We start from the raw sequence: 57,671 nt of genomic DNA on the forward strand, positions 1-57,671 counted from the left end.
ACAGATGCATCATGGCCTCGGTCAAACCTAACATTGGGCATTTGGAGGCAGCCTCCGGCGTAGCATCGGTAATCAAGGCGGCGTGCATTCTTGATCGCAGACAGATTGTACCGCATATCGGGATGAAAGAGCTTAATCCTGAGCTTGATCTGGACAAGCTGAGGCTAAGAATTCCTTTAACCAATGAGAGCTGGCCGCAGGATGGCAAAGACGCCATCGTCGGTGTCAATTCGTTCGGGTTTGGTGGAACCAATGCGCACGTGATTTTACAGGGAATAACGAGTGACAGAAAGTACGATGGAACAGTCAACGAAGAACTGCCTCAAGTATTAACCATCTCCGCAAAAACAGAGCAATCCTTAAAGGCTCTTGCCGAACAATACACTCAATTTTTGAATCAAACCGCCGAAAGCTTACCGGATATTTGTTATTCCGCACTTACCAAACGTGAGAAATTACCGAAATCCCTTGTGTTATTCGGAGGGAATACACAGGAGATCATTCAGGGTCTGACAGATTATCAGCAGGATACTTTACCGCAGAATGTGGTTGTGGGGAATGAGGGCAAAGACAAGAGACTGGTGTTTATTTTTACCGGCATGGGTCCTCAATGGTACGCGATGGGACGCGAGCTCTATCATGTGAATACGGTATTCCGCAATACGGTCGAGAAGTGCCACGCTGAGTTCTCCCGATACTTGTCCTGGTCATTGATGGATGAATTCCTGATTAATGAGGAACAATCCAGCATGCAGTTCACCGAAGTCTCCCAGCCGTTGAATTTTACGGTGCAGGTGGCCTTGGTTGAGATGTGGAAGAGCATGGGGGTCGTCCCGGATCTGATTATCGGACACAGTGTGGGTGAAGTGGCAGGATTGTATGCTGCCGGTGTCTACAGTTTTGAAGATGCGGTCCGTATTTCGTATTACCGCAGTATGCTCCAGCAGCGGCTGACGGGTAAAGGCGGGATGCTTGCGGTTGCTTTGAATGAAGCGCAGGCCACAGAGCTGATTGCTGACAATAACGACAAAGTATCCATTGCGGCAATCAACAGCAATACAAGCTTAACCCTGTCCGGAGATATGGGCTGCCTTACAGAGATCAGCAGCAAGCTTGAAGCTGACGGCGTGTTTAACAAGTTCTTAAGAGTAACGGTACCTTATCATAGCGTGTTTATGAACGAGATTAAGTCGGAGCTGCTGGAAGCCCTGCGCGATATTCATCCGCAACAAACCAAAATCAGAACGTATACCACCGGAAATGGCCAGCTGGCGGAAGGGCCGGAGCTGGATAATGAATACTGGTGGCTGAATGTATCCGGTTCCGTGTACTTTGCCAAGGCCATGGAACAGATTTTGGAGGAAGGCTATACCTGTTTTGTTGAGGTTGGCCCTCATCCGGTACTGGCGAATTCAGTAAGTGAGCTTGCGAGTGAGATGGATATAGAAGTCCTGATTTCGCCCTCCCTCCGCAGAAATGATCCGGAAATACCAAGAATGCTTAGAACCTTGTCTGAGCTATTCTGTGCAGGCTATGAAATTGACTGGTCCCGGATCTACAGAGGAACCTTTAAGTATGTGAAGCTGCCGCATTATCAATGGGAGCATGAGAGGTTCTGGAAAGAATCCAAAGAGCATATGAAGAGACGCCTTGGACAGAAAGAGCATCCTTTTATCGGATACCGCAAGAACAGCGTGGTTCCTGTATGGGAAGCGGAAATCAATGATTATATTATGCCGTTCGTCTCAGACCATTGTGTAAATGGCAGTGTACTGCTGGCCGGGGCCCATTTCATTGAAGCCGCGTTCCAAATGCTCCGTGATTACAGCAAATTAAGCATTGATGAGGTGTATGGTTTATATCATATCCACTTTAAAAGAGCGTTGTTCCTTGATGAGAACAATGCCGGCCACATGTCTATTAACTATGATTCGCAGCATGGTGTGGTGAAGATCGGAAGCCTGGCAGATGGCGATGTATCCAGAGCTACCGAGAATTTCCGCGGGGAATTTGTCAGAAAACAGACCTTGCGAGTCAACCGGACAGCCGATCTGGAGGCTCTTAAGCACAGTGCCAAGGAAATTCTGAATCAGGCGGAATGCTACGGGCTGCTGGAGAAAATGAATTTCACCTACGGCCCTATGTTCCAGGGGCTTAAGAAGGTATGGATTAATCATAATGAAGTGCTGGCTGAGATCTGCATGCTGGAGGAGTTAGGCATCCAGGACATGGATAATATCCTGCATCCGGCTATTCTTGATGCTGCCTTTCAGTCGCTGCTCGTTAATCAATTTGATGAGCTGAGAGATCACGGACAAGTTGATATTAAGCTGCCGGATACGGTGGATTCTGTAGTCGTATACGGTAACACATTCGGTCCATTGCGGGTCCGTTCTATAGTGAAGGAATCCAATAAGGAGTTCATTGCCGGGGATATTGAAATCTATGATGAGCAAGGAAACATTGTTGTCATGGTAGACAACTTTGTTGCCAGATCAGTAGAAAAAAGTCCGGAAGATGCCGTGCTTAGCGAGAAGAATCTGAAAGAATGGTTCTATGCCATAGACTGGAAGGCTCAGGAGATAGAGAACGATGAACAGCTGATCACGGCTCGTAATTCGTATACGAACTGGGTTGTGCTGTGTGATGCTTCCGGCATGGGTGACAGGATTGCCGAGAACTTAAGCGGCAGAGGCTATAACTGCAAACGGTTCTACGCGGATTATCAGAATTCCGGCAACCAGGATGCAGGCAGTGTTATTGTCAGCAATAATCAAGAGGATTATATCAAGCTGATTCAGCACATGGATCAAGAGCAGGAATACGGCATTATCCACCTGTGGGGTCTGGACATTACAAGTCATGATCAGATGGATACGGATGCTATTGAGGCTTCCAAGCAGAAGGCTGTCAACAGTATCCGCCATGTTATGAATACTTTGAATGAGCACTCCGTGAAATATCGTACTTGGGCAGTTACCCAAGGGGCCGTCAGTGTTGACGGCAAAGAGTCAGTTGATGTCCTGCAGGGAGCGGCTATCGGTATGTGCAGAGTAATCAGCCACTCCGAGTGCATTGGAAGCTGGGGAGCGAGTATAGATATCGATCATCACCCCGCCTCTGTCGAACTTTTGATCAATGATCTGGAGAACTATACACGTGAAGATCAACTGGCGTATAGAAACGGTATCCGTTATGTTGCCAGACTGGAGCATATCTACGATCTGGACGGGAACATCCCGGTAACTATGGCGGACAATAAGATTTATCTGGTCACGGGTGCAATGGGCTCACTCGGGCAAATCACTGTGAATTGGATGTACGAGAAGGGAGCCAGACATTTTGTATTGGTGGGCCGTACCCCGTTCCCTGGTAAAAAAGAAAGAAAAGGGATGGCTTCATCCCATAAGCTGTACAGCCAGGTGCAATTTATCAATGAGCTTGAACGGAAAGGCTGTACCGTTGAAGTAGCCGCGCTGGACATCGCGGATGAAGCAGCAGTCAGGGAGCTTACGCATAGATTGATTCACGAAGAAACCATGCCGATCGGCGGTGTGGTCCATATTGCCGGTGTAGTCAAAGACAAATTAATGATGCAAATGGAGCAACATGAGTTCGATGAGGTCTATGACACCAAAGTTAAAGGCGCATGGTTATTGAATAAATATCTTGAAGAAGTTGAACTGGACTTTTTCATCATGTACTCTTCCACAGGATCGGTCGTTACGGCGGTTGGACAAGTGAATTATGCCGCAGCGAATTCCTTTATGGATTCACTGGCCTGCTACCGCCGCAGTAAAGGCAAATCCGCCTTGAGTCTGGGCTGGGGACCATGGGGTGTAGGGATGGTTAAAGAAAAGAATTTGATTGATCATTATAAATATCAAAGAGGCATGAACCCGATCTACGCGGTCAATGGCATGCAGGCGCTGGAAAGAGTGTTCGGACAACAGCTATGCCATGCGGTAATCGGTGAAGCGGACTGGCCGCTTGCGCTTAATAATTATCCGGGCAAGCCTGCATTGTACAATCACCTCGCCGTGCAAAACGAAGATACTGCTGGGGACATGCAGGAGACCGACTTGTTCAGCATTCTGGCCAAAGCCTCCGGCATGGAAGAAAAATGTGCGGTTATCATGGATTTCTTCGCTGAGATCATCGCTGAGACCATTCATGCCAAGAAGGAAGCAATTGTTCTTGATGAGCCGATCAGTTCGGTTGGAGTGGACTCCATTATAGCTGCAGAGATCAGAAATAAAATAAATAAGAAATGCAGTATTAACATTTCCATTGTTGACCTTCTGGGCGGAATCAGTATTGCTGACCTGGCCGGGAAGCACTTCAATGACATCAACGACCTGATTATTGAAGACGAATCCGAAGCAGACCTGGAGGCTTTATTGAACCAGTTAGAGAATCTGACAGAAGAAGAGGCTGCGCTTCTACTATCTAAATAAAAACAGAAAGGAGGATACAGAAGCATGGAAATATCCGCCCAGAATGATGATCTTAGAGACCTCGATATTGCTATTATCGGGATGGACTGCCAGGTTCCGGGAGCAGATAATGTAATGCAGTATTGGGAGAATCTGTGCAACGGGACGGAGTCGCTTACCTTCTTCACCGATGAGGAGCTTCGGGCAGCAGGGATACCGGAAGAACTGCTCACCAATCCGGAGTACAGAAAGTGCGGCTTCAAAATAAATGATATTGAGCAATTTGATGCGGCGTTCTTTGGCTTCACGCCCAGGGAAGCAGCCCTGATGGACCCGCAGCAAAGAATTCTGCTTGAGAGCTCATGGCGGCTGATGGAAAGTGCCGGGTACCAATCGGACCAGTATGCAGGGAAGGTTGGCGTATTTGTCGGGACGGGAACCAGCAAGTATTTATTGAAGAATATTATGTCCAGTATGGATCTGGATTCCACTCCCGAGATCAGACAAATATGGATTGGAAACGATGTTCATTATGCTTCGACCATGATTTCCTACAAGCTGAATCTGAAGGGACCGAGCGTGAACGTGCAGACTGCATGTTCCACTTCCCTGACCGCCGTAGTTTTGGGCTGTCAGGCTCTGCTGAATTATCAGTGCGATATGGCCATTGCCGGAGGGAGCTCCCTGTCGCTTCCTCAGGATAGCGGTTATCTCTACATCAAAGGAGAGGTTCTTGCGGAAGACGGACATTGCCGGCCGTTTGATAAAGATTGCAGCGGTTCCTTAAGCGGCAGTGGAGTAGGAACCGTGCTGCTGAAAAGATTAGAAGATGCTGTAAACGACCGGGATCATATCAGCGCTGTCATTAAGGGAGCCGCCTTTAACAATGACGGTTCGGCAAAGATTGGTTATTCGGCACCAAGCATTGAAGGTGAACGCAATGCGATCAAGAGCGCCCAGATACTAAGCGAGATAGATGAAGAAACGATTACTTATATTGAGACTCATGGAACAGCGACTCCCATGGGGGACCCCATAGAGGTACAAGCACTTACAGAAGCTTTCTCAGAAGCCACGGACAAGCGGAATTTCTGCGCCCTGGGTGCAGTGAAAGCCAATATTGGACATCTGGATTCTGCAGCAGGTACGGCCGGGTTAATCAAAACCAGTCTGATGCTGCAGAAGCAGAAGCTTGTGCCCTGCATTAATTATAAAGAAACGAATCCCAACATTGATTTGAAGAACTCCCCTTTCTATGTAAATACCCGTCTCAGTGACTGGAACCCGGATTGCCGGGTAAGAAGAGCAGGCGTCAGCTCGTTTGGCATTGGCGGTACCAATGTTCATGTAGTCTTGGAAGAAGCGATCGACACCCGCAAAGTCGAGAGCCATGAGCAATTCCAATTGCTGCTGCTGTCCGCAAAGACAAAGACCGCCTATGAAGAGGTGGCCGGACAACTGCTGGACTTTGTGCAAAATAATGAAGACATTGATTACCGGAATATCCTGTATACGATGAATATCGGAAGAAAGAGACTGCCCTATCGAGGCGGTCTGGTCTGTAACAGCAGAGAAGATCTGATTCATAAATTGGGCGGCAGCCTTCCTGCGGTGAAATCTCCGAATGAGAACGAAAAGGAAATTGTGTTCCTGTTCCCGGGACAAGGCGTGCAGTATGTGAATATGACAAAACAACTGTACGATACGAAGCCTATATTCCGGCATGAGCTGGATAAGTGCTTCGAGATCCTTCAGAAGCAGTGTAACTATGATTTAAGACAGCTTGTCTTTGCAGATCAAGCGGATGCTAGGGGTGAGGAGACGCTCACAGAAACCCGGAATACGCAGGTTGCTCTATTTGCCGTTGAGTACTGCTTGGCCAAGACTTTGATGCATTGGGGAATCACTCCCAAAGCTCTGCTGGGGCATAGTGTCGGAGAGTACGTGGCTGCTTGTCTGGCCGGGGTGTTCTCACTCGAGGATGGGCTTAGATTAATGGTCATGCGGGGCCGGATCATCCAAAGTCTGCCGGCGGGCGAAATGCTGTATGTGAATATGAATGAGCAGGAAGCGCAGGCCTATATTAGCGGGAAGGTCTCACTGGCCTTGATTAATTCTGAGAACCGGGTGGTATTGGCCGGGGATAGCGCAGCGCTGCAGGAAGTGGTCGAACAGATTACAGAGCATCGAGAGTACAGAATTCTTCACACCTCCCATGCTTTTCATTCCTATATGATGCAGGGTGCAGTTGAGGAGATGCTGAAGGTGCTCCAGACGGTGATGTTCAACAAGCCGATGATCCCGATCATGTCCAATGTCACGGGAGAGTGGCTGAAGCCGGAAGAGGCGATGAGTGCTGACTATTGGATACAGCATATGCTGGGCACCGTCAGATTTAAAGATGCTTCACTTCATTTGGCACAGAATAATTATAAATACTTCATCGAAGTGGGTCCGGGAAAAACTCTCTCTGTTTTTATGCAGGATAATTTGAAAGACTACGCGGAGTGCCTATTGTTCCAAACGGTCCGCGGCGTTAAGAATACGATGAATGATAATAAATTTCTGGCGGAGTTCGTAAAGAAGGCCTGGATCAGCGGACTAACCATTGATTTTGCAAAATATTACGAAGATGAAGTCTTATTCAGAACCCCTTTGCCGACATATCCTTTTGAAAGGAAAAGACATTGGATTGAAGCTGGCAAGCAGAAGGCTTATGAAGCGGCTGGAAGCAACGACTGGGATAGGGAGCTTTCAGCAGACAGTGCTGTAGAAGCGGACACGATAGAGTATAACCGGCCGGATTTATCGGTGGAATATGAACAGCCTGACAATGCGATTGAAGAGAGTATAGTGGAAATCCTCCAGGATATTATGGGGATTACGCCGATTGGAATCAACGATAACTTCTTTGAGCTTGGCGGACATTCTCTGATGATCACACAAGTCGTCCTGAGAATAAAGGAACTCTATGGGATTGAATTGCAGTTGAAACTGTTTATCGAAGCACCGACTGTCAAGAATGTAGCTGACCTTGTATTGGAAGAGTTGTCAGAAAGCCTCGATTTGGATGCAGTCTAAATATGGACAGATAAAGGTGTGGAGAGATGCAGAACAACGAAAGCGGAAGTGTGAAAAACAGAGTGAATGCCTTATCGGACGCCAAGAGACTGCTGCTGGAGAGTCTCTTGGAGGAACAAAGAAAAAAGAAAAGGCAGATCATCCTGCAAGACAAAGGGCTGCATAGGGTCATCAAGAGAGTACCGGAGTTGACCGTGTTGCCTTCCAACTATATGCAAAAGAAAATTTGGTATGTCGAACAACTCTTCATTGATTCGATTACGTATAACGTTTCGGGTTATGTGAAATTCCATGGAAAACTACAGGTGGAGCTTTTGCACAAGGCCTTCAGAACGGTGGTTAAGCAGCAGGAGGTGCTGCGTTCCAAATTCAAGGGAGGACAAGGACAGCTTGAGGTTGAGCTCAGCGAAGATAGCGAAGAGCCGGTCTTCAAAAGGTATGATTGCTCCCAGGCGGGGATGGAAATATCGCCTGATGATATCAGGCAAAGGATGTACACAGAAGGAATACAGCCGTTCCGGTTAGCTGAGGGCAAGCTTATTCGCCTGATCTGTTACAAGCTTAGTGAGACCCAATGGATTGGACAAATTGTTTGGCATCATATTGTATCTGACGGCTATTCAAGCGGCATTTTTATTAGAGAATTGCTTCAACTGTATGAAGCCTATGCAGGCGCAAGCATGGCACCTGTACAGGAACCCGCTGTGCAATATTATGATTATGTCATCCACATGAATGACCGGATTGCCAAAGGCGAGTTCGATCATCAGCTTAAGTTCTGGAGGGAGCATTTGTCGGACAGCAGCATGAGCTGTATGCTTCCAACGGATTACACGGCCGGTCATGGGCTTACCTATCATGGCGAACGGGTAGCTTTTTCAATCCGCAAGGAGCTGAAAATCAAACTGGAAGCTACCGCAAAAAAACACGGGGTTACACTGTTTGTATTGTTAATGAGCGCACTCAAAATCATGCTGCATAAGTATGTACACCAAAACGATATTATTGTCGGGGTCCCGGTTACCGGCAGAAATGAAGAGGAATGCCAGAGCATCATCGGATGCTTCCTGAACATGCTGCCGATCCGCAGTAATATTGGTGAAGAGCAACAATTATTCGATTATATCCAGGCCGAGAATGCCCAGGTGATGCAGGCCTTGAAGCATCAGGATTTGCCGTTTGATTTCATAGTAGAGGATTTGGCAGTAGAAAGAGATTTGCTGTCCACCCCTATCTATCAGGTGGTGTTCAGTTATGAGACCAATGCGCTAAAGAATAGTACAACAAAGGATTTCTACATAGAGTTCGAAGAACTGGATTTAAAAACGGCCAAGGTTGATCTGGCGCTGGAAGTCAATGATGAAAAGGATGGCTTAAGCGCCTGGTTTGAGTATAAATCAGATAAATTCTCCCGGGAGCGGATTACAAAAATCAAAGACTATTATCTGAATATTCTGCAATTCATTGCTGAATATGAAAATCAGCCTATTAAAAATATTGAAATGATCTCGGAAGAAGAAAAGGCTGAGATACTCTACTCTTTTAACGAAAAGGTTACGGACTATAAGCCACAGACCATCAAGCAGTTATTCGAGACCCAGGCGGCGCTCCGGGAAGAGGCAGTAGCCGTAGTATGCTGTAATGAGAGGATTACCTATAAAGAACTGAATAACCGCAGCAATCAACTGGCGCATCATCTGCGGAAATACGGTGTGGGCTGCGAGAGTCTGGTTGCCATTATGCTGGATAAATCTATTGAGGCCATCATTGCCATACTGGGGGTAACCAAGGCTGGCGGAGCTTATATGCCGGTGGATTTGACTTATCCCCGGGAGCGGATGGAGTATATTTTGGAAGACAGCCAAGTCCGGTATATGATAACTTCCGGCATCCAGCTGGATTATGCAGGCATTGAGCAGATTTTAATTGGTGACAAGAATATAGAGACCGAGTCCACCGACAATCTTACGGACCACAGTAATCCGGATAATCTTGCTTATGTAATCTATACCTCGGGAACTACAGGTCAGCCCAAAGGCGTTATGGTGGAACACAGCGGCATGGTTAACTTGAGAGATTATTTTTGGAATAAATACAAAGTGACCGCGGATGATACGATCCTGCAATTTGCCAATCTTGTTTTTGATGCCTCTGTCTGGGAAATGATTATGGGAATTCTCACCGGTGCAAAACTATGCATCATTACCAAAGAAGTTGCGCTGGATGTGAATCTGCTGGAACAGGAGCTGAAAAGGCATAACGTAACTGTTGCCACCTTGCCTCCGCCGTACTGGAATGTGATATCGGATAGGCCTATCGGAATCCGGTTGTTGATCACAGCGGGATCAGCATCAAGCGTCAATCTGGTGGAGAATTTGGCTGAGCCGATTGAATATTTCAATGCGTATGGACCTACCGAGACTACGGTCTGTGCGGCAGACTGGCAATACGAAAGGACTGCACCAATTCCGAATAGAATTCCGATTGGCAAGCCGATTTCCAATATGCAAATCTATATTATGAATTATACTTCCTTATGTGGAAAAGGGATTATTGGAGAGTTATGTATAGCAGGTGCAGGCATTGCCCGGGGGTATCTGAATAAGCCGGAGCTGACAGCGGAGAAATTCATAGATAATCCCTATGGTCCCGGTAAATTGTACCGGACGGGGGATTACGCAAGCTGGCTGGACGACGGAAATATTGCTTTTACCGGAAGAATAGATAATCAGGTCAAGATCAGGGGACACCGCATCGAGATCGGAGAGATTGAGAATAAGCTATCTTCTCATAACAGAGTGAATGAGGCGGTTGTTGTCCCGGAGATTGACCACAAGAGCAATCTTTATCTGGCAGCTTATTTAGTTGTGGATGCAGCAGTGACTTTGACAGAAATCAGAAGCTTTTTGAACGATAGATTACCTTCGTATATGATTCCAGCAGCATTTTATACACTTGAGGCCATTCCGCTCAATACGAACGGCAAGCCGGACAACAGCAGATTGGCGTCCTTAGGTCAGCCTATGGAAGCGGAGAACGAATTCGCCGAACCGTCCACAGAGATTGAAAGAACGCTGGAACGAATCTGGTGTGAGCTCTTAGGGGCTGAGCGGATTAGTATCCGCGATCATTTCTTCGAAATTGGCGGAGACTCGATTATCAGCATGCAGGTTATTGCTAAGGCGGCAGAGGCAGGAATTAAGCTCGAATTAAAGTCTTTTTACGATGATAAATGTATTGAACAAATGGCATTAAAGGCTACGGCAGTTGAACATATCCATTGTGATCAGGGAGAGGTTACAGGCTCGTACCTGTTGACACCTATCCAGCAATGGTTCTTCACCAATAATTTCCCGGAAAATAACCATTGGAATCAGTCTATAAGCTTTGAATTGAAGGGAACGGCAGATGCCGGGCGATTGAATGAAGCATTGAATGAAGTGTGCCGGCAGCATGATTTGTTAAGAACCCGTGTACTTCCCTGCAAGGCTCCAAGATATGCGGATATTCTGCCGTTTGCTTATACCGAACGCTTGAAGACAGTAGAGATCCCAGCTCATGATGACTACGAACAAAGGATGCAGCAGGAATTGACGGCTTTTCAGCAATCTCTCAATTTGCAATCTGGAGAAGTATTTAAAGGGCTGCTTATTGTGTCCGATACGTGGTCAAGCAGCAGACTGGTATTGACGGCACATCATCTGGTATGCGACGCGGTGTCTTTCAGGTTCATCGCTCAGGACTTATTGAACAGCTATCAGGCCTTAATTGACAAGCGGGAAATTAGACTTCCGCAGAAAACCTCATCCTTTATAAGATGGAGCAACGCAGTAGAAGCCTATGCCGGCAGCCATGAAGCAGTTAGCAAAAAAAACGAGTGGACAAAAGAAATTGCGGCTCATTCAAGAAATACCAAAAAAGGCCGGTCCAGCGTAGACAATCTGGAAGGAGATGCAGAGCATTGCCTGTTCTCCTTATCGGAAGAAGATACCGCCAAGCTAATGACTGAAGTGCCTAAGAATTACAGCATTCAGCCTATTGAGGTCATGATTGCCGCCCTGGAAACGATGCTGCATGAAAGGGATGGAGCAGACCACAGCATATATCTGGAAAGTCACGGAAGAGATATGCTTGCCGATCAGGTGGATCTCTCAAGAACGGTAGGCTGGTTTACCAACCTGTACCCTTTGTACTTCTCCGCAGATGATATTTCAACTACTGGAGCTACGTTGAAAAAAGTGAAAGACAGATTAGCTGCCGTGCAGAAGCGTAAGTTCGAGTTCTTGCTTAGTGATTGCCCCCGTGAAGCTATGGATATTGTTTTTAATTACATGGGGCATTTGGATAACAAAACCTCCGAGCATGAACACTTCCGGCTGATTACCGGGGAACCGCTATATACCAGGGGAGTGAAGAATACAAGGGTCAGTCTGCTTGAAGTCAACGGATATGTACTGCAAGACCGCTTAACATTCGAATGGGGATATAACCCGAATATCCATTCCGGGGAGAACATAGTGCAGCAGGCAAATGCTTTCATGGATACGCTTAGGGGGATGATCAGCTATTGTATTGAATCTGAGGATGATGGAGTTTCCGCTGCAGATTTTGACGATGTGGATATGGAAGATTTAGATTTCATCTTGGCAAAGTTCAATTAAGGTCACTCAGGGACAAGAAAGAGGAGAATACATGAACAAGAGGAACGTTGCAGATATCTATGGATTATCCACCATGCAGGAAGGCATGCTGTTCCACAGCTTGAAAAGTGACAGCAGCAGCATGTATTTGGAGCAATTCTCGTGCAAATTACACGGGCAGATTAATTTCGAATATTTCTGGGATTCCTGGAAAAAGGTCATTAACGATCATTCCGCTCTAAGAACAGCCTTTGTCTGGGAAGGTGTGAAAAAACCTGTTCAGGTAGTTCTGAAGCAATGCGATTGCAGCTACATTCAGTATGACTGGAGCAATCTGCCGCGGGAAGAAATCGAGCATGATTATAGCACGTTTCTTGAGAATGATCGAATGATGGGTTTTGAACTGGACAAGGCACCGCTGATGAGGTTTGCTCTAATTCAAATTACAGAAGACAGCTATTATTTTGTCTGGAGCTTTCATCACATCATAATGGATGGCTGGTCACTGCCTCTGGTACTGGAGGAAATGTTCGGGAATTATAAAGCGTTCAAGACAGGGGAAGCACCGGCGAAGAACAAATCCGCATCATTTAAGGACTATATCCATTGGTTGCATAAACAGGATGCCGAGGTCTCCAGACAGTACTGGAAAGAAAAGCTGAAGGGCTTTGAGGAAGCTTTGCCTCTGTATACTGAAGCTTCAGTGGAAGAGCAGAAGGGAGAGACCCGTAAACTCTCCTTACGGCTTCCAGAGGATATACATAATTCTATTGAGCAGATCACTAGAAGTAATGGGTTCAGCGCCTATCAACTGTATAATCTTGCCTTTGCCATCCTGCTGAGTAAATACAGTGGAAAAGATGATGTCGTCTATGGGACGACTGTATCGGGAAGACCTGCGGAATTAAAAGGTATCGAGCAAACCGTAGGCATCTTTATCAATACCATTCCGGTTCGTGTTCAGTTAGACGGTAACCTTACCTTGCTGGAGTGCCTGGAGAACCTCACACAGGATCAAATCAGCCGCAGTCCCCATGAATATATGTCTTTGGCTGAGATCAGCAGCGCCCATAATCTGCCTCAATTATTCCAGAGTATTTTTGTATATGAGAATTATGCCAACGCGCAGGCTTATAAGGATATCACAGAGTTCTCCATAACAGAGCTGCAATTAAGAGAAGAAATCAATTATCCGCTGGCCTGGGTGGTTAAGCCGGATCACGGAATCCTTGTGGAGACGATTTATAATTCCGCTTATTTCAGCGACAGGATCATTGAAGAATTTCAAAGGAGCTTCATAACGATTTTGGATGAAATGGTCCTTAAAATAAATGAAGCTATCTGCACTATTCAACTGCTTCCGTCTAAGCGGAGTACAGATTTCAAAGCAGGGAAGGCAGTATCCGCCGTTGTGAACTTACATAACCAGCCTATCCCTCAGATCTCAACTTCCGATATACCGCGCGTTCTGATCGTTGATCCCTATGGGCACCCGCTTCCGGATGGATTCGAGGGCAGTGTATGTATACCGGATCAGACCGCTTCCGGGTATATGGGCCGTTATTATGCAGATGGAACGTTAATGATTAATGAGTCTTTAAGCACCAGCATGGTAATTGGCGGAATCAAACGTGATTTGCCTGCGCTGGAGCATGCCCTAAAGGCTGACTCATTAGTAGAAGACGTGAAGATGCTTCACCGTTATAACATGAAGGGTGAATCCAGGCTTGTTGTCTATTATGTGGAACCGGTAACGGATGTTGTCGTGGAACAAGCCGCATCCGAGGAGGAGAGAAACGGAGCCATAAGAAGTGCAATCATCGACAGATTGTGCATATTGCTTGACTTAAATAAGAAGAATTGTCTGGCGGCAGCAGAGTTCGTTCCTGTGTCAAACATTCCTTATTACAGAGATGGCGTTGTCAAAATCAATGATCTGCTCGAACTGGAAATTATTAATGACAACCTCATTCAGCGCTGGAGTAACTTAGTTATCCCGGAAGAGCAGAGCGCTCTGAATGAATCTCCTGTGAAGTTCGTACGCAAACCTGTAAGAATCAGCCGGGATAACGTGCATATCTCCGATTTGGCCGATGATTATTCTTTTATTAAGAAGAAGAGCTCCGGCAAAACGGATAACGTTGAAGGGGTTGAAACCCGCAAGGAAGAGAGCAGCGCTGAAACACAGCTATCACTCATTGTTGGAGAAGAAGTGATCATTCCTGAGAATACCGTCTTTGATCTGGGTTATTACATCAAACGGGCTGCCGATCAAGCTCCTGATGATTATGGAATCCGGTTTGTTAATTATGATGGCAGCATTGAGTTTGCTAACTATAAACAGGTCTACAGTGAAGCCAAGGCTATCTGCTGCGGTCTTATCGAAAGAGGATTGCAGCCTGGGGACAAGGTCATCTATCAGATGGATAACAACCGGAATTATGTAAATACGTTCTGGGCTTGTATGTTAGGCGGCTTTATCGGGATTCCGGCCACGGTAGCTGCTTCTTATAAAGAAGATAATGCAGTGATCCGCAAACTGTTGAATGCTTGGAAAATGCTTGAACAGCCTGTGATTGTGACGGATGAAGCTCTGGCTGAGAGTATTCGCAGTGTTCCCGGAGTTCTTGGCGGCGAAGAAGAGTTCACCGTCTATTCCGCTGAACAATTGATGAACAGCCGGGATATAGAAATCACCTACGAGGTGAAGCCGGATGATGTAGCGCTGCTGCTGCTTACCTCGGGAAGCACAGGAATGCCGAAAGGAGTTATGCAGACCCACAGAAATATTCTGAGACGCACGATTGCTGCCTGCCAAAATAACGGGTTTGGTCCAGAAGAAGTAACCTTTAACTGGATGCCTATGGACCACGTGGGCGGAATTGTAATGTGTAATGTAAGAGACATTTACCTGCATTGCCAGGAGATTCTGGCACCTGTTAATTATATTCTGGAGTCTCCGCTCCGGTGGCTTACGCTGATGAGTGATTTTAGAGCTACGAATACCTGGGCACCCAACTTCGCCTTTAATTTGATTAACAGCCTTGAGAGTGGAATCAAAGCACTGAATATTGACCTGTCTGCCCTGCGATTTATAACCAACGGCGGAGAAGTGGTGGTGGCCCGGACCGCACTGAAGTTTATTGAAATCCTTAAGCCATATCATCTGGATAAGTCGGCAATGATGCCGTGCTTCGGGATGTCCGAGACTTGTGCGGGTTCCATATATTCCACGGATTTCGGTCAAGATGTAGTGAAGCAGGAGGATAGCAGTGTAAGTGTAGGCAGACCTCTTCCAGGGAACAGCATCCGTGTTGTCGATGCTCAGAATGAATTAGTGCCTCTCTATACAGAGGGACGCTTTCAGATGGCCGGGGTGTGTATTACACCGGGATATTACAATAACCCCAAAGCAAATGCCGAAGCATTTACGTCAGACGGCTGGTTCGATACGGGGGATCTGGGGATTATAACCGACCGGGGACTTACCATTACAGGCAGGGCCAAAGACATCATTATCATCAATGGTGTCAATTATAATAATTCGGAAATTGAGGCCATCCTTGAGGAGATTGACGGTGTTGAAGTATCTTATACCGCTGCGGTATCAGTCAAAGCAAGCGGTTCACAAGCGGAAGAATTAGCGATATTCTTCCATCCGGTATCTATGGATGCCGTGAGGCTCAAAGGGATTATCAAAGAGATGCAAAAGGTAATCACTTCAAAAATCGGGATTGTTATTGAATACATCATCCCTCTGGCTAAAAAAGATATTCCAAAGACAGGTATTGGTAAAATTCAGCGGATTCTGTTAAGAGATTCCCTGCTTGCCGGCAAATACGATACTGTCCTGAAAAAACTCGAAATCGTTAGAAATAAGAACACCGTAAAGCCATGGATATTCAAGAAAGTATGGAAGCCGCTGAGCTTTAAGGTTGAAGAGGGCACCATCCCCTGCGTCAATATCCTGGTGTTTGAGGACCGCCACGGATTGGCGGGTGAATTCATAGAAGGTATGGGCCTGGACGAAACCAGGGTCATATCGGTCAAGCAAGAGGACCGCTTCCAGGTATATGACCGGAATCATTATGGCTGTGATTATACCCGTTATGAGGGCTGCAAAGAGCTGTTTGACTATTTTAAGCAAATCGGGTGGAAGGCCGATCATATTATTTATCTTCCCACTTATCAAATAAACACTAGCGGAGATACAGATATCTCAAGCAGTAACCAACTCGGTGTCTTTAGTCTAATCCACTTACTGCGGGTATTGGCGAACAATGACCTATGCGCTTCTACAAGCCTGTATGTGGGTAGCAGCAATGTGTTCCAGGATGCAGGCGGTCTGGAAACCCGTTATGATAATGCCGCATTAATCGGCTTCATGGCTACTCTGGATACGGAGAATACGGGTTTACGATCGCTGCTGATCGATTTGGAAGGAAGGGATATCAAGCAGGATGCCCGCTTTTTACGCGCGGAGATTATGCACGGAGAGACTGCTGTGAAGGAAATCAGTTACCGTGACGGCAGGAGATTAACCTGGAAGCTCCGGAATGTGCCTTTACGGAAAGCAGAGCCCAAGACAAAGATCAAACAAGGCGGACATTATGTGGTAACCGGAGGCCTTGGGGGCATCGGCACAAAAATCTGCAGTCAGCTCATTGAAAACTATCAAGCTAATCTTCTGATCCTGGGAAGAAGTGATATCAGGACTGCACTTGAACCTTCCATTACTTACCGGCAGGCGGATGTGTGTGATCTGGATTCCATCATTCAGGCAGTTGAGGATTATGAGCAGTCGAAGGGAATTCAGATAGACGGAATTATACATCTTGCCGGGAATTCAAGCTACCAACGGCATTTTGACAACCGGGATTCATACCTGATTACGGAAATCGGACAACAGACTTTTGCCGAAGAATTCAGTGCCAAGGTCTATGGCGTGCTAAATCTGTTTGAACTCTTGAAAAGCAGAAAAGATGCGCTGTTGATCACTTTCTCTTCAGTGACCTCGCTGCTCGGAAGTGCGACCTTCAGTGCCTATGCGGCAGGAAATAGCTTCCTGGAAATGTTCTGCCAATATGCAGCCGGCCAATTAGGGTATGCAGTGAAATGTATCTCTTGGACGATGTGGGATAAGATCGGAATGACTGCGGGAAGCCTGCAATCCATTAACAGTCTCAGTGAATCCATTGGGCAGCACGTTATCAGTGAGCAGGATGGCCTGTTATTCTTTGAAGCCCTGCTGAACCTTGGTGACGACATGGTCTATGTAGGAATTGACGAGAATAATGTGCATATCAGCCACAGAATCGATGAGAAAGTGTATGCCAAAGAATATCTTGCTGTCTGCAGGCAGGAAGATCAAGAGGCTCTTCTCCAGCTTGAGAACGCCAAGGTCCTAGATGATTATGGCGCGGTAAGCACACTGAAGATGCTCACGGTCAATAGGGATGGCGAAGTGATCGAAGAGGAAGAAGCAGAGCAATATGTAGAAGCGTCTACAGATGCTGAGAGAATCATAAGCAACATTTGGTCCGAAGTATTAGGCGCCGGGAAGATAGGGATGAATGATAACTTCTTTGAGCTTGGAGGACATTCCTTAAAGGCAACCCAGGTCGTCTCCAGAATTAAAAAAGAATACGGGATCGAATTTGCCATCAATGACTTATTCTATCATCCGACCGTTGGAGCGCTGGCTAAGCTTGTGGAAGAGAGAGTTCGCCCGGCTACGGATTCCAAGGGAGAAGGTCACCTTCCAAAATTATCTGATGAAGAGAAGAAACAGGGCATACCGGTTTCGTATGCCCAGCAAAGACTATGGTTCTTAAAGCAATATGATGAAGAAAGCGCGTTTTACAATATTCTGGAGTCTATCAGGCTTAAAGGCGAGTTAAATGTCTCCTGCCTGCAGCAGGCTGTTACAGAAATCGTCAAGCGCCATGAAGGACTCAGAACGACCTTCGACAACATTGAAGGGCAAATTATGCAGGTTCTGCATGATGTGGATGCCTTCGAGGTCCCTCTGCAGAATCTAATGCATGTGGAAGAAGAGGCAAGAGAGCAGGTAATTACCAAACTGGCAGATGAAGAAGTCCATCAGGAATTTGATTTCAAAAACGGACCGTTAATCAGATGTAAGCTGCTTAAATTTGCCGCGGATGAGCATGTTATTTTCCTCACCATGCATCATATTATTTCAGACGGCTGGTCTATGGGAGTCTTTGTACATGAATTCGTCGAGCTATATGATGCCTTAGTGAATCAAAGGCCGGCCGAATTACCCAAAATTGAATGGCAGTATGCGGATTATACCCAGTGGCAGAGAGACTGGTTCACCGGCAAGGTGAAGGAAGACCAGTTCGTATATTGGAAGAACAAGCTCAAGGATGTTGCTACCCTGGATATCCCGTCGGATTACGACAGACCGAAAGTACAAACCTTTAATGGGAAAAAGGACTTCTTTGTATATAACAAGAGGATGATGGACCGGGTGAATGAACTGGCAGAAACTACGGGCGCTACACCCTTTATGATTTATCTGGCAGCGGTCGATGTCCTGTTCGCAAGATATACCGGACAGGAGGATATCGCCATTGGAACTCCGATTGCCAACCGTACGCGGATGGAAACAGAGAATACGATCGGATTCTTTGTGAACACCTTGGTGCTCCGCAATGATTTGTCAGGCGATATTTCCTTCATGGAATTGATTGAACGGGTAAAGACAAGTGCGCTGGAGTCCTATGATGCGCAGGATATGCCGTTCGAGATGCTGGTGGACGAATTGGAGCTGGAACGTGATTTAAGCAGAAACCCGTTGTTCCAAGTGATGTTCTCCCTTCAAAATGAAGCACTGCCAGATTTCAAGCTGCCGAATCTTGCGATTACAAGAGTGGAAACAGACAATAAATCAGCAATGTTCGATTTCTGGATTTCTATGCGAGAGCTGGAAGACGGAGTACACACCTTATGTGAATACAATACGGATATCTATAAAACAGGCACCATACGGAAGATGATGCGGCATCTGGAGAACATCATCAACAGCCTGTGCGAAGATCCTTATCAAAAAATCAAGCAGTTCAATTTCATGGATAAAGAAGAAATCAATGAAATCCTCTATGAGCACAATAAAACGGATTATACCTTTGAGAAAGAATTATTTATCCATGAATTATTTGAAGAACAGGCGCTCTTAAGACCGGATGCACCGGCGCTGAAATTCCAGGGAGACACGCTTACTTATCAGGAATTTAATATGCGGGTGAATCAAGTCGCCCATTATCTGATTGCGCAGGAAATAGGGACCGAGGATTTCATTGGTGTGTACGCAGACCGGTCCATTGAAATGATGGTAGCCGTCTATGGGATTCTAAAAGCAGGCGCGGCCTATATCCCTATTGATCCAACATATCCCCGGGACCGGGTAGATTATATGCTTCAGGATTCTGAGGTTAAGCTGGTGCTGCACTGCATGGACGAGACCGATGCGCTTGCGGGAATCCGGAAGGTGGATTTGCGGGACAAGGAACTGTTCCTGCCGATGAGTACGGATAATCCGGGAGTAAAGGTTAAAGGTGCCCACGCGGCGTACATGATTTATACCTCAGGTTCGACAGGAAAGCCTAAGGGAACGATTAATATTCACAGCGGCATCCGAAACCGTATTGTATGGGGTCAAAAAGATTTTGGGATGCAGCCGGGAGATAGACAGGTGCAGAAGACGCCCTTCAGCTTCGATGTATCCTGCAGCGAGATTTTTTGGGCACTAACGGTAGGCGCCTGTCTGGTTATAGCGAAGCCGGAAGGGCATAAAGACGTGGAGTATCTCGCTCAGCTGATCAGGGATGAACAGATTACCATCTCTCATTTTGTTCCTTCGATCCTGAAGCTGTTTCTGGAGCATCCCGGAGCTAAGCAGGCAGGAAGCAGCCTGAGACAAGTGTTCTGCAGCGGGGAGGCATTGCCGTACCGGTTAAAGGAACAGTTCTTCCAGACCTTCGATGCAGGTCTATACAACTTGTATGGCCCTACCGAAGCCTCCGTTGAAGTATCTTACTACGATTGCAGCGAGCAGCTGGATAAAGAGATTGTGCCGATCGGCAAGCCTATTTCCAATGTACAGTTGTATGTACTGGACGAGTACATGAATCCCGTTCCTTACAATGTGAGCGGAGAGCTATTCATTGCCGGTGTGAACTTGGCCAGAGGATACTACAAACGTGATGACCTGACAGCCGAGAAATTCATTCCGAATCCGTTCAGTAAATATGTGGCTGCACGGATGTACCGGACCGGTGACATTGTCAAATTGCTGCCGGACGGCAACATCAACTTCATAGGACGCGCTGACAATCAGGTCAAAGTAAGAGGACTGCGCATTGAATTAGGGGAAATCGAAAAGGTGATTCAGTCACACCCTTCCGTTAAGGATAACGTAGTCATTAACCTAGAGGATGGAAATGATGTAAGAATCGTGTCCTATATTGTCCGTGATGTGAATTATAGGGAACAGGATGTCATGGAGGAGAGCAAGGAACAGGTCACCCAGTGGGAGTCGATATTCGATAATGCCTACAACAAAGAAGAAACGATTCAAGATTTCAGTTTAAATACAATCAGCTGGAACAGCAGCTACACCGGGGAGAAGCTTGGTATCCCGGAAATGGAAGAGTGGCTTACCGATTCCGTAGATCTGATTAAGAGCTTTAAGCCGCGGAGAGTACTGGAGGTCGGTTGCGGTACAGGTATGATTCTGTTCAAAATCGCCCCGTTATGCGAAGAGTACGTGGGTATTGATCTATCAAGGATAGGCCTCGATTATATCGAACGGAATTTGGACAGCTCCATGAATGTCAGACTATATCAGAAATCAGCTGATGAGCTTGGCGAGCTGCAGAATGAGACGTTCGACACCATTATTATCAACTCTGTCATTCAGTACTTCCCGAGCGGAGCGTATCTGAATGAGGTGATTACTACTCTTTTAGGCATGCTGAACAAAGAGGGAACCCTCTTTATCGGTGATGTACGGTCCCTGCCGCTGCTAAAAAGCTATCATACTTCGGTGGAATGGTATAAGGCTCCTGCGGAAACTACCGTGCAAGAATTAAACGACCGAATTAAGAATTCCATTACTGTGGAGAATGAGCTGCTGGTAGACTCCAAATATTTCTTGAGTCTTAAGGATTCCCTGGAGCAGGTTCAAAATGTCTCCATTCTGCCTAAAGTAACAAAGTTCGAGAATGAGATGAGTAAATTCCGTTATCAGGTAGTGATCCGGACGAAAGCAGCGGAGCAACTGGAGAATATCGTTCAGTTCAGCTGGCGGAATATACAATCAGAGCAGGGGCTCCAGGATATACTCACCGGGCGGCAGGATGAGGTTATTGTAATCCAAGATGTCCTGATGGATAAGCTGGTTCATGAGAACAAGCTTGAGTCGCTGCTGAACGACCAGGCGGTGCAAGCTGCAACTGTCCGTGAGCTGAGAGAAGACGTTAGGGAGCTTCAACTGTATGCTCCACGCTTATATGATTTGCTCTTGCAGGATGTCGGGAATTACCGGCTTCGCGCTTTGTGGAATGGTCATGGCGAGAGCGGAGATTATCAACTGATCTTGTTCCATAAGAATAAATATGGAGCGGACACCTGTGCCTATGATTATGAAGTGCCGAATTTCATCCGCTACAATGAGGACCAAAGTGTATACTTCACCAATCCTTTGGAGTGGAAAGATAACCACAAGTATATTCCTGTCATCAGAGAACATATCAGAAGTCAGTTGCAGGATTATATGATTCCATCGTTCTTTATTGTCTTGCCGGAGATGCCGTTATTGCCAAATGGCAAGCTGAATAAGAAGATGCTTCCGGAGCCTGGAAGTATAAGAAGAAGCGTAAGGAATGAATTTGTAGAAGCAGCCAATGACAACGAAGCCAAGGTCAAGCGAATATGGGAAGCCGTCCTGAATGCCCGGAACATTGGCGTCAATGATAATTTCTTTGATATTGGCGGCCATTCGCTGCTTGTGGTTCAGGTCTATTACAAGATCAAGGAGAGCTTTGATACAAATATTACGGTGGTGGATATGTTCAAATACCCAACCATCCGCAGTCTTTGTGAATATCTGGAGGAGACAACGAACAGCTTTGCCGAAGTCGCTTCTGCAAGTGAAGTGATGGAGACAGAGAAGGAAGCCATGAAGGTAAAGAGGAAGCGCCTTAAGGAGCTTTTGAAAAGATAAGTAAGGAGTACTTATATGGAGACTAAGAAGGATAAAATCAAATCCTTATCAAGGGAACAGCTCGCAGGACTGATTACGAAGTCCAAGGACAGCAAAAAAAGGGATATTGAGAGGGTTGCCAGAACCTCGAATGCGTTCAGCCAGTCCTTTTCACAGCAAAGACAATGGTTTATGGAGCAGTTCATGAACGGTGGCGTATTTAATGTCCCGCAGTCCTATCTGCTCAAAGGCGATATCAAACTTGATATTCTGGAAGATGTATTGAATGCAGTCGTTGAGAAGCATGAAAGTCTTAGGACAGTGTTCAACACCATAGATTATATACCGTCACAGATTATCAGACCGTATGAAAGATTCCGGCTGGATATTATTCATTTGGAGGAAACCGACGCTTCTTTGAGAGCTGCAAAGATCAATGAGGCTAACAGCGAAATCGCAAGACGGCCCTTTGATTTGACCGTAGGCCCTTTATGGCGGTTCTATGTGTTGATATTGTCTGAAGAAGAAATCGTATTGACCCTTTCTCTTCATCATATTATCTGTGACGGCTGGTCCTTTGGTGTAATCATGAATGAAATTGCCGGGGCCTATCGGGACAGGCTTCACGGACAAGTTACCCGTTCATTGCTGCAGGTACAATATGTCGATTATTCGGAATGGCAGCGTAAAAGAATTGAAGGCGGCCAGCTGGATGATCAGCTGGAGTATTGGATGGGCAAGCTTAAAGATGCACCAAAGGCCATTCATTTACCCTACGATTATAAAAGAGGCAGCACACAGACTTATCGGGGAAGGACGGAATACTTTTTCATTGAAAAAGAAGCAGTGAAGGCAATGAGCGACAGATGTGTGCAAATGAATGGCTCGATGTACCATATGATGATGTCCGTGCTAACCCTTCTGATGCATGGCTACAGTCTGGATAATAAGCTCTGTATTGGAACACCGGTTGCCAACAGAAACCAGCTTGAATTGGAGAAATTAATCGGCCTATTCATTAATACGGTAGTGATCCAAAGTGAAATAGCCAGCAGCATGACCTTTGCAGAGTTATTCACCCAGGTTAGAGACCATTGCATGGAAGCCTTTAATCATGCGGAGATTCCGTTTGAACAAGTGGTCACGGGCCTTGATATTGAACGTCAGATGCAGCATTCACCAGTGTTCCAGGTGCTGTATGTTCAGACCGAGGAGTCGATGCTGAGTGTTAGTATTCCGGGAATTGAGGTTGAAGTACTTCCAGTATCGGTAGAAACGGCACAATTCGATTTGTCCTTGTACGCAACCATTCTGAAGAATGGAATCTCTGCAGGGTTTGAGTACAATACGGATCTGTTCGCCCAGGATACTATTCTGCAGCTGATTGAGGATTTCAAGCTATTAATCCAGTTGATTACTGAGAATCCTGACCGGACCATCGGGGAATTCGTCTCTTCTCTATCGCGTAAGAAAGTAGTGATGACGGTAGTCTCCTCCTTCGAATCCGAGCCTGTAGGTGAGCCGATGGAATTCTGGCTGGACAAGCTCCGGATCGACTATAAGCTGCAATTCGCACCGTATAGCCAGGTGTTCCAGCAATTGATTGATGATACGGGACTGTTATGCAGAAGCAGTCAGGGCATCGGCATCCTGTTACTCCGTTTGGAAGACTGGATTCAAGGCATGGATGCTAAGGATGCTAGGGTTGAAGCCGTGCTGACGGACAATGCGAACCGGTTCATCCAATGTGCCTGTAGCTTTGTGAACAAGCATCAGTCCAAGGTCATCCTGTACCTTTGTCCGGCATCGGATAAAGTCAATCAGATGAATGAAACCAAGCTGCTCATTCAACAGTCGGAGCAAAAAATAGCTGCGGAATGTGCGAAAAACTGGAATATATCTGTGCTTCATGGAGACGAAATCGCTGTGAAATATAAGCTCAGCGAGTATAACGATGGTCTTGGTGATGAAGAGGGGCATGTTCCTTATTTAAGAGAGTACTACACGGCGATGGGCACAGAACTGGTCATGAGTATTTACAATACAGCACAGTCAACGGGCTGAATGATGAGAGGATGCGGAAGTTATGACATTAAAAGAGATTGTTGCGGATATTCTGGCCATACCGGACAAAGAAACGATTCACGAAGACTTGTCACCGCAAAATGCTCCGGAATGGACAAGCCTGAAGCATATCAAGTTAATCACAACTATTGAAGATACCTATAAGGTGAAGTTCTCCTTCAAGGAAGTGAAAAGCTTGAAAAATCTTGCCGCCTTTATAACGGTCTTAAAGAGCAAAGGAGTAAGCAATGAAATCTTTGAATAATGCCATTGCCGGGCAGGCGGTTCTGGCGGGAAGCACTAGTGATCATGATCTGGAAAGAATGCTGTTGATCCGTCAATATGAGCTATCGATCCTCGGACTTTTTTCAAGCGGACATGTCACAGGGACCACTCATACCTGCATGGGACAAGAATATATTCCGGTAGCCTTGAATCCGTTCATTGAAGAAGAAGACTTTGTGATCAGCAATCACCGGGGGCATGGGCATTATATTGCCAGATATGGGGATGCCCAGGGCTTGCTGGCAGAGGTCATGGGCAAACAAGGCGCCGTATGCAATGGAATCGGAGGAAGCCAGCATATCCGCAGAGACCGCTTTATATCTACAGGGGTTCAGGCCGAAGGCATAGCGGTAGGCACAGGCATCGCCTGGAGTTATAAATACAAGCAACAGGATAATCTGGTATTTGTCTATATTGGAGACGGAACCTTTGGCAGGGGCTGCGTGTACGAAAGCTTGAACTTTGCCGGCATATGGAATCTCCCGATGGTAATCGTTGTAGAGAACAATGGAATAGCAATATCAACCCATCAAAGCTACAGCATGTCGGGAAGCATAGAAGGCCGGGTACGGGGGTTCGATCTTGATTATCTGTGCATCCGGAGCAAAGCTGTTAATGAAATAAGAGAACAAACTGGTGACGCTATACACCGTGTCCGCAAGGAATCCAAACCCCTGGTCATTGAATTTATAACAGATCGGGTCGCGTCCCACAGTAAAGGCGATGATACTAGAAGTGCTGGTGAGCTTGAAAGAGTCCAAGAGAACTACTGGTACAACCAAATGAAAGCCAGCGATAAGGCAAGGGTAGATAAGCTTGAAGAAGCTGTCCGGAATCAAATGCAAACGCTGCAGGAACTTGTCATACACAGAGAGGGAGCAGAATGGGCGGACTATGAAAAAAGAAAAAATAAATGAGAATTTGAGAAATGCCATTCATCAACTGATGTGTGAGGACGAGGCAGTCGTTGTAATCGGGGAAGATGTACGTGAGCCTTATGGGGGTGCCTTCAAAATCAACAAGGGATTATCTGATGATTTTCCGGACAGAGTGATTGGCACGCCGATAAGTGAAGAGGGATTTGTCAACATGGCAAGCGGAATGGCAATTATGGGCCACAAACCGATCGTGGATATGATGTTTTCGGATTTCACTACATTGTCATTTGATCCTCTGCTCAATTTTGCGTCCAAGTCCGTAACCATGTACGGGGACAAGCTGGATCTCAGCATGATTGTCAGATGTGCGAATGGCGGTTACAGAGGATACGGACCCACACACAGCCAAAGCATGCAAAAATACTTCATGGGCATCCCTAATCTAAGCGTGTATGAGCTGTCTCCTTTTCACGATAATTATTATGTGTTTAACCGGATGTTGAGTGAGAAAAATCCTTGTATTTTTTTTGAAGAAAAAATAATATATTCCCAGTACAGGTATGAAAATGGCGTAATCGATGAACTTTTCAACTATTCATTCAAAGGTGACCATGAGAACTGGGCAGTCGCCAGTATAGAAGAAAACAGTGTACCGGATGTTCTTATCCTTTGCCCCGGAGGCTTGGCTTCCATGTGCATGAAAGTGGCTGAAAAGCTGATTATGGCGGATGAAATTGAAGTTAAGGTAGCGGTACCTTCCAAGCTGTATCCCTGCGGAATCGAGGCCATTATTGAAGATGCGGTTGCAGCCGGCAAGATTCTCATTGTGGAAGAGGGGACCAGCGGGCATACCTGGGGCGAAGGAATAGCGGTCAAATTATATCCATATCTCAATAAGCTGAAGGATGGAGCCATTGAGCTCTTAAGTTCTTCTGACAGTATTATTCCCGCATCCATGTATTATGAAAGCCAGGTGCTGGTAGGGGAACAGGACATTTATGAAAGTGTACTGAAGCTGATGAAAATCGCTAAAGAAGGGTAACGGAGGCGGGTATGAGACCAATTGTTGTTCCACAGTTAAATGCGAATGATAACAGCTGCTTGATCCAGAACTATTATTGCGCTGAGGGTGAATTCATTCATTCCGGTGATCTGATTACCACCTTGGAGACCTCCAAGGCAGCTATTGATATCGAATGTGAAGCAGACGGCTATTTTTATCCTGCGGCTAAAGAACAAACCGATGTGAGAACCGGCGAGGTTATTGCCTTTGTTTTTGAGTCCCTCCAAGAAATGAATACATACAAGGAATTATCCGTGGGCAGTGCCACAGCAGAAAGCACGGCCAATTACAAACTTTCCAATCAGGCAGAAGTGTTTGCCGCATTGCACCAATTTTCGCAGCAGGAGCTGTCAGCCTTAAATAAGAAATTGATTAAATTAAGTGATTTGGAGGAGCTGCTGAAGCAAAGAATCGACGGGGATGAGACCCGGATTCTCTTGAGTAAGAATCAAAAACAGGTCTCTAAAACAGTAGCCAAATCGCATGCGAATATTCCGAACGCATTTTTATTAATGAAAGTGTATTGTGATGAAGCTCTAACCGGAATGCGGGAAATTGGTGAGCAGCTTGAGGTCATTGTGGGGTTTGGAGAAGTATTGCCGGTGCTGCTGGTATCAATCAAGGATGAATTCCCATTGTTGTACGGAACGCTGAAGGATGAGGATACATTTATTCCTGCAGCTGAAGTCAACGTTGGTGTGACCATCGATGTGGGAACAGGTCTCTACATTCCGGTAATTAAAGCTGAACACGCTGGAAGGATTGAACATACTGCAGAAATAATGATGGAATATAAATATAAAGCCTTAAGAAGCAGTTTTGCCGAAGCGGATCTGATGGACGGAACGATAACGATTAGTCTGAATACAAGCGCCGATGTTGTCAGCGTCATTCCCATCATTCTGCCGGGACAGACCGGGATGATTTCCGTGGGTGCGGTAATGAAGGAATTGGTCCTGAAAGAAGGGACAGTGGCAGAAAGAAGCTATATCAATCTTGGCCTGGCGTACGATCATCGTGTAGTGAACGGATTCTATGCGGTCGAATTTTTGACGCGGCTGAAGAGCAAGCTTGAACATTTTGAGATCAATGTGTAAGGTGTGAGCCCAGAAGTGGAGAGTGAAGGAGGAGGATATAGTGAGTGACATGCCGCGCAATATTTATGTATTATCCAGCTTCACTGCTGATTTACTGGAAGACTATCTTGAAGAAGATATCAAGGAACTCGGGCTTCAGTCCAAAATTGAAACCGGACCTTATAATCAGATTATATCCCAGTGCATGGACCCGGACAGCTTATTATTTCAGAAGAAACCGGAATATTTAATCATCTGGACCCGGTTGGAAGATATTATAGGCCGGAAAGATTTCTATCTGAAAGAGAGCTTTAATTCATGCAAGGCTGATCTGTCGATGTTGATCGAGGCCGTTCTGCATGCCAAGGCGGCACTCCGCTGCAAGCTGATTTTTATGCTCCCTCCTGTCTATGAGAACAGACCTCTGGGAGTCGGTGACCTGCAAATTGTGTACGGTGCAATGGAAACTTCCATGATGCTGCGAAAGTTTATGATGGATAAGCTTAGACTCGTTGAAGGCATATACCTGGCAGACGGGGAAGAGCTGATCCGCAGATACGGCGCAGATCAGAGCTATCACATGGGCATGTATGCTTATGCCAAAGCTCCTTATGTGAATAGCATCTACAAAGAGGCTGCAAGACAGATTAGCCGGCTCATAAAGCTGGATCTGAGAAATAAGCGCAATATCCTTGTGTTTGATGCGGATGTCCTATTGTGTGAGCAAGAGGAACAAGCAGGACACGCAGTTCTTCATCAATTGGATGAGCAAAGAGTGGTTACGGATGATTCCTACCTTTTATTTCAGAGCTATCTGCAGGAACTTGTAAGCTGGGGAAATGAAATCATGCTGTGTTCAAGATCCGCTCCAGAACAACTGAATGCCATATTGGACAGGGAAGATCTCATCCTCACCAAGCAAGAATGTAAGTATATGAGCTGTGAGTGTGAATCGATAACAGAGGCAATCCTGCAAATACATAGAGAACATGGCGTTTCACTGGATCAATTCATTGTACTGGATACGAAAGAGCTGTACCTAAACGGAATACGCCAGCTGCTGCTGCCGGAGGATTCTACACTTTGGATGCAGAGCGTAGAGGCCTCGGGGATTCTGGATTATATATCCGCTGAAGCTTCCCATTACAGCAATGGCGAAGATGTCTTGGCAGACAGCACAGAGGAATACAGTCTGGAGGAATTCCTTCAATCCATCCAGCTGGAAGTCACTCTACGGGAAATCAATGAGCTGCAGGCCGAACAGATCGAGCATATCCTCCATAATACCAAGGACTTCAACCTGACAGGGTTGCTATGGACACAGGAAGAAATCATCGGAGCGCTTAACGGGGATAATCAATTGATTTATTCCGTAAAGGTACAAGACAGATTTGGAGATTACGGCATAGCCGGTACCCTCATTGGGACAGTTGATAAGAAGAGCTTCAAGGTTGACGCTCTGCTCTTAAATTGCCGGGTGCTCGGTAAAAATGTTGAATATCATTTAATGAAGGAATTAGCCAATAAAATTAGAGAACATCAGTGTGACTCTATAGTGTTCCACTATCAATCCAGCGGCAGGAATGAGAGTGCGGCTCAATTTCTGGCCAGGATTACCCGCACCGACTTGAAGCGTGTTCACTCAGGTGAAGCCCTGACAATTTCTTGTGAAAAGCTCGAGGATTATGCGAATGAAGCACTCCATCCTAACAAAGCAGACAAAGAACCGGATATTCCAGACAAACCGCACAAGGCAGACCGCAGCTTCGACCCCTACCAGTTCATTTTCAATAGATGGAATAAGCTGGATGAAGCCGAAAAAGATCAAATTAACGATCTGGTTAGTCATACAAAGTCTATTGAAGAAATAATGAGGGCGATTGCGGATTCGAAAATGAAAACAAGAACAGGCGTTAAGGTTGAATATATGCAGCCGAGAACGGAAACGGAGCAAAAAATTGCCGGCCTGTGGGCAGATATTCTTAACGTTGACAAAGTAGGAGTTTTGGATAACTTTTTTGAACTTGGCGGAACCTCCATCATGGCGGCCCAGCTCATTGTAAAGTTCAAGAATGCCTTTGATATGATGCTGCCGGTGCGGATTTTCTTCGACAGTTCGTCCATTGAGCAAATGGCGATGTATATTGAAGCGGTCAAAAGCGAGCAAAATAAACAGGATATCAATGAATCCGCCGTAAGTAATTTCCGCTATAAGACCCGGGAATTCTTGAAAAATGAGGTGTGGCTGGACGAGGAAATTACCGGAGCAAAGGAACTTCAAGCGTGGGATCATACCCGGATCCATAACGTTCTTTTGACCGGTGTGACGGGATTCCTGGGGGCGTTTCTGCTGCAGGAACTTATCGCTATGACAGATTATCATATGGTGTTGCTGGTCCGTGCGGACAGTGTGCAGAGCGGCTACGACAGAGTTGTAGCTAATATGGAAATGTACAATTTATGGGACGAAGCTTACAGAAGCAGAATAGAAGTCTGCACGGGCGATCTTGCCAGACCTTTGATGGGCCAGCAGCTGCAGGATTTCAACGAATTGGCAGTCCGAATCGATTCCATCTATCATGCGGGCGCTATCACTAATTTCCTGGAGCCGTATAACAAGATTAAAGATGTAAACGTACAGGGAGTTCAGGAAATTCTACGTCTGGCATCCACTCATAAGTTAAAGCAGGTACATTACGTGTCAACTCATTATGTATTCTCTACGCTCTCACACGAAAACGGCTATATCGCATACGAGGATACCATTCCGTCCGATCATGAGGTGCTTGTACTGGGATACCAGCAAAGTAAGTGGGTTGGCGAGAGAATTATAGCTCTGGCCAAAGAGAGAGGCATTCCGGTAAGTATCTACCGCGTCGGCAGAATCTCCGGCTCCAGCACCACAGGAGCATGTCAAACCAGAGATATCATGTGGCTTATGATCAAAAGCTGTGTAGAGGCAGGAGTATTGTTCGAGGAGAATGTGAATATAGAATTTATTCCTGTGGATTATGTCAGCAAGTCTATTGTAGCATTGTCCATCCAAGCGGGATCAAGTAACAAAAACTTCCATATTGTCGCCAGTAAAATGAACACACTAAACCAAGTGTATACCTGGATGAATTCGTACGGGTTCAAAGTTGAAAAAATGCCCTATGAGCAGTGGAAGGATGAATTGGTGGACAGAGTTGCCGAGAATCCTAATCTGAATACCACCAAGGCTATGCTGCCGTTCATTCCGGAAGATATGGGTGAATGGGATGTGGAAATTACGTATGACATTACCAATGTTACCAAAGGCTTGAGTGAAACTGCCATCACTTGCCCAGAGGTAGGAGAGGAGGTGTTCAACCGGTATTTGGATTACTTTGTGAAGACAAAGTATTTTGAGTTAACACCCTGAGGGCAAGTGAATGATCTGAAAAGTTTACATTATATGATTTTATAGGAGGAACAATGATGAAGGAAAGATTGGATGTAATTACAGCAAAAAAAATGAGCCTGTACACTAGCGGGATGTGGGTCTCTCTCCTCATAGGCTTGCTATATATGGGAATAGGCATTCTGATGCCTATTGATCCGGCGGAGAAATACAGAGGAACGGAATTCTATGAGCAAATTGCCGCCCATCCGTTTATTCCGCATTTATGGAGATATATCTTCGTAGCGATCGGCTTCTTGTCCATCTACTGGATATCGGCAGCAGTTTCAACATTGAGATCCAAAAGCTATGAATGGGAAGGCTTTTACAAATGGGTAACCATTGTTGGTTATGGCGGCGCCGGCTTGCTGTCCTTGGAGTGGATGAGAGAAATTTTTATTATGAAGGTTATGACTTTGTATTCCACAGGCAATGAAATGTACCGGGTAGCCTTGGAAGTAGCCGCCTTCCCGCTCGACCCAGACTTTATCTGGATGTTTGGCGGCTTTGGATTATGGTATCTGGTAACTTCGCTGTTGGCCAAAAGAAATCAGGTTTTCTCCTCCAAGCTTAACATTTTGGGCATTATCGTAGGACTGGATTTGATCATCACCATGGTTTTTGCAATGACGGACACCATCATTTATTTCGATGGCGGTCAGATGACAGTTATGCAGATTACGGCTCTCCTCGGCGGTATTATGGGGGCTGTGTATCACATCTGGATGTTCTTTGATATGAGAAAGAATCAAGCGCAGTTCGAAAAAAGCATGACAACCTTGCTGGAGCAAAAAAAGAGTGCGGCATAAAGGCATGCAACCCATCCTAACTAAAAACAGGCTCGGATTTTCACTCAAAGGCCTTATTATTCTTTTGTTGGTATTGCTTCCTAATCTGCTATTTTACGCATTTGCGATAAACGGAACTGCCGGAACCGGGGAGGCCTTTAACAACAAGGTTGAAATGATTAGTTATATTGAACGTGTTAGCCAGGTGTTACTCATGCTTGTATTAATTTTCCGCGTAAATAAAAGTTCTCCGTCATTGCAAAGCAGGTATGTGTTTGGAATGGCCGTATTTTTACTGCTCTATTACGCTTTATGGATTCGTTATTTTGCGGGCGGGATGGACTATACCTTGATCAGCGGGACTTTTTTCGTATTCATGGGGATGTCCATCTTCCCGGCCGTGTATTTCGCTTTAGCAGAGAAATGGCTGGGGGATCATTTGGGAGTGGGGATCGCCATTACCTTTGGGGTATTCCATACCCTTAACACCTATCTGAATTTTGCAGCTTAATGAGAATAGTGGAGGGTAACATGAAACAAGAGGTTAAACCATGGTTTTTTTTCAAAAGAAATATCGAAAAGTCCGAAATCAGATTACGCTTGTTTTTGTTCCCTCCTGCGGGCGGGGATGTTTCAACCTTTTTGCACTGGGAAGAGCAGATGCCGCGGGATGTGGAGACCTGCTTGATCAGACTGCCGGGCAGAGGGGCCAGAATAACGGAGCCGGCCATTGATAATGTGGATATACTTACAGATCTATTGCTCCAGGAAATGAAAGAGTACACGGATGTGCCCTACGTGTTGTTCGGGCATAGCATGGGAGGGCTGGTCTCCTATGAGCTGACGCAAAAAATATATAAGCAGGGGCTTAACTTACCGGAATATGTAATTATATCAAGCATGAAAGCACCCAACTATATGAACAAGTTCACGGAGAGTCTGACCGAAGACGGAAATGACAAATTATATCTGAAGAGCAATGCTGAATTTATGGATACAATCATCAGTCTTGGCGGAATCCCGGACGCTTTCAGTGAAAACAGAGAGTTTCTGGAATTAATCCTGCCTACCTTTAGAAAAGACATGAAAATGTGTGAAACGTATAATCCTGAGACTGCGCAAGCCGTCCCGGTGTCATTTGATATCTATGGCGGGAACCGGGATAGCATTGCTACTAAGAAAGAACTAGAGGGATGGAAGAAATACACCACCCAAAAATACGTACTTACCCTCTTTCAGGGGAACCATTTTTATTTTATGGATAATCCCAATATGCTGCTGTTCCATCTGCGCAATAAATTAATGGATATAGGGAATAAGCTTACGGATCAAGCTCAGAGAGAGGCACTATAACACCAGCTTGCCATTTAAAAAGAGTGGAGGATGAAAGATGAATGTGATTCAAATCGATAACCTGGTCAAAAAATTTGGTGACTACACAGCAGTAAACGGACTCAATCTGTCCATTGAAAAAGGAGAGGTATTTGGTCTGTTAGGCCCGAATGGAGCCGGCAAGAGTACCACGATTAATCTGGTATGCGGCCTGCTTCATGCGACGTCGGGAAACATCAGGCTATTCGGAAATAAGGTGGAGGATGAAAAAAGAAAGCTGGGCTTTGTCCCGCAAAACATTGCCCTGTATGATAATTTCACTGCGTATGAGAACGTTAAGTTCTTTGGTGAGCTGTATGGACTGAAGGGGAAAGAATTGGAGAATGGAATCGATGAAGCCTTGGAATTCACCGGCCTGTCCGATGTCAAACGTAAAAAAGCGAAGACGTTCTCCGGCGGGATGTTAAGACGATTGAATATTGCTACTGCCTTGGTCCATCAACCACAGATTCTTATTATGGATGAGCCAACGGTCGGGATTGATCCTCAGTCCAGAAACCACATCCTGAAGTCTGTCCAGCGGTTAAATGAGAAAGGCGTGACGATTGTCTACACAACACATTATATGGAGGAAGTTGAAGCGATCTGTAATCGCATAGCCATTATTGATAAAGGCCAGGTTATTGCTTCGGGTACAAAGAAAGAATTAACGGATCTGATCAATGATAAGAAATCTTTGCAGTTAACTGTCGATGATGCTCTTGAACTGGATAAGGAAGCAATCTCACTTATTGATGGCGTGGTTAATGTGGAAATCAATGACAACCTGATCCAGGTGGAGTCTTTGAAAGAAAATGATAATTTGAATGCAATTATTGCATACGTAAACAGCAAAAATGTGAAAATCAAAAGTATCGGCACCACAGATGTTACTTTGGAAACTGTATTCCTGACATTGACAGGGCGCAAATTACGCGACTGACCATAGAGTCTAGAGGAAAGGAAGATCATATGTTTCAGATCATAAAGAAAATCATTAAAAATCAAATCAGAAATCCAAAGTGGTTATTATTCTTGATGATATTCCCTATCTTTTTAATGATTCTGATCGGTTCGATTCTGACCGGAGCCTTCTCTGACAAATCAAACCTGACCATGGTTGATGTTGCATTGCTCAATCAATCGGAAGGAATGGCAGCCGAGGTTATTGATGCCTTAACCACAGCCTCTGTATCCATTGAAAAAGATTACGGGATAAAAATGGGCTACACCGGCTCAGAGAAAGAAGGTAAAAAAGAGGCGCGGGTGAACAAAAAGGTATTCGTGCACCTGGATAAGGAGAAGATCCTGGTCTACGGAAATGAATCGGAGCCGTTAAATACGGCCAGAGTGGTAGCCTTATTCCGAAGCGTGGCCAGCAGCATCCAGACGGTTAAGGAAGCCTATAAAATTGACGGGGAAAAAGCGATTGAACTGATTGGCGCGGATAATGCGACGTATGAAGTGCCTGTAGAACTGATTCCATCCAAAAGTGCCATGAGCTCCTATGATTATTATGGGGTGGTGGAATTAACGCTTATGGTGATGTATATGATGCTGATTCCCATTGGGGATTTATTTACGGATAAAAGAACCAAAATCAAAGAGAGAATTTTACTTACAGGACTTAGCAGGGTGAAGTATTATCTCGCTTCCTTGGCCGCGTACTCTATTTTTGCCTTTGTGGTATTTATTCCAGCCTTTATTTTCTCAATAACCTACCTGGACGTAAACTGGGGCAATTATTCTTTATTCATGTACCTGTATATTGTTTTATTTGCCATCTTCAATGTAGCTCTAGGCATGTTATTGGCCCAATTATTAAAAGCGCGCGGCAAAGTGGATGTGATTCTGTCTGTGATTATTCTGCCGATTTTCTCCTTTCTCGGGGGATCGTATACACCATTTCCTTACGATATGGACGGCGTATTCGGCAAAGTCTTGTTGGTCTCCCCGTTAAGATGGGTGAATGTTGGTATTTTAAAAAGTACCTACGCGCATGACAACCAAATGATATGGGTAAGCTCTGCCATATTTCTCCTTTTAATATTCGTCAGTCTATTTATAGTTGTTGCCAAAGAAAAGAAGGAGGAATTAAGAGCATGAGAACATTTTATGCATTAATAAAAAATAACTTAAGAATTACGATAATGCATAAACCGATTTCTTTTCTGTTAATGACCATCACTCCGATTATTGTCTTAATCATTGCCAGTAAAATGGTCAGTTACTCGACAACCTTTGTTAACGTGGGCATTGTGGATGGAGATAAAACCCGGGCCTCGGAAGCCATCACCCAAATTGTTGACGGCCTGGATGGCATCAAGGTCTTCAAGATGAATGAGAATGAAGTGGAGGCCAATTTTCAAAGTAATAAAATAAATACAGCCTTGGTTATCCGCAGCGGATTCCAGGATGGGTTGTTAAATAATTCTATCGAGCATCTTGTGGTGAAAGGAAACGAAGAGCAAAACGTATATACCTTGCTTCAGGCTATCCTCAAAAATCATTTGTTGAATTTACGCAACTTGGGCAAGATTTCAGGGGGGGATGCTGCTGTATTCGAGAATGCGGTAGGCAATTATATCGCCAGCTCTGAGTTTGTGGAGAAAACCTCTCTTAACGATTTGTATACGGAATACAACAACTCCAATATCTTTGTCGGTTTTTTGATCTTGTTTATTTTCTTCAATTCCTCGGCCATAGCGAATGTAATTAATATTGACAGGGAGCGAAATATTTACTCCAGGATCTTCCTCTCTCCGGCCAAAGTATGGATGTATTATCTGTCCAATGTACTCTGCAATTTGGTCATCGTCGCCTTTCAAATTCTGGCCGCAATCCTCAGCATGGAATACTTCACGAATACCTCCATTGGCGTGGAGCCCGGTGTGCTGTTCTTGATTCTCTTCCTGACGGCTATGGTGGCTGTCTCTTTGGGGACATTCTATGTTTCCATTACGGAAGAGGCGGATGCTGCTTCAATGATTTCCAATTTTGCGAACCTGCTGATTGTTATCTTGGGCGGCTGCTTTATTCAGGTGGAACTGTTTCCTAAATTAATCAATGCCATTTCCTATATTTCACCGGCAAGATGGGCTATGGGAAGTATTCTGGATTTACAGCAAGGATTAACCTTGGGGGATATAGCTGGAAAGGCGGTTTTACTTGGCGGAATGGCAGCGTTGATTCTAGCCATTTCGGTAATCATAACCAGCAAGCGGGAAAAGAAATTCAGAAGTCTTTCCTAAAGTGGCAACGAATTCAACTAGACAAGGATAGGAATATAACTATGGCAGAACTCTATTATATGAATATCGAAGACCCCATAAGTGCTGAAGATTATCAGACGTTACTGGGCACATGTGCTTCAGACAAAAGGGAAGCCATACACAAATTCAGATTTGAGGCAGATCGAAAAAGAACATTGTACGGGGAAGTGCTGGCCAGATTCATGATCGCGAAGAAAACTGGAGTTACGATGAAAGACATTGAATTTGACAAAAATCCATACGGAAAACCTTATGTAAAGGATCAGAATGAGATATTTTACAATATATCTCATTCTGGAAAGTATGTAGTCTGCGGATTGGATACTGAGGATATTGGAATAGATATTGAAGAAATTCGGGACATTGACTTGGATATTGCTAAACGCTTCTTCCATGCCAAAGAATATGAGGATATCATTTCTCGGGAAATAAGAGAGCAGGTTCATTCGCTGTATGATTTCTGGACGTTAAAAGAAAGTTATATTAAGTTTTTGGGAGTCGGGCTGAGTAAGCCGCTGAACTCATTTTATTTCATGATTAATGGAGAATCCGTACAGCTCTGCTCCCAAGAAGACCATACAGTTTATTTTTACCGTTACTTGCTACAGGATAATTACAGGCTTGCCGTTTGCGTAAGCACACCTGATCATATCCATATGGAAAAAATATCACTTCATGACCTTGTAGCCTATATTAAGAGTGAAAGTTAATGGATAAAATCTGGTAAGGAGTTCCTGGCATGAAGAAAATAGTTGCGATTTCCGGAGCATTAAGCACTTTGTTTTTTTTGATACATCTTATAGTGGCCTGTATCTATTACGCAGGAATCATGCCGTATGGATATATTCATATGACAATCGGCGGAATTCTGTCCATTGTCATGTCCGTCCATATGCTTTCCGCTATCTTCCTGATGGTGAAAAATCGCCAAAGGGATAAACAAGCCAAACAATATCCGCAGCTGAATATGGGCACTGTAATCCAGTCCGCAACTGGTATTTTCACAGGGATATTTTTATTGGTGCATATCCTGGTGATTGAATTAAGTAAAAGGATAGACGGGACTATGTTTAATATTATTTATGTTTCGGCAGAGTTTTTGTTTCTCTTAACTGTAGGTCTGCATATGGCCATCAGCGTGCCCAAGCTCTTTATATCCATGGGAGTCATTAAAAAACGGGAGAATTACCCGCTCTTCATCAGAGGGACCTATGTCTTCTTAGCCTTGGTGCTGGTGATGTATATGGGTTCCCAAATTATGTTCTGGGCAGCATAGACAGCTGGGTGAAGCTGTTGTCTGGGGAGAGAGAGGAGTGTCAGCATTCGGATGAAGAATATACTTGTAATGGGCAGTGGCCTGGCCGGAATGACGGCAGCGCTGAAGCTTGTGGAAGAAGGAGCAGCTGTTACCTTGGTGTCACCGGCTTATTCAGAGAGAGCACAGTCTGTAATGGCCATGGGCGGAATTAATGCTGCCTTGAATACCAAACAAGAAGATGATTCGATAGATGAGCATTTTGAGGATACCATGCGGGGAGGCAGTGATCTTAATGACCCTGAAGCCGTGGTTAATCTGGTACATAGGGCTCCGGAGATCATCCGCTGGCTTGAAGAAATCGGTGTGAATTTCACCCGGGATGAGAACGGCAGAGTGGATTTACGGAATTTCGGCGGACAAAAAAAGAAACGTACTGCCTACGCCGGTGCGCGTACCGGTAAACAAATTGCCACAGCAATCATAGCTAAATGCCGGAAATATGAAGCTGCTGGCCAAATTAAGCGGCTGACGGGTTGGAGATTCCACTCCCTATTAATAGAGGGTCAGGAATGTGCGGGTGCTGTTCTGTTGCACGAAAACACGAACGCGCTGCAAAGCCTGGTTGCCGATGCTGTGATTATGGCCGTCGGAGGGCCGAATGGCGTTTTCGGAAAAACTACCGGCTCCAGATTAAATGATGGCTATGCCGCGGGAATGCTGCTTGAACAAGGGGTCGAATTTTCGAATCTGGAGATGATTCAATATCATCCTACGACAGTACATACCCCTTCCAAACGTATGCTGATTACGGAGGCTGCACGTGGCGTCGGAGGAAGATTGTACGTCATCAAAGAGGGGCAGCCCTGGTACTTCATGGAGGAGTGGTTTCCGGGATATGGGGCATTAATGCCGCGTGATGTGGTGAGTCAGAGTATCTATAAAGTATGTAATGAGATGAAGCTGGGCATTAACGGGAGCCAGGAGGTTTATTTGGATGTCTCTCATCTGTCCCCGGAAATTATTGATGTACAGTTAGACGAGGTTGTCAGCATCTGTTCGAAATTCTTAAAGGTCAACCCGTATAAGGAACCCATTCCAGTTGCTCCAGGGATTCATTACTTTATGGGGGGAATCAAGACGGATAAGAATCACACAACGAATATAGCGAGACTTTTTGCCGCAGGAGAATGCTCCGCTCAATATCATGGGGCAAACAGACTGGGCGGAAATTCGTTATTAGGCGCGATTTGTGGAGGATGGGTTGCAGCCGAAAGCGCTCTAATGGTCAGCCCAATGGATACTGCTGCCGCAGACAAAATAGGTGAACAGCAGCTGGAGACAGCAAATCAGGAGCTGCAGCATTGGGAGAAGAGGGCGAATACTTCTATAAAAGGCTATTTTCAGATCAAACAAGAATTATCAGAGCTTATGTATGGCGCCATGGGTATATATAGAAAAGAGAGACAGCTGCTTGAAGCCAAAAAAAGGCTGGAGGAAATGAACAACGACACCGCACAGTCATGGTATCATCATCATTTTTATGAATACAAAACATTATCAGCCAATATTTTATTGGCAAGGGGAATGGTCGAGTCGGCATTGGCCAGAAAAGAGAGCCGGGGGGCACATCAGAGAATCGATTATAGTGAAAAAAATGATACACAATTCAAGAAATCTACGAATGCAGTATTTCTGAATAATAGTATCTGCATTGAGTTTAATTAAGAAAAGAGGCAGTACTATGAGTATCAGGATTAATATCAAGCGGCAGGAAAATGGGGCGAAGGAAGCCTACTGGCAGAGCTTTGAATACTCGGGTGAATTACATGTATCCATAGGGACTCTAATTAATAATTTGAATAGTGAAATGCTGGAAAAGGACGAGGGAGAACGGCCCATCCGCTGGGACTGCAGCTGTGAACAGGGACTGTGCGGAGCATGTGCAATGGTGGTTAATGAGAAGCCGGTACTGTCCTGCCAATTATTTTGCGATGATCTGGTACAAGAGCACAATGAAATTACGATTCATCCCCTAAGTAAATTCCCGGTCATAAGCGATTTGGCAGTGGACCGGAGTCAAATGTTTGAAGTGATGAAGGACATGAAGCTATGGCTGGAAGATCCGGCAAAGGTTAGAACCGCCAGTTTAACGCTGCAGTATGAAGTGTCCCAATGTCTGATGTGCGGCAGTTGTCTGGAGGTCTGCCCCAATTACAGCCTGGGTGAGTTATTTACTGGAATGTCCTCCGCGATGTCGATGACTAATCTGACCTTATTAAGTGAGGACAAAGCCTATAAAAAACAATATACCCAAAGAGTATATGATGGCTGTTCCAAATCTCTTGCCTGCCAGGAGGTTTGCCCCATGGACATTCCGATTGTGGAGGCAATCTCCAAAATGAATAGAGTATCGGTCTGGGGAATGTGGAACATGTTTGGGAAACATGGATAAGCTGCAACGGATAGATTGCATTAACAAACTACTATAGCGGAGGACACACCATGAAACAACTCTACATCAAGCAAAAGATATTCAGCATAGGCGAGAAGTTTACGGTGAAGGATGAACGGGAACAGGATGTGTATTACGTAGAGGGCAGCTTCATGCGGATTCCAAAGACCTTCTCGATTATGAATGCAGGCGGAAGGGAAGTTGCACAGATTACGAAGAAGGTGTTCAGCTTCCTGCCCAAGTTCTTCGTGGAAGCGGATGGCCGTGAGGTGCTCACGATCAAGAAGGAGCTGTCGTTCTTCAAGGCGCGCTATTCCATAGATTCGGCGGATATTGAGGTGCACGGGAACTGGTGGGATATGGATTTCCAGGTTTTGCAACGCGGGGCGGTCGTCGGGGAAGTGAGCAAGAAGTGGTTCACCTGGGGCGACAGCTACAGTGTGCAAGTATGGAATGAGGAGCTGGAGGCGATCATCATCGCGATTGTGGTCGCCATTGACTGTGTGAAGAGTGATGAAGCTTCGGCTTCTAATCAGTAGCTATTAACAATCCTTTCAATTAGACCCTCTCCGGGCGGAGAGGGTTTTTGGTGTGCGCCGGCATGTTAGAATAGATCAATTACGAGCCTGCTTAGATCATTGTTTTGGGCCAGGGGGTCTATTAGAATTTAGGGGTAAGCAACTATGTGCATGTAAAGGAGACGGTAATATGCTTAGATTGGTCAATGTGGAGAACGGTACGGTCAAAGGCTTGCCCGCAGCCGATCCCCGGATTACGAGCTTCAAGGGAATACCGTTCGCAGCTCCGCCTGTAGGCGGGAATCGCTGGCGGGCACCGCAGCCAGCCGAAGACTGGGAAGGTGTACTGCAAGCCCACGAGTTCGCACCGGTCTCCATGCAGGTCAGACAGGAGCTGGATGATAACAATATCTATACCCGTGAATGGGCGGTGGAGCCGGACATTGCGATGAGCGAGGATTGCCTGTATCTGAACGTGTGGACTCCGGCCAAGCAGGCGGACGAGAAGCTCCCCGTCTATGTATGGTATTTCGGCGGCGGGCTGCAGGTGGGCCATCCGGCAGAGATGGAATTCGACGGCGAACGGATTGCCCGCAGAGGTATCGTAGTTGTGACTATTAATTACCGGCTGAATATCTTCGGCTTCCTCTGCCATCCCGAGATTACGGCTGAATCGCCCGAGGCGCCCGCTAACTTCGGCAACCTTGACCAGCAAGCGGCTACCCGCTGGGTGAAGCGTAACATTGCAGCCTTTGGGGGCGACCCGGATAACATTACCATCGGCGGGCAGTCAGCGGGTGGCGGAAGTGTCATGAGCCAGCTTACCTCTCGACAGAACGAAGGCCTGTTTCAGCGGGCGATTGTTGAAAGCGGTATCTTCACCAGGCTGTATCCGGGAACGCTGCTGCCTCCTATGCGCAGTGATCTGCAAGAGGCTGAACGTGATGGTATCGAGTTCTTCAAATATTTGGGGGTATCCACGCTTGCGGAAGCCCGGAAGCTGGATGCGGTCTATCTGCGGGACAAGGCAGTAGCGCTTGGCGGGTTCTGGGGCACCGTTGCCGACCAGAAGTTCCAGGTGGGGAATCCGTTCGATCTGTTCGTGCAGAATAGACGCTTGCAGGTGCCGGTTATGCTCGGCCATACCTCCTCCGAGTTCTTCAGCACTCCGAAGGTGCAGTCCTATGAGGAGTTCAAGCAGCTTGCAGCGGACATGTTCGGGGAGGATGCGGAGACCTTCCTGAAGCTTAGCGGCGCACGGCCGGATGCCGTTCAGGAAGCGGCGGAGCGGGCAGCGGTAAGCGGGATCGAATACGCGATTCGTATTGCCGCGCAGGCGAACGCGGATACCGGAGGAGAAACGCCGCTCTATTACTATAACTTCGATGCCGAGATTCCGGGCTGGGATAATCCGGGCACCTTCCACTCTGTGGATCTGTGGTTCTTCTTCGAGACGCTGGCCAAGTGCTGGCGGCCGTTTGTCGGCAAGCATTACGATCTGGCCCGCCAGATGTGCAATTACACCGCACACTTCATTCGTACCGGTGACCCGAACGGACCGGATTCCACAGGCGAAGAATTGCCGCGCTGGGAGCCGTACACCCCGGAAGCACCTTACGGGATGCTGTTCGCAGACAAGGCTGAATTTTCCAAAGAACAGCCGGGTGAGATCATGAATTTTCTGGTGCAGCAGTATTTTAAGAAGGCTGGTAGCCCGGTCTGAGGCGGATGTGATTCAGCCAACTGCTGACGGGCAGCGGCCGGAAGCCTGATAGGCTCTGAAGTCACGGCGGCGAAGCCCCGGCCTTGGCCTGTCGCTGGTAATTTCGTGGTGTGTACCCGGTCACCTGCTTGAATTGCCGGCAGAAATGCTCCACATTCGGATAGCCGCACCTTGCAGCGACCTCGGCGATGCTCTCGGTGCTGTGGATCAGGTACTCCTTGGCCATGCGAATCCGGCTGTTGATGACATCCTCCATGCAGGAGAGTCCGAAGTTTTTTTTGTAGATACTCTGGAGATAGCCTGGACTGATCTCAAGCACATCGGCCATTCTGGAGACGGTCCAGTATTCTCCCGGGTTAGTCTGAATTAACGTGCGCAGCTTCAGCAGCTTGTAGTATTGCGGGGTAATATTGTCCTGAAAATAGGATTCCCACAGCTTGTTGAACAGCGCGCGCAGGAGCAGATCGATGGAGGAGGCTTTGCAGTCCCCGCCCATATGATGCTCGCTGGCGAGCAGCTCAAGCAGCTTTTGGCAATAGTCAGGGTCGCTAAGCGCAAAGGGGAGACCTAAGGGAAGCGGAGATTCGGTAACATAAGGTTCACTGGATTCAAAACGAATCCAGTCATTGATGAACTGGCCGGCGCAGGCCTGATAATACACCTTCTGCTGCGGCTGGTAGAGAACTACGCTGTGGGCAGGGTATTGCTTGAGTCCGCCATGCACCCAGAATAGCGCCGGTGTCTTGGTAATAACCAGGAGCCAGTGTGCGCCAGCGGGAACATCTACAACGAAATTCGAAGCGTGTGTCGTATTGCACTCGACATAGTGAATAAGTGCCATTCGCGCTCTCCTCCTAATGAATCTCGCGGAATTCACCTGGCGTAATTCCTTCGGATTCCATGAATTTTTTGTTGAAGTAGCTGATTCCCGGATACCCGGAGACGATGGCAACCTCTTTAATGGACATAGAGGGGTTGCCCAGCAATAATTGCTTGCTTGTTTGAATCCGGCATTTGGTGATATAAGAGACCGGTGTCATTTTCGTTGCTTTTTTAAATAGACTGCAGAAGTAATTCGGTGTCAGTCCTGCTTTGCTTGCCCACCATTCCAGCTCAAAGGGAAGGTGGGCTTTTTTTTGCATTTCGGGCAATAGCGCGGTTATTTTGTCCAGGTGATTGGTGCTGCGGTAGGATGAATATGGAAGCGAATTGCTTACAAATTCAATGATCACACTATAGGTTAAGGTGGAGATCCGGGAGGGGCGGAGGAAATTATAGTGTTCAAGCTCATGAAATAAATCCTCGAAAGCCGATTGTAGCAGAGAAGCATTCTTCAACGTCCAGATCGAAGAACCGGAATACCGGTTATCCAGAAAGTAAGCCGGGAGTGCACTGCCATTAAACTGAATCCAGAAGATATTCCACGGGTCCGACTCCGAGCAGTAGTAACGCATACGGTCGTTCGGAAAATGGAGAAAAGCATCTCCTGCGCCTAATGTGAAGGTTCTATCCTCTATTTCAATGAACCCACTTCCACTGGCGATATAATGCAAACTGAAATCTCTGACACCATTCGGCCGGTTCACGTTATGGTCGTCCGGCTGGATGAAGTTACCCAAGGAGTGCGGAAAGCAGAAAAACCGGAATTCTGTAAAATTGGGTAAGCAATAGGTTCGCATGTGATCCTCTACCCGCCTTTCCTCTACCATATAAAATCTTAATATAGTTTTAGTAATAGTATAATATTATTATTTCGTCAAGGGATATTGATCATTATAATGAGAAGAATAATATATTTTAGTTTTAGAAAGCGGTGCCTGATATATAAAAATGACAACGCTTTCTAGAAAATATCAGCTTACGCCGCCGTCCCCGGAAAAGCTAAACTACAGATAAAGGAGGAACGAAAATGCAGCTTGAAAGCAACGTAACCGGTCCGCTGACCAACCGGGACCAAATATGGAAGCGGTTCAAAAAACAAAGGGTGCTCCATTTATTTGTCGCGCTGGGCATGATATTTCTGGTCATTTTTTCCTATACGCCGATGTTCGGTATTCTGATGGCGTTTAAAGACTACAGCATTTCAGACGGTATCAAGGGCATTTTTACCAGTGATTGGGTGGGACTAAGGTATTTCGATGAATTTGTACATGATTATCAATTCGGCAAGATCGTCAGGAATACACTTGTGCTCAGTTTCTTAAAGGTGATTTTCGCTTTTCCAGCCCCTATTATACTGGCCATTCTGCTGAACGAAGTGAAGAGTATGCCGTTCAAGCGGTTTGTCCAGACGATCAGCTATTTGCCCCATTTTATTTCATGGGTTGTGGTTGTGGGGGTCTCCTATGCGTTCCTGTCCGCAGACATCGGTCTTGTGAATAGAGCGCTGCTGGAAGCGGGGTTCATCGACCAGCCGCTTAATATTCTGACGAGTCCCAATTATTTCTGGGGCTTGGCTGTGGGGAGTGCTGTGTGGAAAGAGATGGGCTGGTGGACGATTATTTTTCTGGCGGCTATTACAGGCATCAATCCTTCTCTCTATGAAGCCGCAGAGATTGACGGGGCAGGAAGGCTGGCCCGTATCCGCCATATCACACTGCCGGGAATGAAGGGGACCATCGTTGTCGTGCTGGTTCTGACCATCGGCAGCATTCTTGGAGGCGGGCTGGTAGGCTCTAACTTTGAGCAAGCTTATCTGCTGGGGAACAGTATCAATAATCCTACATCGGAGATTGTGCAGACCTATGCGTTTAAGGTGGGGTTAAGCGACGGACGATTCTCTTATGCAAGTGCGATTGATTTAATCCAGTCTGTAATCTCGGTTATATTGATTTTTTCCAGCAATTTCATTGCGAAGCGAGTCTCTGGCTCAAGTCTATTCTAGGGAAAGGAGCGGGAGTTGTGCTCAAGAGTCAAAAACAAAAAGATCTCGTGATGGACAGTACGATATATGTGCTTCTTTCCATTATTGGGCTAGCTATGCTCTACCCCTTTTATTATGTATTAATCGCTTCGTTTAACAAGGGATCAGACACATTGTTGGGCGGGATGTATTTATGGCCACGGAATATAACCTTCGAGAATTACAGAGTTTTTCTGGAGGACCCCAAATGGATGAAGGCATTTCTGGTTACTGTGGCCCGGACAGTATCGGGTACTGCGCTCGGACTGCTGCTCACCAGTCTGGTAGCATACGCGCTGTCTCACCGGGATCTGTTGTTCAGTAAATTCTATTTCACCTTGATTATATTTGCGATGTACTTCTCCGGCGGTCTGATTCCGTATTACGTGGTGCTTCGCTCGTTAGGCTTGCTGAATTCGTTCGGCGTGTACATTGTACCCTCTATGCTGAACACCTTTTTCCTGCTCATCGCCATCTCGTTCTTCCGGGAAATTCCCGGAGAATTGAAGGAATCCGCCCACATGGACGGCGCAGGGGAATTCGTTATTTACTTCCGGATCATCCTGCCGGTCTCAATGCCGCTGCTGGCTACAATGGCGCTGTTCATGGGTGTGGGCCAGTGGAACTCCTGGCTGGATTCCGCTTATTTCGTACAATCCGAGAATCTGAGGACGCTTACCTTCCGCATGATGGAAGTCATCAATCAGAGCAACGCCCCAATGGATTCGGTGGCTGTGGCCAACCGGCCTGGCGGCGGAGTTACCAGCTTTTCCTTGCAGGTCACCTCGATGGTCGTCTCCATCTTGCCGATCATCTGCGTGTATCCGTTCCTGCAGAAGTATTTTGTACACGGGATCATGCTCGGCTCTGTGAAAGGCTGATAAATAGGCTGAGATTGAAAAAACAATAGAAAAGAAGCAGGGAGAGATAGGAATTGCTTAGAGAAAATCTGGACCGAAACTGGGAGTTTGAACACGGGAAACCGTTCCACATTCATCGCAAGGGAGATGAACAACCACGGATCGTTCATCTGCCACATGACTTTACGATTGAAACGGACACCTGGGCGGATGCGCCCGGAGGGAGAGCCACAGGCTATTACGGCGGAGGCATAGGAACTTACACCAAGATGCTGGACATACCGGAAGAGGCGCAGGGACAACGGGTCGTGGTCGAATTCGACGGCGCTTATATGAACACCACTGTGGTGCTTAACGGACATACTGTAGCCCAGCATCATTACGGATATACGCCATTTCATGCTGATCTCACTCCCTATATCAAGCCGGGCCAGGCAAACCGGCTCGCGGTTACGGTGAATAACGCCGCACAGCCTAACTCCCGCTGGTATACGGGTTCAGGCCTGTACCGTCATGTGGATCTGCTGACCAGTTCTAAGCTGCATATCGTTCCTTGGGGAATATACGCCCATACCTCGCATATCGTCAACGGCACAGCCTTTGTTATTGTGGAGACCACGGTAGAGAATCATTCGGATACCCCTGCCAGTGTGTGGGTAGACCTTAAGCTGGAGAAGGAAGCCGTAGGAGGTGAGGCGGGAAGCGGCAGAGTGCAAGTCTATGTACCGGCAGCGCAGAAGGCCGTTGGCAGGGTAACAGTCGCTGTTGAACATGCCGAGTTATGGGATATTGATTCCCCGAATCTGTACCGGATTACCGCATCTCTGAATGGAAGCGATAAGCACTATGACAGCGATAGCACACTATTCGGCATCCGTACACTCACCGTAGATGTGAAGAATGGTCTAATGCTGAACGGACGCACTGTGAAACTGAAAGGCGGCTGTGTGCACCATGATCACGGGATTCTCGGAGCCGCTTCCTACAGGGACAGCGAATACCGCAAAATGAAGCTGCATAAGGACAACGGGTATAATGCCATTCGCTGCGCCCATAATCCGCCGTCAAGGGATATGCTGGATGCCTGTGACCGGCTGGGCCTGCTCGTTATGAATGAAGCCTTCGATATGTGGACGATGGACAAGAACCCGCATGATTACAGCTTATATTTTGAGGAGAACTGGAAGTCTGACATAGAGGCCTTTATTGTTCGGGACCGCAATCATCCCAGTATTATCATGTGGTCCACAGGCAATGAAGTCAACGAGCGCGGGGGGTTATCCCGCGGATATGAATGGGCTGCCCGACTGGCGGCATGGGTAAGGGAGCTGGACCCGACCCGTCCGGTTACCAACGCGGTATGCACCTTCTTCAGCGGGCTGGAGGATGAGGATCAGCAGCGGTTTTATGATGATCTCAAGAATCCGCCCAAGGAGTCGGCAGGCTTCGTCAACTTTGACACGGAGTTCGGCAAGCAGGTGTGGGATGGCTATACGGAAGCCTTCTGCGCTCCGCTGGATATTGTCGGCTACAATTATCTGATTCATCAATTCGATGCCGCTGCCCACAAATACCCTGACCGGGTGATCTGCTCAACCGAGAGTATAGCCAGAGATATGGATAAATATTGGGAAGGCGTGGAGCGTCATCCTTATATAATAGGCGATTTCAACTGGACCAGCTTCGATTATATCGGGGAAGCGGGCCTTGGCAAAACGATCTATACGGAACCGGACCAGGCGGATGAACAACGGAAAAAATTGCCTGAGTCCCCGTATCCATGGCGTCTGTCTTATGACGCGGATTTCGATCTGTGCGGCTTCGCCCGCCCCCAGCTTGCTTATCGGCGGATTGTCTGGGGCTCTGACGAAACCTTTATTGCCTCCCATCATCCCCAAAACTACGGCAAAACAGAGCTGATGAGCGGATGGGGCTGGACGGAATGCGAGCACGCCTGGAGCTGGAGCGGGTACGAAGGCGAACCTGTTACTGTCGAAGTCTACTCGGCGGCCGAGGAAGTTGAATTGATTCTGAATGGTAAAAGCTTGGGCAGACAACCCGCAGGCAAGGTTAACCGTTTCAAGGCACGGTTTGTTCTTACCTATATGCCGGGCATCTTGGAGGCTGTGAGTTATACCCAAGGCAGCAAAGGTTCGAGCGATGTGCTTCATTCCACGGGAGAACCTGCGGGAATCCGGATTGTTCCGGAGACAGAAGAGCTTGCTTCAGATGGACAATCGCTCTGTTACGCGGTTGTTGAAATAATAGACGCAGCCGGTAATTGTGTGCCGGAGGCCTCGCTTGTGGCGACTACCCGGGTAGAAGGTGCGGCTACGCTGGCTGCCTTCGGCACCGGCAGACCGCAGACAACTGAGAATTATACGACAGGCCACTTCACTTCCTTCAAAGGCAGACTGCTGGCCGTTGTCCGTGCAGGATATGAGCCAGGAATCTCCACGCTCACAGTCAGCGCTGACGGACTGGAGCCGGTAAGTCTGATTATTCCTGTTAAATAATGATACGGAGGGATTACATTGACAAAGACAACCAGCCGCAAGACGCTTACGGCAACACTGGCAGTTACCTTGGCCCTGGGACTGTTATCCGCCTGCGGCGGAGGCAATAGCAAGGGTACCAAGCAGGAAGGTGCTTCCGCAACAGCCGGAGCTGGAGCTGTGAAGGAATTATCCCTGTTCATTGATTTTCCCTGGTGGGCAACCAAGGAGTGGAAGGGGCCGATCGCGGAGAAAATCACCGAGCAGACTGGCGTTAAGCTGAATGTAACCGTAGCCACAGACGACAAGCAGCTTCCGCTGATGATTGCTTCCGGCGATCTGCCGGATCTGGTGCTCACCTCCAGCAACGTAGGCCGGATGTCCGATTCCAAGCTGTCCTATTCGTGGAATGAGCTGATCGAGCAATATGCGCCGGACTTCAAGCTGGAACCCACCCGAATTGCGATCAATACGATGGATGACGGTAACTTCTATACGGTCCGCAATGCTTTTGCCACCCAAGAAGAGATGGCCCAGAATAAATTTGCCCTTGGCGGGGACGGCAATCCGGGGATTGCGGTGCGTGAAGATATCCTGAAGGAACTGGGAAATCCCCCGATTAAGACACTGGACGACTTCGTGAAGGTGCTCGGTAGGGTCAAGGAGAAATATCCCGATATGGTACCGCTGGTCATGGACAAAAACTGGATCGAGCAGTATTTTCTCCAGCAGTTCGGGGCCGAGGCTCTGTTTGACAATTGGTACGAGCATGACGGGAAAGTGGATTATTACATCAGACAGCCGCAAATGCTGGAGTTCTTCAAATTTATGAACAGCTTGTACCGCAACGGCTACATACTGGCCGAGAACTTTGCATTTGCCAATGATCAGGTCGATGAACAGTATGCGACAAGCGGCAAAGCGTTCGCCCACGGCCACACAGTAGGTACTGCGGATACGGACAACAGCGCCATCCAGAAAAACAACGGTACGTTTACCTTCAAGATGCTGCCGAGCGCTTTGACGAAAGAAGCCAAGAAGGTTAGCACAGGGCTGGGCTTCGCCGGCACCTTCATCACCAAGAAGAATAAGAACGCGGAGGCTTCGATCAAGCTTCTCCAGTACCTGGCCAGCGACGAAGGCCGGAAGCTGACGATGTTCGGGGTGGAAGGCGAGCACTGGACATGGAACGAAGAGGGGCATCCGGATCTGAAGTACGATTCATCTGATCAAGACTTCATGAATGCCAACGGCATAGGTTGGTGGGTGCTGTACAACGACGGCGTAATGGAAGGCTTGAGGGGATATGTGCCGGGCAAGCAGAAGACGCAGGCGCTGATGGAGACGAAGGCGATCACGACCTACAAGCCGCAGCTCGGCCTGATCCAGACCCAACCGGATTCTGCGGAGAAAACGCTCAAGACCAAAATCGACGAGATGATCAAAAATGAAAAGGTCAAGGTATACCTGGCAAAATCTGAAGCGGAAGCGGTGGCAAGTTACGAGAATCTGGTGAAGACTGCCGAGAGCCTGGGCTTGCAGCAGCTGGTGGACTGGGCCAACGACACGTATCAGAAGAAGAAGGATTTGTTCAAGTAAGCCAAGGACAACCGGTAGAGGCGTCATGCCTCTACCTTATTTTGCTTTCATCATTACAGCAGGAGGAAGGGGACAGATATGAGAGTATTGATCGTAGACGATGAACCGTTGATCCTTAACGGGCTGGTGAAAATTATCGGGGAGGCGGCTCCGCTCGGGACGGAAGTCTTCAGAGCAGATAATGCGTTTGAGGCTCTGGAGCTCATGACAGAGTGTATGCCGGATGTGACGGTTACAGATCTTCATATGCCGGAGAAAAATGGCTTCGAGCTCATCGAGGCGGCCAGAGAGAGCGGACTGTGTGACCGTTTCATCATTCTGACGGGCTACGATGAATTTGAATATGTCCGCAGAGCGCTCCGCACAGGAGTGATGGATTATCTGCTGAAGCCGCTGGGCAAGGATGAGATTGCCGCTCTGCTGGAGCGGATTGAACAGGAGCTTCCCTCTGAAGCCGACCCGGAATACTCGAACCATGCGAAGCGCATTCTGGCGTATACCAAAACCCATTATATGAACGATCTGTCACTGGACCATCTGGGCGAATTGATGAGCCTTCATCCGAAATACATCAGCAGTCTGTTTAAAAGAGTGACTGGCGATACATTTGTCAATTATCTGAACGGATTTCGCATCAAGGAGGCCCAGAGGCTGCTCAGGTCCCATGGCCGGCTATCCGCGAACGCTATCGGCAAGAAGGTTGGGTTCGAGGACAAGCACTATTTCACCAAAGTCTTCAAGAAGTATACAGGAATGACGCCGGGCGCTTACCGCGATGAGGGCAAACTGGAGTATCCGGCGAGTGGCGAAGAAGCTTGCGGAGCCGCAGGGCTGGAGCTGCGAGATAAGCGCAGTTAAAGCGCAGTACTGGGATTTTTGTCAATGCCGGATAAGTGAAGTAAAAATGTGAGCGTTGTCAATAAACAGGCGTCTCCCCCATAATGAAAGCGTAACCAAATACAATCAACACTAATTGAACTGGGGGTTGACTATGAACAAAGGTACAAGAAATGGTCGGGGTCTACTGAAGAGTACGTCCATCTTGTTGTTGTCTGCACTGCTGTTGTCCGCTTGCTCGGGCAAGCTGGAATCCGGTAACGGCGGCAAGGAAGCGGCAGCCGGTAATGATCCGAAGCCAAGCGCAGCTGTTGATGAGAGTCCGCTCGGCAAATACGATCCTCCGATTGAGCTATCGTTCGTCAGAGATCTGAGCGATGTGGTAGAGAATAACGTGCTTGGCGTATTGAAGGATGAGACGATTGATAACAACCGCTGGACCAAGTTGTATGAGGATCAGCTCGGAATCAAGATCAAATATAACTGGATTGTGAAGGGCAGCCAGACCTCGGATCAATATCTGCAGAAGATCAATGTCACCCTGGCCTCCGGCGACTTGCCGGATGTGACTCCGGTCAACGCCACACAGCTCAAGCAATTGGCCGATTCTGACCAGATTGAGGATATGACGGCGTTATATGAAAAGTATGCCTCCCCGTTCACCAAAAAAGTGCTCGCGGGGGAAGGGACGAGTGTATTCGACGCAGCGACCTTCGACGGGAAGCTAATGGCGATTCCAAGCCTGGAATCCTCCATTGAACGGTCGATGTACATCTGGATTCGTACCGACTGGCTGGAGAAGCTGGGACTCCAGCCGCCGAAGACCATGGCGGATGTGCTTGCGATCTCCGAAGCCTTCGTGGAGAAGGACCCGGACGGGAACGGCAAGAAGGATACCATCGGACTCGGCATCACTAAGGATCTGTGGGGAGGGGCCATGGGGCTGGAAGGCTTCATGGCCGGGTACAACGCTTACCCGAATATCTGGGTGGATGACGGCAGCGGCAAGCTGGTCTATGGCAGCATACAGCCTGAAGTGAAGCAAGCGCTCCAGGTGCTCCAGGATATGGCCAAGAAGGGACAGCTCGACCAGGAGTTCGGGGTCAAGGACGGCGGCAAGGTCTCCGAGATGATCTCCGCAGGCAAGATCGGGATGGAGTACGGAGAGCAATGGAATTCCATCTGGCCGCTGCAGCTTAACCGTGACAATGATCCCAAGGCGCAATGGCAGGCCTTCCCGATTGTCTCGGAATCGGGCGATACGCCGAAGGTGCCGCTCAAATTCAGCACCACCCGTTTCTTCGCGGTCAAGAAGGGAGCCACGAACCCTGAAGCTGTAATCAAAATGTTCAATCTGCATGTGGAGAAGAACTGGGGCGAGACGGCCGAATTCGATAAGTACTATGCACCGCCGGAAGCGGAGAGTGTCTGGCAGCTGTCCCCGGTTACACCGTATCCGGTAACGAAGAACGTAGACGCCTTCCGTGAGATTGATGCTGCCCGAAAGGCAGGTGATTTCTCTACCCTGAAAGGCGAAGCCAAGACGATCCAAGGGAAGCTGGAGTCCTATGCTTCAGGTTCAACGGAAGGCTTCTCTCTATGGGGCTGGGAGCGGATCTATGGCGAGCAAGGCTCCATGGGAATAGCCGACCAGTACATCAAGAATGACCAGTTCCTGCAGGAGAAATTCGTCGGCGCTCCGACACCGACCATGGTCGAGCGCAAAACGACGCTTGAAAAGCAGCAGAATGAAATGTTTGTCAAAATCATTCTAGGTGATCCTATCGACAAGTTCGACCAGTTTGTGAAGGACTGGAAGAAGCTGGGCGGCGATCAAATTACGCAAGAGGTCAACGAATGGTACGCAGCGACTAAGAAATAAGGCGCCTTGGAGGAAGAAAACGACCTTTTCTTCCTCCATTCCATTCTTGCCCTGCAGATGTGGAGGATAACGATGAGAGCAAAACTGCGAAAAGAACTGCCGCTTCATTTGATGCTTTTGCCGGGACTGGTGATGATCATTCTGTTCTCCTACGTCCCCATGGCCGGTGTCATGATCGCGTTCCAGAAATTCATCCCTGCCAAGGGCTTGTTCGGGGATCAGAAGTGGGTGGGCCTGGATAACTTCGAATATGTGATGAACCTGCCAAGCTTCACACAGGTGCTGTGGAATACGCTGTTTATTTCGAGTCTCAAGCTGATTCTGGGCCTCATTATTCCGCTGGTGTTCGCAATTCTGCTGAACGAGCTGGCCAGTAATGTGATTAAACGGTCCGTGCAGACAGCGATTTATCTGCCGTATTTCTTGTCCTGGGTTGTGCTTGGCGGCATCTTGATTGATATTCTGTCTCCATCGGGCGGGATTGTGAATGAATTCCTGGGATGGTTCGGCGTCTCCAAGATCTTTTTCCTCGGCGACAATGACTGGTTCCCCTTCACGCTGATTGCCTCGGATGTGTGGAAGAACTTCGGCTACGGCACGATTGTATATCTGGCGGCTATAACGGGCATTGATCCCGGATTGTATGAAGCGGCTACCATTGACGGTGCTAACCGCTGGCACAAGACCTGGCATATTACCATTCCGGGCATACGTATGGTCATCGTCCTGCTGTCGGTACTCAGTCTGGGACAACTGCTGAATGCGGGCTTCGATCAGGTCTTCAATCTGTACAGTCCGCAGGTCTACGAGAGCGGGGATATCCTGGATACCTTCGTCTACCGGATCGGTCTTTTGGACGCCCAATACGGCGTAGCGACTGCCGTCGGCTTCTTTAAATCGATCATATCGCTAACCTTAATATCCAGCTCGTATTTCCTGGCTTACCGTTTTGCCAAATACCGGATCTTCTAGAGGAGGGAGTACCCTTGGAGCAACAGCTAACGCCCAAACCGGAGGAATGGACTCCCATTCGCCCCAAAAAACGCTTTGACGGGATTGCGGTATTGAACGCAACCGTTCTGATTCTGGTCTCACTGCTCTGTATCCTGCCGCTCATTCATATTATAGCGGTGTCTTTCAGCTCCAGCGCGGCGGCTTCCGCAGGGTATGTCAGACTCTGGCCGGTAGACTTCACATTCGCCTCGTATATGTATACGATGAGCCGGACTGAATTCTGGCAGTCGATGCTTGTCTCCCTGACGCGGATCGGAATCGGCACGCCGCTGAATCTTCTGTTAACGATCCTCGTGGCCTACCCGCTGTCCAAGGAATCGCACGCTCTGCGGTTCCGCAGCGTCTATGCCTGGGCCTTCTTCGTCACGATGCTGTTCAACGGCGGGCTGATTCCCTGGTATACCACGCTCAAGGAGTATGGCCTGCTGGATTCCATCTGGGCACTGGTATTGCCCGGCGCAGTTCCTGTGTTCAGCGTAGTGCTGCTGCTTAACTTCTTCCGGGAGATTCCGAAGGAGCTGGAAGAGGCGGCGCTGATTGACGGGGCCGGCCACTTCCGGACGGTCTGGTCCATCTTCGTGCCGATCTCCAAGCCGGCGCTGGCTACTCTGGCCTTATTCTCAATGGTGGAGCACTGGAACAGCTGGTTCGACGGCCTGCTGCTCATGGGCAATCCGGCCAACTATCCGCTGCAAAGTTATATTCAGACGATTGTGATCCAGCAGAACCTGTCGAATATGTCGCGTGATGCCATGCTTGATCTGGCGCTGATCTCGGACCGGACGCTGAAGTCTTCCCAGATCTTCCTCGGCTCCCTGCCGATTATTCTGGCTTATCCGTTCCTGCAGAAATATTTCGTGAAGGGGATTGTACTCGGCAGTGTCAAAGGTTAACCTCCCGGAAGTTATGCATAAGCCTGCGGCTCTCCCCGGATTCAGGCTATAATGGTGAAAATGATTGCTGGGGGCCTGGGATTATTGTTCAAAAAGGATTACTCACTGCGCAATACGATATTTCTGCGGCTGATTGTGACCTTTCTGCTCATTATGCTGCCTATTCTTGTCTTCGCCGCTTATCTGTATCAATGGATTATGCAAACGGCCAGCAGCGATATCCGAAGCTCGGCCAGCGCCCAGACCGTCTTTTACTTAAATGATATGGAGAATGAGATCGAGCGGATGAAGCTGCTGCAATACAGTCTGCTGGAGGATGAGGATCTGAACAAGCTGGCCCTGACCTGGGAAACGCTGCCGACCATTGACCGGACGGAGAATCTGAATTCGCTGATGAAGCGGCTATTCATCGTGCAGAACAGCAGCACGTATATCAAGGACGTCAGGGTTCATATCATGACTATAGGCCGGACTATCTCATCGGTCGGCGGCGTGCGTGAGATTGAACTGAAGCGCTTCCGCGAGATCCGCTCGGTCTTCGGGGACCGCCGTTCCCAGGTGATTGAGTGGGATGGCGGCCTGTACCTTAGTGCGATGAAGCAGCGGGGCATCAAGGGGGCGGAGCCGCTGCTGACGGTAGAGATTGAGCTGGATACTCAGGAGCTGCGGGCCGCGCTGGGCCAATTCAATACGTATCCCGGCAGTGGAACGCTATTGCTCTCCGATAGTGCGAGATTCGCGCTCTACAGCATGACCGGCGAGCTGGCGCAGGCGGAGCCGTCCCAGTATGCCCGGGATATCCGCACGGTGGCCTCCGGGGAGAGGCTGAGGATCGCCGGTGCGCCTTATTATATCGTCCAGACCGGCTCACAGGAGCTTGGCTTGTCCATCTACCGGATCATCCCGGAGGATATTATCAAGAATCCGCTGAGCAAATTCTATACCTGGGCCTGGGTGTTTGGTGTGGCTGCGCTTGCCATCATCATTGCTTTTGCACTGTCGACCTACAAGTTCATTCATAAGCCGATGCTGACGCTGGTGAAGAGCTTCCGGAGAATGGAGCAGGGCGATCTGGACATTCATATCCAGCATGAGTCGAAGGATGAATTCCGTTATCTGTACAGCCGCTTCAACCAGATGGTAAGCAATCTGCACTCCCTGATCGATCAGGTGTACAAGCAGAAGATTATGGCCCAGCGGGCAGAGCTGAAGCAATTGCAGTCACAGATTAACCCGCATTTTCTGTATAACAGCTTCTTCATTCTGAACACGATGGCGAAGACCGGCGATACCGAGCGGATCGAACAGCTTACTACGATGCTCGGCGAATACTTCCAGTTTGTCACGCGGAACGCTTCCGATCTGGTGTCATTGGAGCAGGAGATTCACCATGCAAGAATGTATACAGAGATTCAGGCCATGCGCTTCTCCCGCAGAATTGGGGTCCGGTTCGATGCCTTGTCGGAGGAGCTGAAGAAGGTGCAAGTTCCGCGGCTGATCGTGCAGCCGATTATTGAGAACGCGTTCAAGCACAGCCTGGAAAAGAAAGCCATGGAGGGCCTGATCATTGTCCGCTTCGCGCAGGAAGGCCCGGACATCCGCATTATCGTCGAGGATAACGGGGACCGGCTGAGCGATGATACTCTAGAGCAATTGAAAGAGTCCCTTACTGTCTATCAGGAGCAGGCGGAGACCACAGGCCTTGTGAACATTCACCGGCGCATCCGCATTACCTTCGGGGAAGAGAGCGGCTTGCTGGCGGACCGGAGTGAGCTGGGCGGACTAAGGGTAACCATCCTGATTAGAGCTGGAGGTGAGAATGCTGATGTACAGGATGCTTATCGTTGATGATGAAGAGATTATTACAGATGGACTGGCGGTTATTTTCGGCAAAATGGAGCTTGAGCTGGACATCTACAAGGCCTACTCGGGCCGTGAAGCGCTAAATCTGCTGCACCGGACCCGGGTGGATATTGTCCTGTCTGATATCTGCATGCCCGAGATGGACGGGCTGGAGCTGATGGAGCATATCCGCCGGAGCTGGCCGCAATGCAAAATCGTCTTCCTGACCGGACACAATGACTTCAATTATGTCTACCAGGCGATTCAGGCTCCGGGCGTCCAGTATGTGCTCAAGAATGAAGGTTATCCGAAGCTGATTGAAGCGGTGATGCGTGCGCTACAGGAGCTGAACGACACCATGCAGGTCAATGATCTGATTCGTGAATCCAAGGAGCAGCTTAACACGCTGGAGACCTTGGCGCAGGGCGATTATTTCCGCCACCTCATTCACAGCGTCAAGGCGGATCAGGATATGGCCGGGGATTTCATCCGTCTGAACATTCCACTGGATGCTTCGCGGCCGGTGCTGATCGCACTGGGCAGCATCAGTGATCCTGAATCCTCGCGCACATATATGGACCGCCGGGAGACGGCGCTTGCGGTCAAGTTCCTGTCGGAGAAGCTGCTGAAGGAGCGGACGGTCAGCCTTGGGGTTATCGACCGGTACGGTGACCTGATCTGGCTGATTCAGCCGGGCGGGACGGGAGAGGCTTCGCAGCCGGAGGCTTGGGAGCAGATGATTAAATTCCTGGAAGGCACCTTCGAGCTGATTCAGCAGTCCTGCCGGGAA

General features: G+C 47.6%; 34 protein-coding genes (2 of these 34 running past the window's edge). 32 read left to right on the forward strand and 2 right to left on the reverse strand.

Annotated elements, in window-relative coordinates:
- The 22 genes from NST43_RS09940 to NST43_RS10045 form a co-directional block, all read left to right on the forward strand.
- A protein-coding gene (locus NST43_RS09940) for a type I polyketide synthase (RefSeq protein ID WP_339224123.1) crosses the window boundary here: on the forward strand, window positions 1–4,457 show its 3' portion. Its footprint begins 1,018 nt before the window's first position; only the last 4,457 of its 5,475 coding nucleotides appear in the window; its start codon lies off the left edge, out of view; its stop codon occupies window positions 4,455–4,457.
- Between the two features lie 24 nt (window positions 4,458–4,481).
- Window positions 4,482–7,517 (forward strand): beta-ketoacyl synthase N-terminal-like domain-containing protein, encoded by a 3,036-nt coding sequence (locus NST43_RS09945; protein WP_339224124.1) that lies wholly within the window; start codon window positions 4,482–4,484, stop codon window positions 7,515–7,517.
- Window positions 7,518–7,543: 26 nt separating this feature from the next.
- A complete protein-coding gene (locus NST43_RS09950; protein WP_339224125.1) occupies window positions 7,544–12,178 on the forward strand; it encodes an amino acid adenylation domain-containing protein in 4,635 nt (1,544 codons plus the stop codon).
- A gap of 31 nt (window positions 12,179–12,209) precedes the next feature.
- Complete coding sequence (locus tag NST43_RS09955) at window positions 12,210–22,409, forward strand: amino acid adenylation domain-containing protein (RefSeq protein ID WP_339224126.1); 10,200 nt, start codon at window positions 12,210–12,212, stop codon at window positions 22,407–22,409.
- Window positions 22,410–22,424: 15 nt separating this feature from the next.
- Window positions 22,425–24,452 (forward strand): condensation domain-containing protein, encoded by a 2,028-nt coding sequence (locus NST43_RS09960; protein WP_339224127.1) that lies wholly within the window; start codon window positions 22,425–22,427, stop codon window positions 24,450–24,452.
- Between the two features lie 22 nt (window positions 24,453–24,474).
- The gene (locus NST43_RS09965; protein ID WP_036725003.1) at window positions 24,475–24,717 is read left to right on the forward strand and encodes an acyl carrier protein; all 243 of its coding nucleotides are present in this window, start codon (window positions 24,475–24,477) and stop codon (window positions 24,715–24,717) included.
- Window positions 24,701–25,654, forward strand: a complete 954-nt coding sequence (locus tag NST43_RS09970) for a thiamine pyrophosphate-dependent dehydrogenase E1 component subunit alpha (RefSeq protein ID WP_339224129.1) — start codon at window positions 24,701–24,703, stop codon at window positions 25,652–25,654. Before NST43_RS09965 ends, NST43_RS09970 begins: the two co-directional genes overlap by 17 nt.
- Window positions 25,632–26,657, forward strand: coding sequence for a hypothetical protein (locus tag NST43_RS09975; protein ID WP_339224131.1), 1,026 nt, complete (start codon window positions 25,632–25,634; stop codon window positions 26,655–26,657). The genes NST43_RS09970 and NST43_RS09975 overlap by 23 nt, the downstream gene beginning before the upstream one ends.
- Window positions 26,658–26,779: 122 nt before the next feature.
- Entirely contained in the window at window positions 26,780–27,775 is a 996-nt protein-coding gene (locus tag NST43_RS09980) for a 2-oxo acid dehydrogenase subunit E2 (RefSeq protein WP_339224133.1), read from the forward strand.
- Between the two features lie 49 nt (window positions 27,776–27,824).
- On the forward strand, window positions 27,825–31,157 hold the full coding sequence (locus NST43_RS09985) for a thioester reductase domain-containing protein (RefSeq protein ID WP_339225386.1): 3,333 nt from the start codon (window positions 27,825–27,827) through the stop codon (window positions 31,155–31,157).
- A 68-nt stretch (window positions 31,158–31,225) separates the two neighbouring features.
- Window positions 31,226–31,984, forward strand: a complete 759-nt coding sequence (locus NST43_RS09990; RefSeq protein WP_339224135.1) for a hypothetical protein — start codon at window positions 31,226–31,228, stop codon at window positions 31,982–31,984.
- Entirely contained in the window at window positions 31,974–32,474 is a 501-nt protein-coding gene (locus tag NST43_RS09995; protein WP_339224137.1) for a hypothetical protein, read from the forward strand. The genes NST43_RS09990 and NST43_RS09995 overlap by 11 nt, the downstream gene beginning before the upstream one ends.
- An 8-nt stretch (window positions 32,475–32,482) precedes the next feature.
- Window positions 32,483–33,316, forward strand: coding sequence for an alpha/beta fold hydrolase (locus tag NST43_RS10000; RefSeq protein WP_339224138.1), 834 nt, complete (start codon window positions 32,483–32,485; stop codon window positions 33,314–33,316).
- Between the two features lie 37 nt (window positions 33,317–33,353).
- Window positions 33,354–34,277 (forward strand): ABC transporter ATP-binding protein, encoded by a 924-nt coding sequence (locus NST43_RS10005; RefSeq protein WP_339224139.1) that lies wholly within the window; start codon window positions 33,354–33,356, stop codon window positions 34,275–34,277.
- Between the two features lie 29 nt (window positions 34,278–34,306).
- Complete coding sequence (locus NST43_RS10010) at window positions 34,307–35,440, forward strand: ABC transporter permease (RefSeq protein ID WP_339224141.1); 1,134 nt, start codon at window positions 34,307–34,309, stop codon at window positions 35,438–35,440.
- Window positions 35,437–36,585 carry an ABC transporter permease gene (locus NST43_RS10015; protein WP_339224143.1) on the forward strand — a complete coding sequence of 383 codons (1,149 nt, stop codon included), beginning with the start codon at window positions 35,437–35,439 and terminating at the stop codon, window positions 36,583–36,585. Before NST43_RS10010 ends, NST43_RS10015 begins: the two co-directional genes overlap by 4 nt.
- A gap of 41 nt (window positions 36,586–36,626) precedes the next feature.
- Window positions 36,627–37,316 carry a 4'-phosphopantetheinyl transferase superfamily protein gene (locus NST43_RS10020; protein ID WP_339224145.1) on the forward strand — a complete coding sequence of 230 codons (690 nt, stop codon included), beginning with the start codon at window positions 36,627–36,629 and terminating at the stop codon, window positions 37,314–37,316.
- A 29-nt stretch (window positions 37,317–37,345) separates the two neighbouring features.
- Entirely contained in the window at window positions 37,346–37,882 is a 537-nt protein-coding gene (locus NST43_RS10025) for a hypothetical protein (RefSeq protein WP_209992458.1), read from the forward strand.
- 69 nt (window positions 37,883–37,951) lie between these two features.
- Window positions 37,952–39,589, forward strand: a complete 1,638-nt coding sequence (locus tag NST43_RS10030) for an FAD-binding protein (RefSeq protein ID WP_339225387.1) — start codon at window positions 37,952–37,954, stop codon at window positions 39,587–39,589.
- A gap of 16 nt (window positions 39,590–39,605) precedes the next feature.
- The gene (locus NST43_RS10035) at window positions 39,606–40,316 is read left to right on the forward strand and encodes a 2Fe-2S iron-sulfur cluster-binding protein (RefSeq protein ID WP_339224146.1); all 711 of its coding nucleotides are present in this window, start codon (window positions 39,606–39,608) and stop codon (window positions 40,314–40,316) included.
- A gap of 50 nt (window positions 40,317–40,366) precedes the next feature.
- A complete protein-coding gene (locus NST43_RS10040; protein ID WP_339224147.1) occupies window positions 40,367–40,855 on the forward strand; it encodes an LURP-one-related family protein in 489 nt (162 codons plus the stop codon).
- A 169-nt stretch (window positions 40,856–41,024) separates the two neighbouring features.
- Window positions 41,025–42,557, forward strand: a complete 1,533-nt coding sequence (locus tag NST43_RS10045; RefSeq protein WP_339224149.1) for a carboxylesterase family protein — start codon at window positions 41,025–41,027, stop codon at window positions 42,555–42,557.
- Between the two features lie 61 nt (window positions 42,558–42,618).
- Here the strand turns inward: NST43_RS10045 and NST43_RS10050 are convergent, their stop codons facing one another.
- Together NST43_RS10050 and NST43_RS10055 are read right to left on the reverse strand one after the other, a co-directional pair.
- Window positions 42,619–43,398: an AraC family transcriptional regulator gene (locus NST43_RS10050; protein ID WP_339224151.1), complete on the reverse strand. Its 780-nt coding sequence runs from the start codon at window positions 43,396–43,398 to the stop codon at window positions 42,619–42,621.
- A 13-nt stretch (window positions 43,399–43,411) separates the two neighbouring features.
- On the reverse strand, window positions 43,412–44,176 hold the full coding sequence (locus NST43_RS10055; RefSeq protein ID WP_339224153.1) for a helix-turn-helix domain-containing protein: 765 nt from the start codon (window positions 44,174–44,176) through the stop codon (window positions 43,412–43,414).
- A 290-nt stretch (window positions 44,177–44,466) separates the two neighbouring features.
- Between NST43_RS10055 and NST43_RS10060 the strand changes: the two genes are divergently transcribed.
- The 10 genes from NST43_RS10060 to NST43_RS10105 form a co-directional block, all read left to right on the forward strand.
- Entirely contained in the window at window positions 44,467–45,441 is a 975-nt protein-coding gene (locus NST43_RS10060; protein WP_209992452.1) for an ABC transporter permease subunit, read from the forward strand.
- 230 nt (window positions 45,442–45,671) lie between these two features.
- On the forward strand, window positions 45,672–46,340 hold the full coding sequence (locus NST43_RS10065) for a carbohydrate ABC transporter permease (RefSeq protein ID WP_339224155.1): 669 nt from the start codon (window positions 45,672–45,674) through the stop codon (window positions 46,338–46,340).
- Window positions 46,341–46,393: 53 nt separating this feature from the next.
- Window positions 46,394–48,835, forward strand: coding sequence for a glycoside hydrolase family 2 TIM barrel-domain containing protein (locus tag NST43_RS10070; RefSeq protein ID WP_339224157.1), 2,442 nt, complete (start codon window positions 46,394–46,396; stop codon window positions 48,833–48,835).
- An 18-nt stretch (window positions 48,836–48,853) separates the two neighbouring features.
- Window positions 48,854–50,413: an ABC transporter substrate-binding protein gene (locus NST43_RS10075; RefSeq protein ID WP_339224159.1), complete on the forward strand. Its 1,560-nt coding sequence runs from the start codon at window positions 48,854–48,856 to the stop codon at window positions 50,411–50,413.
- A gap of 78 nt (window positions 50,414–50,491) precedes the next feature.
- Complete coding sequence (locus NST43_RS10080) at window positions 50,492–51,271, forward strand: response regulator (RefSeq protein ID WP_209992450.1); 780 nt, start codon at window positions 50,492–50,494, stop codon at window positions 51,269–51,271.
- A 133-nt stretch (window positions 51,272–51,404) separates the two neighbouring features.
- Complete coding sequence (locus tag NST43_RS10085) at window positions 51,405–53,132, forward strand: extracellular solute-binding protein (RefSeq protein WP_209992449.1); 1,728 nt, start codon at window positions 51,405–51,407, stop codon at window positions 53,130–53,132.
- A 72-nt stretch (window positions 53,133–53,204) separates the two neighbouring features.
- On the forward strand, window positions 53,205–54,104 hold the full coding sequence (locus tag NST43_RS10090) for an ABC transporter permease subunit (protein ID WP_209992448.1): 900 nt from the start codon (window positions 53,205–53,207) through the stop codon (window positions 54,102–54,104).
- 56 nt (window positions 54,105–54,160) lie between these two features.
- The gene (locus tag NST43_RS10095; RefSeq protein ID WP_076074807.1) at window positions 54,161–55,039 is read left to right on the forward strand and encodes a carbohydrate ABC transporter permease; all 879 of its coding nucleotides are present in this window, start codon (window positions 54,161–54,163) and stop codon (window positions 55,037–55,039) included.
- A 51-nt stretch (window positions 55,040–55,090) separates the two neighbouring features.
- Entirely contained in the window at window positions 55,091–56,887 is a 1,797-nt protein-coding gene (locus NST43_RS10100; RefSeq protein ID WP_339224162.1) for a histidine kinase, read from the forward strand.
- Window positions 56,874–57,671, forward strand: partial view of a response regulator gene (locus tag NST43_RS10105; protein WP_339224163.1) — the 5' end (the start) only. Its footprint extends 822 nt past the window's final position; only the first 798 of its 1,620 coding nucleotides appear in the window; the start codon lies at window positions 56,874–56,876; the stop codon falls past the right edge of the window. Before NST43_RS10100 ends, NST43_RS10105 begins: the two co-directional genes overlap by 14 nt.

The sequence above is a fragment of the Paenibacillus sp. FSL H8-0332 genome (genome assembly GCF_037963835.1).
Classification (GTDB): Bacteria; Bacillota; Bacilli; order Paenibacillales; family Paenibacillaceae; genus Paenibacillus_AQ; species Paenibacillus_AQ rhizoplanae.

Coding starts and splice junctions, on each gene's coding strand:
- NST43_RS10030 (WP_339225387.1), top strand. CDS start 37,952: ATGGGCAGTGGCCTGGCCGGAATGACGGCAGCGCTGAAGCTTGTGGAA.
- NST43_RS09950 (WP_339224125.1), top strand. CDS start 7,544: ATGCAGAACAACGAAAGCGGAAGTGTGAAAAACAGAGTGAATGCCTTA.
- NST43_RS09975 (WP_339224131.1), top strand. CDS start 25,632: ATGAAAAAAGAAAAAATAAATGAGAATTTGAGAAATGCCATTCATCAA.
- NST43_RS10040 (WP_339224147.1), top strand. CDS start 40,367: ATGAAACAACTCTACATCAAGCAAAAGATATTCAGCATAGGCGAGAAG.
- NST43_RS10010 (WP_339224141.1), top strand. CDS start 34,307: ATGTTTCAGATCATAAAGAAAATCATTAAAAATCAAATCAGAAATCCA.
- NST43_RS09960 (WP_339224127.1), top strand. CDS start 22,425: ATGGAGACTAAGAAGGATAAAATCAAATCCTTATCAAGGGAACAGCTC.
- NST43_RS10060 (WP_209992452.1), top strand. CDS start 44,467: ATGCAGCTTGAAAGCAACGTAACCGGTCCGCTGACCAACCGGGACCAA.
- NST43_RS09945 (WP_339224124.1), top strand. CDS start 4,482: ATGGAAATATCCGCCCAGAATGATGATCTTAGAGACCTCGATATTGCT.
- NST43_RS10100 (WP_339224162.1), top strand. CDS start 55,091: ATGGTGAAAATGATTGCTGGGGGCCTGGGATTATTGTTCAAAAAGGAT.
- NST43_RS09985 (WP_339225386.1), top strand. CDS start 27,825: ATGCCGCGCAATATTTATGTATTATCCAGCTTCACTGCTGATTTACTG.
- NST43_RS09970 (WP_339224129.1), top strand. CDS start 24,701: ATGAAATCTTTGAATAATGCCATTGCCGGGCAGGCGGTTCTGGCGGGA.
- NST43_RS10035 (WP_339224146.1), top strand. CDS start 39,606: ATGAGTATCAGGATTAATATCAAGCGGCAGGAAAATGGGGCGAAGGAA.
- NST43_RS10090 (WP_209992448.1), top strand. CDS start 53,205: ATGAGAGCAAAACTGCGAAAAGAACTGCCGCTTCATTTGATGCTTTTG.
- NST43_RS10080 (WP_209992450.1), top strand. CDS start 50,492: ATGAGAGTATTGATCGTAGACGATGAACCGTTGATCCTTAACGGGCTG.
- NST43_RS10050 (WP_339224151.1), bottom strand. CDS start 43,398: ATGGCACTTATTCACTATGTCGAGTGCAATACGACACACGCTTCGAAT.
- NST43_RS10045 (WP_339224149.1), top strand. CDS start 41,025: ATGCTTAGATTGGTCAATGTGGAGAACGGTACGGTCAAAGGCTTGCCC.
- NST43_RS10005 (WP_339224139.1), top strand. CDS start 33,354: ATGAATGTGATTCAAATCGATAACCTGGTCAAAAAATTTGGTGACTAC.
- NST43_RS10085 (WP_209992449.1), top strand. CDS start 51,405: ATGAACAAAGGTACAAGAAATGGTCGGGGTCTACTGAAGAGTACGTCC.
- NST43_RS09955 (WP_339224126.1), top strand. CDS start 12,210: ATGAACAAGAGGAACGTTGCAGATATCTATGGATTATCCACCATGCAG.
- NST43_RS10065 (WP_339224155.1), top strand. CDS start 45,672: ATGAAGGCATTTCTGGTTACTGTGGCCCGGACAGTATCGGGTACTGCG.
- NST43_RS10025 (WP_209992458.1), top strand. CDS start 37,346: ATGAAGAAAATAGTTGCGATTTCCGGAGCATTAAGCACTTTGTTTTTT.
- NST43_RS09965 (WP_036725003.1), top strand. CDS start 24,475: ATGACATTAAAAGAGATTGTTGCGGATATTCTGGCCATACCGGACAAA.
- NST43_RS10020 (WP_339224145.1), top strand. CDS start 36,627: ATGGCAGAACTCTATTATATGAATATCGAAGACCCCATAAGTGCTGAA.
- NST43_RS10015 (WP_339224143.1), top strand. CDS start 35,437: ATGAGAACATTTTATGCATTAATAAAAAATAACTTAAGAATTACGATA.